The following is a 57,334-nucleotide window of genomic DNA, read 5'->3' as shown; positions in this document are numbered from 1 at the left end:
GGCCGGAACCGGCCAGCGGGGCCGGGCGGGCCGATATCCCGGCCGGCGGGCGCGAAGGCCGGGACTCCGCGCCCCGGGGCGGGCGCGGCACGTGCGTATGTTGCGTGCTTTTTGAGGAGGTCGCGCGATCCAGGCGTTCAAACACGGAACACAGGACACTTCTCGTTCAGTTTCTGTCCATCCGACGCCTGTCTTCCGGTACGTCCCGACTGCGACTCTCTGCGCGTCCCACCCCGAATCCACCTCGTTCACCGCGGGAATTCCGGCGGGTCCCGGCTGCACTTCCGGCCCATCCGACCGGAACCGTGGCCGTAGCCCGCCATGGCTGGCTCACGCCAGGCCCGCCCCCGTACGCGCTCGCCATCACGTCGTCACTAGGAGTCCGCATGCGTATCCGTCCCGTCGCCGCTGTCGCCGGTGTGCTCGTGGGCCTGACCGTGTCCCTGCTCCCCGTCTCAAGCGCCCAGGCCGCCGACGGCCACCGCGGTGTGACGACTGTCGCCCACCGGGGCGCCTCCGCCTACGCGCCCGAGAACACGCTCGCCGCCGTCGACGCGGCCGCCGATCTCGGTTTCGCGTGGGTGGAGAACGACGTTCAGCGCACCAAGGACGGCGAACTGGTCATCCTCCACGACACGTCGCTCGCCCGGACGACCGACGTGGAGCAGGTCTTCCCGGACCGCGCCCCCTGGAACGTCGCCGATTTCACGCTCGCGGAGATCGAGAAGCTGGACGCCGGCAGCTGGTTCGGCCCGAAGTTCACCGGTGAGCGGGTCCCGACACTGGAGGACTACATGGACACCGTCGAGGACAACGACCAGAACCTGCTGCTGGAGATCAAGTCGCCCGAGCTCTACCCCGGCATCGAGCGGCAGATCCTCAAGGAGCTGCGCGAGGACGGCTGGCTGGACCGCGACCACGTCAAGCGCCGGCTGATCGTGCAGAGCTTCAGCGCCGACTCGGTGAAGAAGGTGCACGGCCTGCGGCCGGACATCAAGACGGGCTTCCTCGGTACGCCGGCCGTCGCCGAACTGCCCAAGTACGCCGCGTTCGCCGACCAGATCAACCCCCAGTACAAGTCGATCGACGCCGGGTACGTCGCGTCCGTACACAAGGTGAAGGGCCCGCACGGCCGCCCGCTGGAGGTCTTCACCTGGACCATCGACGACGCCGCCAACGCGGTCAAGGCTGCCGGCCAGGGCGTGAACGGCATCATCAGCAACAAGCCGGACGTCGTCCGCAAGGCCCTGGAGAAGTCCGTCCGGTAGTACGGCGCCCCCGGCCGCCCATCGGTGGTTGACGACGCCCCCAGGAGCCGCCTGCCTCGGTTCCGGGGGCGTTGTCAGTGGCGGGTCCTAGGCTGATGCCGTGACGAACACAGAGCGGGATCAGCGGGGCGGCCGGGCCGGGCAGCAGAAGGGCCCCGGCCCCGAGGAACCGCCTGAGCAGAATGCACCGGGCCGGAGCGGGCTGGGAGCACGGGAGCCCTCCGGGCAGGACGCCCCGGAACGGGTCGAGCCCGGTGAGCGCGGTGGACGCGGTGAACACGGTGAACACGGTGAACTCGGTGAAGCGCTCCGGGCGCGGGAGCCGCGCGACTGGGCCTGGCGCGTCCTGGACACGCCCATCGGCCCGTTGCTGCTCGCGGCGACCCGCGAGGGGCTGGCGCTGGTCGCCTTCCACTCCGACGAGCGGGTCGTCCGCCAGTCGCTGAACCGCCTGCGTCTGGCGTTCGGCCGCGAACCCCTCCCGGAGATACCCCACTTGACCACGGCGGCCGACGAGCTGGCCCGGTACTTCGACGGCGGCCTGCGGGCCTTCACCGTCCCCCTGGACTGGTCGCTGTCCGCGGGCTTCAACGAACGGGTGCTGCGCGAGCTGGCCGCCCATGTCCCGTACGGCGCGGTGGTCGGCTACCAGGACCTGGCCGACCGGGTCGGCGAGCCGGGCGCGGCCCGCGCGGTGGGTGCGGCCATGGGCTCCAACCCCCTCCCGGTCGTCGTCCCCTGCCACCGGGTGGTGGCGAGCGACGGCGGGATCGGCGGTTTCGGCGGCGGCCTGGACACCAAGCGGCATCTGCTGGCCTTGGAGGGCGTCCTCCCGCAGCCCCTCTTCTGAAGATCCCGTACGGACTGAGGGCGGCCGGCGGCCTCCGCACCAGCACTCCCGCCCCCAGCCTGTCCTGCCATTCCTCCGGCTAGCCCCTCCGGCTCGCCCCTCCACCGCACTCTCCGCACGAAAGGCCCGCACCCGTCATGCCCCGCCAGATCGCCCTCCTCCGCGGCATCAACGTCGGAGGTCACAACAAGTTCCCCATGGCTCGACAGCGCGAACTGTTCGCGGCTCTGGGCCACCGGGACGTGACGGTTCTCCTCCAGACCGGCAACATCGTCTTCGCCGACCCCGGCACGCCGCCCGGGGAGACGGCGCGCCGCATCGAGGCCGGGATCGCCGAGGAACTGGGCTTCCCGGTCCCCGTGGTGGTCCGGACGCGCGATGAGCTGGCCGCCGCCGTCGCGGCCAACCCCTTCCCGCAGGCCGAGGCCGAGCCCAAGACCCTCCACGTGACGTTCCTGTCCGACACCCCTGCCGACCCGTCCCCGCTGAAGCAGCTGGACTCCGACGCGTACGCCCCGGACCGGCTCCGGCTGATCGGCCGCGAGCTCTACATGTGGTGCCCGAACGGCGTGGGGCGCTCCAAGCTCGCCGACGCCGTCTCCCGCGCCCGCCTCGGCGTGACGGCCACGGCCCGCAACTGGAACACGGTGACGAAGCTGCTCACCCTCGCCGACGCCTGACGCGGTACGGGGCTCGTCCCCTTACGGGTTACGGGTTACGGGTTACGGGCAGTGCAGCGACGCGTCGGCAGGCCCGGCCGCGAAGCGGGTGAATCGTATCTGCAGCCCCGCCCGCTGCGGCGAGCAGCAGAACGGACCGGCGTACGCCCTGGCGCCCGGGTCCAGCGGCGCCAGCCGCACCATGCGCCACGGTTCCTGTTCGCGCCGCGCCCGTACGGTCAGCGCGTCGCCGCTACGGCTGACGCGCACCGTGACCTCGCGGCCCGCCCATGCCGGTACGGGCGCCAGCGACCAGTCCGACCACTCGCGGGTGACCACCGCGCCCAACTGCGGCGCGCCGTCGCTCATTTCCAGCCCGGCCTTGGTCCACGTGCGCGCGTCCACCCGCACCATCGCCCCGGCCTGGTCGTACAGCTCGTCAAAGGCCGCGATGAAGGACACCTCGACAGCCGAGTCCGCAGGAAACGGCGCCAGCAACGCATGGCCGGTGTCCCGTACGAAGCCGTAACCGGTCCGCCGCCAGAAGTCGCTCCCCTCAGCCGCCGTGACAGTCATCGGCCCGCCATCGGAGGCCCCGCCCGCGCACAGCACCTCCGGCGGCGGATTCAGCCACCGAGCCCCACCCGCCTCCCAGCCGATCTCCTCCACGCACAACACCCCTTCCGCCGTCCCACACTCCACAGCCCCGCCCCAGTCCCGGGATCCCCCACAGTCCCGGATTCAGGTCACACAGCACAGGCCTGCCCAGGATCATGTCCAGGTTCAGGCCCATGCCCTGGCCCCAGGCCCTGGCTTGGCCCATGCCCATTGCCCATTGCCCATTGCCCATTGCCCATTGCCCATTGCCCATTGCCCATTGCCCATTGCCCAATTGTCAGTGGCCCGCCCTAGGCTGTCGGAAAGGGGGACCACCCGCAGCCGTCCTGAGTAAGCCCACATTTCAGCGTCCGCCCTATAAGGGGCCCCACCCGCTCAGCCACGCCCGTTCCACGCCGGCCGGTTCGGATCGTCCGCCTTCACGACGATGTCGGCGGCCTCCCCGGGCCCCACCTCGTCCTCGTACCGCGCAAACGCGGGCAGCGTCCACCGCTCCCCCTCCGGCGTACGGCGGGCCAGCGCGGCGGACGACAGCTTCAGGTGGACCGTCAGGTCGAAGGGGAACCAATGGCCGAACAGCAGCGGCCCGTGCAACAGCAGCACGCCGCCCGGTGGCAGTTCGGTGTACGGGCTGCGCGTGGCCCGGTCCGTCCGGGGGTCCCACAGGTCCGGCAGCACCCGGCCCGTGCCGCCCGGATCGAGCGGGGTGAGCACCTCCCGCCAGAGCGCCTGCCGGTCGTACCACTCGTCGTAGTACGCGTCGGCGTCCTCCTTCCCGTACTCCAGGCGCAGGGACGCGGGGCGCAGGAAGCCGTCGGCCGCGACGACGTGTACGGGCCTGCCGCGCAGTCGGAGCGCTTCCGCAAGCCGCTCGGTGACCTCCCCGGCCCGGGCGGCCGGCGGCCCGTCGATTGCGACACGCAGCCACGGCCCGCCGTCCGCCGTCGCCGTCGCGCGGATGCGCTCGGCCAGCACGTCGGTCAGCCGTTCCCAGGTGATCGCTTCGAGCCGCACTCCTTCATTCTGCCGGGCAGGACGCCCGGACGAGCTCACCGGTTAGGGTGGCCGGTCGGGCCAGGGGTGAAGGGTGGGACGCATGGGGGAAGCGGTCGTAGACGGGCAGAGGTGGCTGCGGGTGCCGGTCGGTCCGGAAGGGCCGCAGTGGTCCACCCGGGCCGGAGCCGCACGCGTCCTGTTCGTGGTCCACAACGTCACCTCCGCGACCCGCCTGCTGGACGTCCTTCCCCTGTTCGACGCCGACCCGCGCGTCCAGTGCCTGGCCACGTGTACAGGGTCGTCGCCCTACCTGCACGGCGTACCGGAACTGCTGGCGGACGCCGGGCTGCCCGTCCTGCCGTGGGAACAGGCCGTCGAGACGCCGGTGGATCTGGCGATCAGCGCCAGCTATGGCGGCGAACTCCACGAGATTCGCGGGAAGTTGGCCATCCTGTCGCACGGCATTGGCTACAATAAGAGGCTACCTACACCGGACACCGGACACCGGACACCGGACACCGGACACCGGACACCGGACACCGGACACCGGACACCGGACACCGGACACTGGGTGCCGGGGTCGGAGCCAGGGCCTGGGCCTGGGCAAGCGCCGGTTTTCGGGCTTTCTCCTGAGTGGCTGTTGCACGACGGCGAGCCCGTCGCGACGGCGACCGTACTGTCCCACCCCGAGCAGCTCACCCGCCTCCGCCACGCCTGCCCGCCCGCTGCCCGTACGGCCGTACTCGCCGGTGACCCGTGTTTCGACCGCCTGCTGGCCGCACTCCCCCACCGCGACGACTTCCGCCGCGCCCTCGGTGTGGCCACCGGTCAGCGCCTCATCGTCGTCAACTCCACCTGGGGGCCACGTTCCCTGTTCGGCGACACGCAGGACGTCCTTCCCTGGCTCCTGGACAGCCTCGTCCGCGAACTGCCCGTCGACGGCTACCGTCGCTGCGCGGTCCTGCACCCGAACATCTGGCACGGACACGGCCCCGGCCAGGTCCGTGCCTGGCTGCGGCACGCCCAGTACGCCGGGCTGACCGTCGTACCTCCGCTGGGCCCCTGGCGGCAGGTCCTGGCCGCCGCCGACGCCGTCATCGGCGATCACGGCAGCGTGACGTACTACGCGGCCGCCATCGGTACGCCCGTACTCCTCGGCGCGTTCCCGGCCCAGGACCTCGACCCGGCGTCACCGGTCGCCGAGCTGGGCCGCACGGCGCCCCGGCTCCGCCCGTACGAGCCGCTGCTCCCCCAGCTCGACGCGCTGCTGGCCGGCCACCATCCGGACCGGTACGCCCAGCTCGCCGCCCTGGCCAGCTCCGCCCCCGGTACCTCGGCCGGACTGCTCCGGCGCACCTTCTACGGCCTCATGGGCCTCTCCGAACCAGGCCTTCCCGCCTACCTGCCACGCCTCCTCCTGCCCGCCCACGGTGGCGATCCCACCGCTGTGCCACCGGCCACCCCGCTCCGCGCTCCCCTCCACGTCCTGACCCACCTGCGCGACCGCCGTCCCGCCGCACCGCCCGAGATAACGGTCACCCGTTACGCGGACACCGGCTCGGGCTCGTTCGCGCACTCGGACCCGCCTGCGGCGGCGTACCCATCCGCGCCCACACCCGCTGATCACGGCGCACCCCAGGCCGTCGCGTCCCACACCGCCATCCACGAGGACACGCCGGACAGCACCCGGCTGCCGCTCGCCGACCTGGTGCTCCACGACTCCCAGCCCGAGCCCGCGGCCTGGGCCCAGGAAGCGATGCGCCGTCACCGGCACTGCGCGATGGCCGCATGTGTCACCGCGCCGGACACCTGTCTCGTACGCATCCCGGACGGCAGCCTCGTCACCCTCACCGCGGCGCCCGGCCCGGACGGCCGCCGCGACCGGTGTGATCCGGCCGTGTACGCCTCGGCCCTCTACGCCTGGTACGAGCGAGGCAGGCCGCTCGAAGACCTCCTCGGCGGCTTGACCGTGATGACGGGCGACGCCGCCCACCATCTCCGGGTGACGATCACTCCTCCCCGCTGAACTCCTCCGGCACTGCATCACCCCGCTCACGGCCGCCCACATCGGCTACCCCGCGGCCCGTTTCGTTCTCGCAGACTTCCTCCCGCTCCAACTGCTCCAGTCGAGCCCGTACGGCGCCGGTTCTCGGAGCCCCCGTCCTCTCGTGGAGCTGCAACGCCGTCCTCAGCCAGCGGATCTCCGCCTTCGTATCCCCGACCTGCTGGGCCTGGTCGGCACGCAGCTCCGCGAGATCCGACTGCTGGACGACCGAGTCTTCCGCCACCATGACCGTCGCGGCCCGGCCGAGCGGCTCGTCGGCCTCCTCCGCACGCCCGGCGTCGATCAGTGTCCGGCCGAGGGTCATCAGCACACGTGCCTCGTTGTACGGGTCGGGCAGCGCGCGTATCAGTTCCCGGGCGTGCCGCAGCTGTTCGATTGCCTCCTCGTGGCGGCGCATGCCCTGGAGCGACCGCCCGAGGTGGTGTTCCAGCAGGGCCAGCGCCCGGGGGTCGCCGACCTGCCGGGCAAGGTCGCGGGCCGACCGGAAGCACTCGGCGGCGTCGGCCCACCGCTCCTGCTTCAGACGCAGCAGTCCCAGCGATTCGACCGCGGTGGCCTCGCCCCGTATGTGCCCGGCGCGCTGGTCGGATGCAGCCGCGCCTTCGAATTGCGCCGCTGCCTGTCCGTAGTCCGCGAGGCCCAGGTAGGCGAAGCCGAGCTGTGCGCGCATCCGTCCCTCGGCCTGGGGGCACTCCTCCGCGCAGCGCGCCGCGGCCTCCATCCCGAGCCGGTGGGTGGCGACCCACTGCTGGTGGAATCCGAGCCGCAGGTGCAGCCCCCACATAGCCTCGCACAGCTGCCACGTCAGTTCGTCGAGCCCGTGGTCCGCCGCGGCCCGTACCGCTTCCGCGAGGTTTTCCCGCTCGTCCCGCAGCCAGGCCAGCGCGCTGAAGCCGTTTTCGTACGCGGCGGGCCGTCCCTCCAGTCGGGCATACGCCGGCCCGAGATGCCAGCGGCCGGGCAGCACGGACGCGTCGGCCGCCGCCGCGGCGCGTACGTACCAGAGCAGCGTCCGGCGTACCGCTGCTGCCGCCCCCGCTATCCCGTCCTCCGCCAGTGCGCGCTGTTCCGCGTACTGCCGCCAGAGGTCGTGGAAGCGGTAACGCGCCTGGCCGGACGCATCGGCCTTGCCCCCGGTCGCGGAGCCGTCCCCGGCCTGCGGTTCGCTTTCTCGTGTCTTCGCTGCCGCCTCTGGCTCGGACACTGCCTCGACCAGCCGCGCGTCGGCCAGTTCGGCGAGCAGGGCGCTCGCCTCGCCCTCGGAAACACCGGCCGCGGCTGCGGCGGCGCCCGGCGTCACATGCCGCCACGGCCGCAGACTCGCCAGCCGGAACACCTTGGCCGCGGCCTCCGACAGGTTGCCGTACGAGACGTCCATCGCGCCGCGCATCGGCTCGCCCGCCGCACCAGGCGGCGCCTTCCTTTCGCCGGCCCCGGCATCCGCGTACGGCCGCTCGTCCCCGTACGGCCCGTCGGTCTCGTCGCTCATGGCCATTTCCCGCTCCAGCAGCTCCCAGTCCGGCTGTTGTGCCGCGGCGGCGCGCGCCCCGATCGCGCACAGCGCGAGCGGCATCCCGCCGCACCGCCGCGCGACCGCCTCGACTCCGGGCCCGGCGCCGCCCAGGCGAGCGAGGAGTCCGACCGCGTCGGGGGTGCCGAGCGGGCCGAGCCGTATGGTGTGCGCGCCGTACTCGACGATCAGTCGGCCCAGGTCCGTACGGCTGGTCACGATGGTCAGCGAGGCCGGGGAGGCGGCCAGAAGCGCCCGTACCTGGGCGGCGGAGTGGGCGTCGTCCAGCACGGTGAGGAGGCGCCGTTCCGCGGTCACCGTGCGGAACACGCTCTCCTGCGCGTCCGGGTCCGTCGGTACATACGCCGGGTGCACGCCGAGGTCGCGCAGGAAGCGCAGGAGCACCTCGGACGGCGTGACCGCCGTGGACGCGGAAGCGCCGCGCAGATTCGCGTACAACTGGCCCTCTTCGAAGCGGCCCCGCAGCGCGGCGGCCAGGCGCAGTGCGGTGGCCGTCTTGCCCACACCGCCCGGGCCCCAGAGGACGACCACGAGGGGTGCTCCGCCATGCCCCATGGTTTCGGCGCCGCCGGCGAGGAGCGCCTGGTCCAGTAACCTCACCACCTCGGCCAGTACGGCCTCGCGGTCGATGAAGTGGCGGGTGACCGGGGGCAGCGTGCAGGGCACCAGGGCGCCCGGCACGATGGCCGGTGCGGGCTCGTGGATGGTCAACGTGCCGATGCTCTGGGCCTGTACGGCGGCTCCGTAGACCGTTCCGCTGATGTGGTTGCGCGTGGTGGCGGCTGCCCCGTCGTCCGTCGTGGGGCCGAGCGCGGCCGGTCGGGATGCGGCGGTCGGTCCGGGCCCGCCGGGCCCCGTGTCAGCCACGAGCGGGCCCTCCCGTGCTCCCGCCGCCGTTCTGTTCGACCTTGGAGATCACCCCGGCCTGGATGACCGTCCCGCGGTGTGCCCCACCGGTCATGGTGTTGTGTACGTCCCTCACCGTGACTCCGGGTTCGGTGTCGGGGCGCAGCTCCGCCAGCAGCCGTCGCAGTTCCTCGGCCGCGGCCGGGTCGTCACGCAGCGCGCGTCGCAGCCGTACCCGCCATTCGGCCTCCACGTCGGCCTCGCCCGCCTCGTCGCCGCCGCGCTGTGCCGCCACCAGCTCCGTGCGCGACACCTCCAGCTCCCCTTCGAGTGCTTCTTCCTCGCCGCCGCCCCCGCGCCGCGAGAAGAACGCCGCCACCCGCTGCCGGGCCTGCGCCCACCCCTCCGTCACCATCTGCTGCACCAGCGCCGTCGCCCCTGCCGTCGCGAGCGCTGTCAACTCCGCGTCCATCGGCCCCCCTTGTCCAGCCGTACGAGACGTACGGTCGTGCGTCCGTTGCCACGGTAAGACGGTAAGGAGAAGTTTCTCTTCTTGCCCAGGCCGGGCCGCGGTCGGGCGGTGGTGGGCCACCACCTTCACCGGCTCGCCCCGGGCACCTCAGCAGTCCCGTACCGGACGCGTCCGCACTGCGTCCGCCGCTCCCTCTTTCTTCGCTTCTTCCCCTCGTCGACTTCCTGGCCACCAACGCTACTTGACCCCACTGACAATCGGCGGTTCCCGCACCGCCGGTCAGGCCGCCAGGAGTCGCCGGGCGAGTGCGAGGGACTTGATGACCTGGCCGGACGGGCCGGATCCGGTGCGGGCGGCGCGGTGGCGGGGAATGCGTTCGACGGATGCCGTGCCGGTTTCGGATTCGAGCGCGGGGGCGTAACCGGCGTCACGCAGCGCTTCGAGCGTCGCGGCGGGCGGCTGGGCGCTGACGAGAACGGTGGGGGCGATGGCGCGCAGTCCGAGCACTTGGAGGGCTTGGTGGGCGGCGAGTTCGCGGACCAGTGCTTCGTCGTCGGAGCGAATGCAGCAGCCGGTGGGCAGTACATGCATCCGGCCATGGGCGCGGGCGGCGTCCTGGACGAGGTAGGTCAGGGGTTGCGGCAGGGCGGCGGTGGCCGACGCCTCGGTGAGGGCTTCGAGGAGGTCTGCGGCGTCGTGGCCGGAGTCGAGGGCGCGACGTACGGAAGCAGGGGTGAACCGCCAGGTCACGGCGTGGCCTTCGGATTCCCGGTCGGCGGTCGAGGACAGCAGGACGGCGAGGGCCGCGGACGGCGGACCCGGCACGACAGCGGTCAAGTCCGCCTGGAAGTGGGCCTGCTGGAGAGGCTGCGGCAGGAGGTCATCAAGGACGTCGGCGAGCGGGCCGGAGTCTGCGGGGGACGCCGAGAGGAGGGCGTGGCCGAGTGGGGTCAGGGCGCCGTGTGCGGTGAGGGCCAGGAAAGCGGCCTCGTCGAGGATGTGGGCGGCGCGGTCCTCGGCCAGCGGTTCGCCGCTGACGGCCAGCGGGCGGTGCCAGGCCGCAGCTTCGAGGAGAGCGGAGAGGCCGGGCTGGTGACCCGGCGGGTCAGCAGGTGCAGTGGACAGCGCTTTGAGGAGGGCGTGGCGCAGCGCCGGCGCGTGCCGGTCTTCGCCGCGCACCAGCGCCGTGGGGGTCTCGCCGAAGGGGGTGTACGTCGGAATGGACCAAAGAGCCGCCCAGGCGGTCAGAACCGGAACGAGTCGCTCACCAGGGGTCTGTGTCAGCCAGTCGTCGTACGCACCTGTAGGCGCGGCCGTGATACCGGCAGGGGTACGGGTCAGCGCGATGAGGTCGGCGGCGAGTACGAGGTCGAGCAGGAGACGGGTACGGGCCTCGGTCGTACCGGCTGCCTTGGCCAGGCGTTTGATCTCGCGCAGGGCCAGTCCGCCGGTCTTGCGGAGGGCGGCGGGCCGGTCGGCGAGGGAGGCGAGCAGGCGGTCCAGGGTCGCGGCGAGGGTGGAGGCGGCGGCCTGGGATTCGTCCTGGACGGAGGCCCTGACGGCGCCGGTCTCCCGCGAAATGGCCTCGGCCACGGGCGGTTGCGGAGCGGTGGGGGCGAAGGGGCCCAGGTCGTGGGCGGCCAGGAGCTGCGGGATACGGGGCGGGACCACGATCGCACCGTCTTCGGTGGGGGCCGCGAGCCCGTCCTCGTAGAGGAGTTCCAGGGCGGCGGCCACCACATCGCGGGCAGGGCCGGGGGCGTCGGCGCCCAGGGCCCGGTACGCCTCCTCCACCGGAACCGGCTCCGCGGCCAGGTCCGGGAACGACAGCCGGTGGGCCATCAGCGACTGGTAGTCGGCTCCGGCGGCGGGGGCCGCGGGCAGGGCGGCGGCACGCCGGGCCAGGTCCTGGCTGGCGCGGGCGGTGGCGGCCAGGAGCTGGAGGCGGGGGTGGTCGAGGTGGAGGACGGTGTGGTGGAGGGTTTCGTACGACCACAGGGCGGTGGCCAGTTCGCGGAGCCGGGCGGGCGCGGGCCGACGGGACAGTGGTTCCGCGTGGCGGGTGAGCAGGGCGGCCAGCTCTTCGGGGGTGCGCCGGGCGAGCGAGCGGGTGAGTGTATCGAGACCTTCCACGGCCAACGAGGTTAGGTCACTGGCCGAGCAGCGCGGTGAGGGCCCCTACGGGGTCGGGGTCGGCGCGGCCGGTGGGCCACCAGTCCTCGGTGCCGGGGTCGGATTCGTACGGATACCAGCGGTTGTCGTGACCGAAGCGGAGCTGGAGGCCGCGTGCGGGGTCGGTGAGGTGGTTGTGACGGGGGCGGAGGGCGGGCAGGTCGGCGGCTGTCAGGGCGCTGCGGGCGCGGTCGAAGTCACCGGCGGGCGGGTTCCAGGTGGTGTCGAGGAGGGTCAGTCCTTCGAGACCGCCTTGGCGCCAGGCGGCGACGGCGCGCGCCACGTCCGTCACGCTGCGGCCGGTGGCGGCGGCGAGGTCGCGGTAGAGGGCACGGGTCGTCGAGGTCAGGCCGGCGGTGGGGTGGGCGGTGGCGGCCAGCCGGATGCCGTCCTGCCAGGGCGTGAGGGCGGGGAAGGGCGATATAGCGGTCGCCGGGGGGTGTTCCGTCCGGGCCGCGGATGTCGTTCCGGAGACCGGAGTGGAGGCCGGTGGTGCCGGGGCGTCGGTCTGGAGTGCGCTCAGGTAGGCGTGGGCGCGGGCTGTGGCGTCAGTGGCCAGGAATTCGAGGGCGGCCGCGTCCAGCGGGAGGCCGTCGGCATCCGGGAGGGCGTGGGTCTGCCCGGGGTGCTGCGGCAGGGGCATAGGGGGTGGGAGGGGCGGCAGCAGTCGGTCGGTCAGGGCGTCACGGGCGAGTACACCGTGCGGCGAGCGCGGCCCCGCAGCCGGATCCGCCGGCGCCGAGGCCACGCGGTGCTCGGCGTCCGTACTCGTTCCCGCCTCTGCCCTGACCTGCGAACTTTCCCGATCGGCTGCGGCTCTCCTCGCCTTGCTCGCCGCGGCAGCAGCCGCGCGTGCGTCGGCGCGCGCACCCGACAGCGGCCCGGGAGCCGCCGCCGGTGGCGCGAGCTGAGCACTGCGGGATTCGCGGGCCGTCAGGGTCGCGTTCCGGCGTGACAGCTCGTCGAGGAGTTCGCGTTCACCGCGGCCGCGCATGAGGAGGAGCACGAACGGGTCGGCGTCCAGCAGCCGTGCCACCTGGAAGCAGACGGCGGCGGCGTGTTTGCAGGGGTGGCCGTGGTCGGGGCAGGAGCAGCGCGGTACGAGGTCGCCCGGGCCGGGCAGCAGGCGTACGCCCGCTTCGGCGACGGATCGCGGCAGTTCCTTGGCCAGGAGTGCGGTGATTTGGGCCGGCTCGGCGGCGATGGCGTCCAGCAGGTCGGCCCACTCACCGGAGGAGAGCTCCTGGAGGCGGATCACCACGTTGTACGGGCGCGGCCGGCTGCCCCGTACGGTGGCGGCGATGCGTCCGGGGGTGATGTTGATCGTGTCGACGTTGCCGTCGCGTGCGTACGTACGGCCGCGGTCGAGGCGGGCGCTGTCCAGGGCCGTGGACTCCAGGGCGTCCAGCCAGGCGCTGCCCCACCACGACTCGGCGAACAGTCCTCGGGCGCCGGAGCGCTGCGGCAGCGGCGGGAACGTACGCGAGCGGTCGGAGCGGTCCATGCGGCCCGGACGGTCCGGTGTGGCACCGCGGCCGCCCGGACGGGCCGGCGGGGGCGTGTCCGGGCCGGGGGCGGGGCTGCGGGCGAAGCGGCCGGCGCCGTCTCCGGGCAGGGGGCGCGGGCGGCGGCTCATGCGGCCCTCCTCAGGGAGACGAGATCGGCGAGCTGGGCGTCGGTCAGTTCGGTGAGCGCGGTCTCGCCGCCGGTCAGAACCGCGTCCGCCAGGGCTCGCTTGGCGGTGAGCAGTTCGGCGATGTTGTCCTCGACCGTGCCTTCGGCGATGAGCCGGTGGACCTGGACGGGCTGGGTCTGGCCGATGCGGTACGCCCGGTCGGTGGCCTGTTCCTCGACGGCCGGGTTCCACCACCGGTCGTAGTGGATCACGTGGCCGGCGCGGGTCAGGTTGAGCCCGGTGCCGGCGGCCTTCAGGGAGAGCAGGAAGACCGGGGTGTGACCGGCCTGGAAGCGGTCGACCATCTCCTCGCGCTGTTTCACGGGCGTACCACCGTGCAGGAGCTGGTTGCCGATGCCGCGCGCTGTGAGGTGTCTTTCGAGCAGCCGCGCCATTTCCACGTACTGCGTGAAGATCAGCGTCGCGCCGCCCTCGGCGAGGATCGTGTCGAGCAGTTCGTCGAGGAGTTCGAGTTTGCCGGAGCGGGCCGCCAGGCCGGGCGCGGCTTCTTTCAGATACTGCGCGGGGTGGTTGCAGATCTGCTTGAGGGCCATCAGCAGCTTCATGACCAGGCCGCGCCGGGCGATGCCCTCGGCCGCTTCGATCCGGGCCAGCGTCTCGCGGACGACCGCCTCGTAGAGCGCGGCCTGCTCGCGGCCCAGGGCCACCGGGTGGTCCGTCTCGGTCTTGGGCGGCAGCTCGGGGGCGATACCGGGGTCGGACTTCTTGCGGCGCAGGATGAACGGGCGGATCAGTCTGGCGAGGCGCTCGGCCGTCTCCGGGTCCTCGCCGCCCTCGACCTCGCGCGCGTACAGGGCGCGGAAGGTTTTCAGGGAGCCGAGCAGGCCGGGGGTGGTCCAGTCGAGGAGGGCCCACAGCTCGGACAGGTTGTTCTCGACAGGGGTCCCGGTGAGGGCGATACGGGCCGGAGCCTTGATGCCACGGAGCGCCTTGCCGGTAGAGGATCTGGGGTTCTTCACGTGCTGTGCCTCGTCCGCGACGACCCAGGCCCAGCTGCGGGCGGCGAGTGCGGCGGCGCTCGAACGCATCGTGCCGTACGTGGTCAGGACGAAACCGCCGTCGACGTCTTCGAGGCTGCGGCCGGTGCCGTGGAAGCGGCGTACGGGAACGCCGGGCGCGAAGCGTTCGATCTCGCGCTGCCAGTTGCCGAGGAGGGAGGCCGGGCAGACCACGAGGACGGGGGCGGTGGGGCGCCGGTGCAGGTGGAGGGCGATGACTGTGACCGTCTTGCCGAGGCCCATGTCGTCGGCAAGGCAGCCGCCGAGGCCGAGGGAGGTCATCCGGTCCAGCCAGGCCAGGCCGCGGAGCTGGTAGTCGCGCAGGGTCGCGTGCAGTCCGGCGGGCTGTGGCGGAACCGGCGCGTCCTGGGTCAGGCGGGAGCGCAGCGCGGCGAGGGCGCCCATGGGCACCACCTCGACCTCTTCGCCGTCCACCTCGGTCGCGCCGTTCAGTGTCACGGCGAGGGCGTCGACCGGGTCCAGGTAGCCCAGTTCACGCTTGCGGGCCTTGCGGACGAGCGCCGGATCGACCAGTACCCACTGGTCACGCAGCCGGACCACGGGCCGGTGGGCCTCCGCCAGGGTGTCCATCTCCGCCTCGGAGAGCGGCAGGCCGTCGAGGGCCACCTGCCAGCGGAACTGCAGCAGCTTCTCCGTGTCGAAGAAGCCGAACCCGTCGGCCGCGGTGCCGGGGGCCGGGCGGATGACGGCGGCCGCGGTCAGCCCGCGGGCCAGCTCCTTCGGCCAGTGCACGGCGACTCCGGCAGCGGCCAGGCGGGGCGCCGCGTCACCCAGCAGCTCGTACAACTCCTCTTCGGCCAAGGGGAGCACGTCGGGCACCGGCCGCTCCAGGAAGCGGGCCAGCGGAGGCCAGACGCGGGCCGCCCGGCGCAGCGCGAGCAGTGTGTCGACCCGGGCGCGGGGACCGAAGTGGTCGGGCCCTTCCCCTTCCCACAGCTGTCCGGCGTCGGTGACGAGCGTGGGATCGGTGAGACTGTGCACCTGGAGGACGGCGGCAGCGGCACTGCGCTCTTCGGCAGCGGTACGGGCTGGTGCCGCACTCGTATCGGTGGGCGTATCAGAGGCACCGTCCCGGCCGGTTCCTGCGTCGTCCCGCATGTCGAAGAGCCCGTGGGCGGCCAGGTCGAGCCGCAGTGACAGCCGTACCCCGGCGTCCACCCCCGCCGCCACTTCGGCGGCCCAGTCGCGCGCGCCGGGCAGGTACTGCGGCGCCGTCGCCGCGAACGGGGCGCCGATCATGTGAGCCGCAGCGGGCGTACGGGGCAGGGCGTCCGTCACCGCGTCCACGAGGGCGCGCACGAGCTGCACCGGATCGTGGACCTGCAAGGGGCGGCTGTCGGGAAGCGGAACGGCGTACGCCTCGGGCGGCATGGCGGCGGCAATGGCCCGGAGGTGCGCCGCGTCCTCGGGATCCAGCGGCCCGGCGCGCCAGGCGTCGGTGTCCTGGGCAGTCAGCCCGGGCAGAAGCCGGCCGCGCGCGGCCAGGTGCAGTGCGTGCAGGACGGCCGCGCCCCAGCAGGCCGCGGCGGGGTGAGCGGCCGGGTCGTGCCGGGCATGGGCCAGCAGGGGGACGGCCTCGGCGATGGGGAGCAGCAGGGCGGGGACCGTTCGGCGGCGAGCGCCGTTTCCGTGCCGACGCGCGACGGTCAGACCGGCGGTCTCCGCTGTACTGGCGGATCCCGGCCCTCCCGCCCCTTGCACCCCTGCCGCCCCGAGACCACCCGGTCCCCGTCTGTCGTCACGTACAGTCACGGGGAGGTTCGGGAGGGGGCCACCGTCCGGTCGCCAGAAGGCGAACTTCCCTGCTCGGGGTGGCTCGGCAGGCAGGAAAACCGCAGCGCAGCCAACGATTACGGGAGTGTCCGCACTCGCCCACTCCCCCCTGGCTCCCTGTCCGTCGCGGGCGCGGGTCGCAGCACTCGCGGCAGCGGGCAGGCCGGCCGCGGGCGTCGGCCGCCCCGCCATCTCCCTGCTCTCCGCCATGTCCCTGCCCTTTCCTGACGCCCCTCGCGTCTCCTGCGCCTTGCGGTCCTCTCGCACCTGTCCGGCCCCGGCCACTGCCGTCCAACGCCCAGGTCTCACCTGCCCCTCACCCCGACCTGCGAGTTTACGGTCGTCCATGCCACTCCCCTCCCTTCCGCTGCACACCGGTGACGGTGACGCACCGGAGCCGGGCCCGCGCCTGCGACACGGGACGCGAAGACGCGGATCGCTCCGACCGCCTGAGATCGATGGAAGCAGACGGCACTGACAACGCCGTCGTCGGCGGGGGTTCGGCCGAAGTTATCCACAGGCCATGAAAGAAATCCCACGGCGGGCTCGCGATGGGCTACCGTCGGTCCAGTCGTCACGCACAGTGACGAGAGCAGTACGACGCGAGGAGCGAATCATGAACCAGCCGACAGCCGAGCAGACCGCCGCCGCGGACGCCTTCCGAACCGGCGATCACCTCGTGATCCAGGCCGGAGCAGGCACGGGCAAGACCACGACGCTCGCCATGCTCGCCCGCTGTACGCCACCACGCGGACGGCCACCGTGCCGGCAAGGCCGCTACATCGCCTTCAACAAGGCCATCGCGCGGGATGCCACCCGGAGTTTCCCCGAGCACGTCACGTGCAGCACAGCACACGCGCTCGCATACGCGTCCGTCGGCAGGAACTATCAGACCCGGCTGAACGCCCCGCGGCAGGCAGGCTGGCGGATCGGCGCCGCTCTAGGCATCGACGCCGGGATGAGCGTACGCATCGGCGCCCGCCGGATCGGCAACAGAGCGCTGTCCTACTCGGCGCTGCGGACGGTGACCCGGTTCTGCCACTCCGCCGATTCCGAGCTCACAGCTCAGCATGTGCCACGGCTGCGCGGTGTCGAGGCTGACGGGATGCACGCGCAGCTGTCGGAGATCGTCCTCCCTTTCGCCCGCAGGGCGTGGAAAGATCTCCAGCACCCCGAGCGGGGCACCGTCCGCTTCGAGCACGACCACTATCTGAAGATGTGGGCACTGAGCGAGCCGAAGATCGCGGCGGACTTTCTCCTGCTGGACGAGGCGCAGGACACCAATCCCGTGGTCGAGCAGGTCTTCACCGCCCAGCGCGGCCATGCCCAGCTGGTCCTGGTCGGGGATTCCGCGCAGGCCATCTACGGCTGGCGCGGAGCGCGGGACGTGATGAGCACCTTCGACAGCGGCAGACAGCTGACCCTGTCGCAGTCGTTCCGCTTCGGCTCCGCGCTGGCCGAGGAAGCCAATCGCTGGTTGACCATCGTCGGCGCACCGATCCGGCTCACCGGCTCGCCGTCGCTGACCACGGAGCTGATGAAGGTCACAAGGCCGGACGCGGTCCTGTGCCGCACCAACGTCGGCGCGATGGTGGAAGTGATACGGCAGCTCGAACTGGGCCGCCAGGTCGCCTTGGCGGGTGGCGGCGGAACCCTGGCCGCGCTGGCACAGTCCGCACATGACCTGAGATCGGGCCGTCGGCCGTCACATCCTGAGCTGATGCTCTTCGAGTCCTGGGAGGAGTTGCGGGAGTACGCGGAGTACGACCCGTCCGGCCGGGATCTCCTGCCACTGGTCGAGCTGGTCGATGAACACGGCACGGAGGCTGTGCTGCAAGCCCTGGACAGGCTGGTTCCGGAGGACTCGGCCGAGGTCACGGTTTCGACGACGCACCGCGCGAAGGGCCGGGAGTGGCCGACGGTCAGGATCGCGGACGACTTCACCGCGCCGGACGACCTGGACGAACAGGACGCGGACGGCGAGCCGCTCTCCGGGCCCATCGATCTCGCGGAGGCGCGCCTGGCCTACGTGGCCGTGACACGGGCCCGGACCCGGCTCGACATCGGCGGTCTGAGCTGGATCAACAGCCACCCTGCAGGTGATCCACGACCGGGGCTGGCTCGGGGGTCGCCGTAGGGGGCGCAGCTTCATGGCGGGCGGCTCGGCGGTTGCGGTTGCGGAGCCGGTGGAGGGCCGCGTGATTTCCCGGACCAAGGGCAGCCGGACCTGCGTTCGATGTGTGAAGGCGAGTGCGCGATCATCTGGACCGTGACTTCTATGACTCCGTCCGGGCCCCTCGCCGCTGAGAACAACCGGATCAAGGTGTGGTTCCGGTTTGTGCCGCGTGAAAGCTGGCTGCCCCATGACACCGAGGGGCTGTGGGCAACGCGGCTGAGCGCCGATACTGCCCGGGTGGAGAACGCCCCCTTCCTGCAGAACGGGGTCGCCGAGGGCGAGATCGTGCGCTTTGTGACGGATGCAGACGGTCTCCACTGGTCGAAGGAACGGGTGAAGGCATCGGGCAACTGCACCATCCGCGTCCTGCCCGTTCCGTCCGGTCCGCTGGGACAAAGCGCTCACGCTGTTCACGAGCAGCTGTCGCCGTTCGGCCTGGGTGGGGAGGTCTTCAGCGAAGAGTTCCCCTTGGTCGCCTTCACCGTGCCAGCCGAGGCAGATCTTGCCGGGATCAAGGCGCTGCTCGTCCGCGGTGTGGAGGACGGGTGGTGGCACTTCGAGGACGGCTGTGTCACCGATGCATGGCGCGAGGCATAGCCCAGCAACCAGCGCCTGCCTCACTGCGGCGCCTTCAGGACGCGGGGAAGGTGGACGTGGAGGTGCTCGACTTCGACATCACGACCGTGTTCGCGGAGTGCTCGGGCAAGGAGTTCTGCAAGTCCGCTGGCCCTATGGCGACCGCCGGCGCATCCGATCGCGATGCGCCGGGCCTGCCGGGAGGTTGGCGTAGACCGCGAGGTTGTCGAGCGGTTCACGGGCGCCGGGGGTGTTCAGGACGATGTCCTGGACGCGGGGGTTGAGGCCGTCGAGATCGAGGATGTCGCGGGCGGCGGCGGGGTCGCGGAGCCGGTCGCGGACGTCCTCGATCCGGTCAGCGGTCGGCGGGATCGGCCTGCCGTCCGGGTCCGTGGGCAGGTGCAGGTAGCCGAACGAGATCAGGCTTATCGGGTGCATGCGGAGACTCTCCTGGCGGTGTGGGAGGGGCGGGTGGGTCGGCGAAGACGGGCATGCCGAGGTCGACCAGCTGTGGTCGGCCGTCGGCTGGGATGCGCTTGAGGCTGTTGAGCTTGGCGTTGGCGGCGTCGAGGCTGACCTGGAGTCCTTCGGCTTCGCCGAGCCAGCCGTTGGCGCGGGCCTCGCGGATGCGCTCGCGGAGGTTCTGAATGATCTCGATGAGTCGGGATCGCTGGCGGGGGCCGATCTGGAGGTCGGGGCAGCGGATGCAGGCTTCTCTGAACTATCGGTAGCGGGTGCGGTTTACGTCTCGACAGGGCCGATTGCGGTGTTCTGCGCGCGCAGGGTGTCGTCGTATTGGCGACGGTCGAACTGGAACGGACCGAACGCCGTGTACTCGCGGGTATTGCGATGGGGTTGCTCAAAGGAGTCCCAGATCACGGAGTCGGTCGTCGCGGTGATGCGGGCCATGAGGGGCCAGCATCCCCATTCGCCGCATTCACAACCGGGAACGGGTGTTTTCGGCCCCATCGCGTTGGTGGACCGTCCGAGGAAGTGATCCTGCATCGGGCCGAACCAGTCACCGCAAGGGAGATGTGACGGCGGCTCGGCCGTCTGGTTTACGCCTCCGGGGCTGCCGGGGGCTCGAAGCGGGCGGCCTCGATGAAGTCTGGGCGGGGGTCCAGGGCTGCGGCGAGGCGGAAGTGACGTTGGGCCTCGTCGGGGCGGTTGGCACGCTGGAGGGTTCGGGCCAGGGCGAAGTGGGCGAACGCGTTGTCCGGTTCGCGTTCCAGGACGATCTGGAATTCCAATTCGGCCGGGCGGAGTTGGGCGGCGTGGAAGAAGGCGCGGGCGCGCAGCAGGCGGGCCGCGGTGTTTTCCGGGTGAGCCGCGATGAGCGGGTCCAAGAGTTGCACGGCCCCACGCGGGTCGCGGGCCTCCAGCAACTGCTCGGCGGCCCGGAAGTCGATGACGTTCGTCTCGGGGCTGCGTTCGGCCACGGCGTCTCCTCTTCCGTATTACGGACCACCACCCATCGCATGACGCTCGCCGGCTCGGTGCGGGCAAGCACATGCGTCGCCCGTTGTGCGGGCGATACGTGCGGGACAACAAGCGCGTCGCTCGTCGCATTCCCCACTCGGGCCGGCCCGCAATCATGTATCAACGACGCCGAGAATGAGGGTGCGCCAGACAGGTGGTGGGGCACAGCTGGGTCTGCTCTGCGCCGCCGAGCGCGCTCACAAGCTGATGTGGTAAGCCTTTCGCAACGTTTCGTGCACAGTCCAGCGCGTACGGTCGCCTTCACGCAGTACGCAGGCATCGCCCGGGCCCACTTCCAGGGCCGGACCGTCCTCGACCTCGATCGTTGCCCGGCCGCTGACGACCACGAAAAGTTCGTTCACCTCGGTGTCCGTGACGACACCCGGGGTGATCTGCCAGATTCCCCGTATCTGCTTGCCGTCCGGGGACTCCCACAGGACTTTGCCGGTCACCACCGGGTCGCCGGAGACGATCTGGGCGGGATCCAACGGTTCAGGCTCCAGTTCCGCGTCGGGTACGCCGGGGATGTGGATGGCGAAGGAGCCGACGGGCGACGAAAGGGCCGGAGGAGGCGGAGAGGCAGTAGAGGCTGAGGGGGTTCCGGAGGGCGAGGGCGAGGTGGAGGCAAGATCAGGCCGGTTCATGGCGGCGAGGATAGCCGCGCTGTCAATGTGCGTTGCTCCGCCTTCAGCCGCAGCGGGGCGACATCCGCCCAGCACCGCGCCCCACTCCCGAGAGCAAATCTATGCAGCGAATAAGTGCAGCGAATCAGTGCAGCAGGTCACTGCAACTGGTCAGTGCAGCAGGTCAGTGCTCCCGCACCCGCTCCCACACCTCACGCACCCGGGGCTCCAAAGCCTCCAGCGGACCGTCGTTGTCGATGATCAGGTCCGCGATCGCCAGGCGCTGCTCGCGGGTCGCCTGTGCTTCCATGCGGGCCTTCGCCTCGTGCTCGGTCATGCCGCGCAGGCGTACCAGCCGGTCGAGCTGGGTGCGGGGCTGGGCGTCGACGACGATGACCAGGTCATACAGGGGCGCGAGGCCGTTCTCCGTAAGCAGGGGTACGTCGTGGACGACCACCGCGTCCGGCCTCGCCGCGGCTTCCAGTTCGGCCGACCGCGCACCCACCAGCGGATGCACGATCGCGTTCAGCGCCCGCAGCCTCTCGGGGTCGGCGAACACGATCGCGCCCAGCTTGGGCCGGTCGAGGGTGCCATCCGCGGACAGCACATCCGGGCCGAACTCATCGATCACAGCGGCGAGTCCGGACGTACCCGGCTCGACCACCTCGCGTGCGATCTTGTCGGCGTCCACAATCACCGCTCCGTACGAGGCGAGCAGCCGCGAAACCTCGCTCTTGCCCGCGCCGATACCACCCGTAAGCCCCACCTTCACCATGCGGCCCACGCTACATCGCAGGAGGAGGCAAGAGGGAAGACGGGCAGTCCGTTCCCCGGCGCAGCCCCACACCACCTATCCCAGGCCCGACCCCTCGGGTGCATCCCCTTCAGCCCCTTTTCGGCCGAGCCTTTCAGATCCCTCCCCCTTCTCCCTCCCTCTCCGCCAGAAAGCGCTCCAGTTCCCGCCCGATCTCCTCGGCCGAGGGCAGTTCCATCGGCTCGGCCACCAGGTTCCCGCGGCTCTCCGCGCCCGCCACGGCGTCGTACTGGTGCTCAAGGCCGCTGACCAGCGCGACCAGTTCCTCGTCACCCTCGGAGATCTGCCGTTCGATCTCCTCCTGGGTGCGCAGCGCCTCCGTGCGCAGCGCGTGCGCCGCGGTCGGCAGCACCAGACCGGTGGCAGCCGTGACCGCCTCCAGGGCCGTCAGCGCCGCGTCCGGATACGGGGACCGGGCCACGTAATGCGGTACGTGCGCGGCCACGCCCAGCACGTCGTGTCCGGCCTCCGCGAGCCGGAACTCGATCAGCGACTCGGCGCTGCCGGGCACCTGGGCCTCGTCGAAGACGCTGGCGTGGCCGGGCATGAGGTCGGTGCGGTTGCCGTGCGGCGTGATGCCCACGGGGCGGGTGTGGGGGACGCCCATCGGGATGCCGTGGAAGTTCACCGCGAGCCGTACGCCGAGCCGCTCCACCATCTGCCGTACCGCGGCCGCGAAGCGCTCCCACTCCACGTCCGGCTCCGGACCGGACAGCAGCAGGAACGGCGCGCCGGTGGCGTCCTCGACGAGCCGCAGCTCGATGCTCGGGGTCTCGAACGCGGTCCAGCGGTGGCGCTGGAAGGTGAGCAGCGGCCTGCGGGCGCGGTAGTCGACGAGCCGATCGTGGTCGAAGCGGGCGACGACCCGGTGGGAGAGGCCGCCCAGCAGCCGGTCCACGATCTGGTCGCCGGTCTCACCTGCATCGATGTAGCCGTCGAAGTGGTACAGCAGCACCAGCCCCGCGGAGTCCCGCGCAGTGATCGCCTCTACTGCCGCGAGCCCGCTCGGCTCCCATTCGTACAAACCCTGGGGATCCAACACAGTGTCCGCTCCTCCTCGATGTCCGTCCCCCAGAACGTCCTACGTGCCGTCGGCATTCCCACCGCCGATCATGTCCCCACAACTCCCACCACAGCCTCCCCTCGACGCCCCGCGCCCCCCTCGACGCCCCTCGACGTTCCGTGCTGCCAGGCGGCTTCGACGTGCGGCATCAGGCGCCAGCGCCGGCAGAGGGATGCGAGGAGTTCGGTGCGGGACTGCGGTGCGGGACTTAGGCTCGTGGATCTTGGCGCCTTGGGCGACGGTGTGCCGCTCACGCGCCTTCGGCGACAGCTTCCCGTACGCATCGGCATCCGTACGCATCGGCATCCGTACGCGCCGGCATCCCGTCCCCGTACACCGGCCGGGTAGCCGCACACGTCGATCTTGACGGTACGGAAGCAGACCGAGGCGGCGCCGTCGGCAACCGTGCGCGAGGTGTGGATGTACGCACTCGCGTTCACATTGGTGAACACTCCGAGCAGCATGCCGAGTTCGCGGCAAGATTCGAGCGTGATCCCCCACCGCGGGGCGCAGTCACGTCCGGCCTTGCCCAGTTCGCTCACCCGTCCTCATACCCACGGCCCGTGTCGTCCGGCAAGACACGAATCCGCACCCGCAAGATACCCGCAGCGGCACCTCACTCCGACCCCGCGAGGCCCCGCGAAGCCCCAACGCCCCACCACGCCCAGCAGGTTGACCGGGCATCGATAGGTGCTACCTTCACCCCCGTTCCCCGTTCATGTCGAAGACCATCGTTCACGTACAGAAAGGCATACGAATGCACCCGCGCCCCCTTCTGTCCATGACCGCCCTGCCCATGACTGCCCTGTCCACGACCGTCCTGCCAAGGACCGCCCGATCGACACCCGCCGCCCTGCTGAGCGCCGGAGCCCTGCTGATCACGATCACCTCCACCCCGGCCCACGCAAGCACCCCCGCCCCCACCCGCACCATCGACGTCTCCACCGCCCCAGAGCTGAAGAGCGCACTGTCGGCCGCCAAGCCGGGCGACACCATCCGGCTCGCGGACGGTACGTACAAGGGGAACTTCCGGGCCAGCACGGCAGCCGGAGCCTCCTCGCGGATCGTCCTCACCGGCTCGGCCAAGGCCGTTCTGAGCGCGGGCGGTGGCTACGGGCTGCACCTGGACGGCGCCTCGTACTGGACGGTCCGCGGCCTGACCGTCACCGGCGGCCAGAAGGGCATCGTGGCGGACGCGGCGCGGGGCGTCGTCCTCGACTCCGTCACGGTGCACGGCCTGGACATGGAGGGCGTGCACTTCCGCAAGTCCAGCAGAGACGGTGTCATCAAGGACTCGAAGATCTACGACACCGGGCGGGACGGCCGGGGCATGGGCGAGGGGGTGTACGTGGGCAGTGCGGGTGGCACCGGGGACAAGAGCGACAACGTGCAGATCCTGCACAACACGATCGGGCCGGGCGTCGGTGGCGAGAACATCGACATCAAGGAGGGCACGACCGGCGCGAAGATCATCGGCAACACCTTCGACGGCAGCGGGCTGACCGGGGCGCACTACGACGACTCGTGGGCCGACATCAAGGGCAACAAGGTCCTGGTGGAGGACAACACCGGCAAGCACACGCGGAACAACGGATACGAGACGCACAGCCAGCAGCCGGGCTGGGGCTGCGGCACGGTCTTCCGCGGCAACCGGTCCGACCTCAGCGGCGCGACCGGCCCGAACCGCTACGGCTTCCACATCACCAACTACCAGGCGGGCAGCTGTCCGGTGACGATCACCGGCGACAACAAGGTCACCGGCGGACGCGGAATCGCCACTCCGGGCGTGCCGGTCGGCTAAAGCGTGTCTTAGGTCGGTGTTCAGCTCGACGTGCTGCCCCGTGATGATCATGGTGTGGGGCGTGGAGATCCCGGATGAGCAGCGGTCAGCGTTGGAGTCGTTGTTCCTGCGGCCGGTGTGAATCGCAGGTCGCCGGGTCGGCGGCGGTGGGTGGACGGTGCGCGGTGGAGGGTGCGGACCGGGGTTCCGTGGCATGATCTGCCGCCGCCCGAGTACGGGCACTGGCAGACCGTGTACGGACCCTGGCAGCCCGCGTACGGGCTGTTCCGGCGATGGCAGCGGCAGGGAGCGTGGGCCCGGTCCCGCGAGAACCGCGCCTACCTGTGCAGACGCGGTACCGCACGCACGATCCCGGAGCCGACCGATCAGGTCCGTAACCGACGCGGCCGCGCCGGTGGCCGCCCGCCGGCTGTCGACCGGCAGGAGTACAAGGTCACGCACGCGAACGAATGGCTGTGACCTGCCGGAGGTGTCAGTCCCGCATGCCATCCTGGCCTCGGCCAGGCCGGTGAGTGAAGGGACGGCAGTTTCATGGGCGCTGCGTACTATCGCGCCGACAGCGAGAACGGTGACCACGTCGATGATCCGTCCGAGGACGCGTTGTTCATGCTGATCGACGATCTCAACGACTCGGACAACACCTTTGTCGTCATCCAGCCCGACGAAGACGCCCCTGCCTGGTTCACCTCGGTCGCCGTCCTGGATGAGGGCGGCTATGAGATTGTCCGCCGCGACGCCACCCGACGCGAGCACGACGTCAGCACCGAAACCAGCATCGACCGGATCGCCCACGACCTCACCATCTGGATGGCCGCCCGCCACTTTCCGGCACGGCCAACCCAGCACACCAGCAACTCCTAAACAGGCACTAGCCGGAAGCCCCCCACTCCACTCCCGCAGCCCGAACACAACGCAAAAACACAACACCCAAACAACACCCGAACACGACGAAGGCCCGCCCCCAAGGGGAGCGGGCCTTCCATGTCCTGCCGGTCGCTACCGGGAAGCCCGGTCAGCGCCTACCGGCCGACGCGTTCAGCTCTGGCCGCCGGCCAGCTTCTCGCGCAGCGCGGCCAGGGCCTCGTCCGACGCCAGGGCGCCGGAGTTGTCGCTCGACTCGGAGGAGTACGAGCCACCGGAGACGTTGCCGCCGCCGGCGTTGCCCGAGCCGCCCGCGGCCGGAGCCGCAGCGCCCTCGGCCGCAGCCTGCTCGTCGGCCTCGCGGGACTTGATGACCTGGGCCTGGTGCTGCTCGAAGCGCTGCTGCGCCTCGGCGTACTGGGTCTCCCACGCCTCGCGCTGGGTCTCGTAGCCCTCGAGCCAGTCGTTGGTCTCGGGGTCGAAGCCCTCGGGGTAGATGTAGTTGCCCTGGTCGTCGTAGGACGCGGCCATGCCGTACAGGGTCGGGTCGAACTCGACCGCCGTCGGGTCGGCGCCGAAGGACTCGTTGGCCTGCTTCAGCGACAGCGAGATCCGGCGACGCTCCAGGTCGATGTCGATGACCTTGACGAAGATCTCGTCGTTGACCTGGACGACCTGCTCCGGGATCTCCACGTGGCGCTCGGCCAGCTCGGAGATGTGGACCAGGCCCTCGATGCCCTCGTCGACGCGGACGAACGCACCGAACGGCACGAGCTTGGTGACCTTACCCGGGACGACCTGACCGATCTGGTGGGTCCGGGCGAACTGCTGCCACGGGTCTTCCTGGGTCGCCTTGAGCGACAGGGACACGCGCTCGCGGTCCATGTCGACGTCCAGGACCTCGACCGTGACCTCCTGGCCGACCTCGACGACCTCGGACGGGTGGTCGATGTGCTTCCAGGACAGCTCGGAGACGTGGACCAGACCGTCGACGCCACCCAGGTCCACGAAGGCACCGAAGTTGACGATCGAGGAGACGACGCCGGAGCGCACCTGACCCTTCTGGAGGGTGGTGAGGAAGGTCTGGCGGACCTCGCTCTGGGTCTGCTCCAGCCAGGCACGGCGGGACAGGACCACGTTGTTGCGGTTCTTGTCCAGCTCGATGATCTTGGCCTCGAGCTCCTTGCCCACGTAGGGCTGCAGGTCGCGCACGCGGCGCATCTCGACCAGGGAGGCCGGCAGGAAGCCGCGGAGGCCGATGTCGAGGATGAGACCACCCTTGACGACCTCGATGACGGTACCGGTGACGATCCCGTCCTCTTCCTTGATCTTCTCGATGGTGCCCCAGGCACGCTCGTACTGGGCGCGCTTCTTCGAGAGGATCAGGCGGCCTTCCTTGTCCTCCTTCTGGAGGACCAGGGCCTCGATCTCGTCACCGACGGCGACGACCTCGTTGGGGTCGACGTCGTGCTTGATCGAGAGCTCGCGGCTCGGGATAACGCCTTCGGTCTTGTAACCGATGTCGAGCAGGACCTCGTCCCGGTCGACCTTCACGATGACGCCGTCGACGATGTCGCCGTCGTTGAAGTACTTGATCGTCTCGTCGATCGCGGCGAGGAAGGCTTCCTCGTTACCGATGTCGTTGACCGCAACCTGCGGGGTGGTGGCGGTGGTCTCGGTGCTGCTCGTCATGTGGGAAAGGGCTCCGGTACGGACATTGAAGTCGTAGGTACTGCTACGCCGGGAGCCTGTATCGCTTCTGCATAAGACCGGACAGCGTCAAAGACACCTGTGACGGCACTCCGAATGAACCGAAGCACCGGCGGCGTCCCGAAAACCGAGGGGACATACATACAGATGCGAGCGCGACCTGCTCCGTCTGAGGTGCGCAGGCCCGCAGCGCAACTTGTAGCATACGGGGGCAGCCGGACACGGTCAATGCGCGAAGGCGCACACCCGGGGCGGAACGCCCCATAACCGGCACACGCCATGTTCCGCGAGGCCAACACGGCCTCGCCGAGACCGGCAGCCACAAGCTCAGCGAAGAGTACGACGACGGGCGCGATGATCCAAGAGTACGAGCCGGAGGCGACACGACGTGCCGCCTCGGACACGGAGAGCAGCCGGGCCAGCCGCGGCTGGTGGGACCGCAACGCGGACGAGTACCAGAACGAGCACGGAGCGTTCCTGGGGGACGACCGTTTCGTGTGGGGTCCCGAGGGGCTGGACGAGGCGGAGGCCGGGCTGCTGGGGCCCGCGGCGGAGCTGAAGGGGCGGCGCGTCCTGGAGATCGGGGCGGGCGCGGCCCAGTGCTCGCGCTGGCTGGCGGCGCAGGGCGCCCGTCCGGTGGCGCTCGACCTCTCGCACCGCCAACTCCAGCACGCGCTGCGCATCGGTACGGACGCGCGGCCCGACGGCGACGGCCCGGAACCCGGCGTGTCGCAGGCGGTCGCGCTGGTCGAGGCGGACGCCGGCGCGCTGCCCTTCCGCGATGCCTCCTTCGACCTGGCCTGTTCCGCGTACGGGGCGATCCCGTTCGTCGCCGATCCGGTGCGGGTGATGCGCGAGGTGCGGCGGGTGCTGCGGCCGGGCGGGCGCTGGGTGTTCTCGGTGACCCACCCCATCCGCTGGGCCTTCCCCGACGAGCCGGGCCCGGAGGGGCTGAGCGTGGGCGCGTCGTACTTCGACCGCACGCCCTACGTCGAGCAGGACGAGGCGGGCCGCGCGGTGTACGTGGAGCACCACCGGACGCTGGGCGACCGGGTGCGGGACGTGGCCGCGGCGGACTTCCGGCTGGTGGACCTGGTCGAGCCGGAGTGGCCGGAGTGGAACAACCAGGAGTGGGGTGGCTGGTCGCCGCTGCGCGGGAACCTCATCCCCGGTACGGCGATCTTCGTCTGCGTCGCGGACTGATCGAAGGAACGGTCCGGCACCGGCCGGGGAGAGTCGAAGGAACGGTTCGGCACCAGCCGGTACGGAACGGTCCGGCACCGGCCGCTACGGCACGGTCCGGGAGACTGGTGACGTGATCCGCCACGACGCCCTCGCCCAGTTGCCCGTACGCACCGCCCTGCCCGCGCTCCGCCAAGCGCTGGACGGGCACGGCGCGGCGGTGCTGTGTGCGCCGCCGGGCACCGGCAAGACGACCCTGGTGCCGCTGGCCCTGGCCGGGCTGACCGGGCCGGAGGCTCCCGCCGACCCCTGCCGGGTGATCGTCGCCGAGCCGCGCCGTATCGCGGCCCGGGCCGCCGCGCGGCGGATGGCCTGGCTGCTGGGTGAGCAGGTGGGTGAACGGGTCGGCTTCACCGTGCGCGGCGAACGCCGGGCGGGCCCCCGTACGGTCGTCGAGGTCGTGACCACCGGTGTGCTGCTGCAACGGTTGCAGCGTGACCCCGAACTTTCGGGTGTCGACGCGGTCGTGCTGGACGAGTGCCACGAACGGCATCTGGACGCCGACACCGCCGCCGCCTTCCTCCTCGACGTACGGGCGACGCTGCGCCCGGAGCTGCGGCTGCTCGCGGCCTCGGCGACGACGGACGCCGAGGGCTGGGCCGGGCTGCTGGGCGGGGACGGCGCGAACGGCGCGGACGGCGGCCCGGCGCCGGTCGTGGAGGCCGCCGGGGTCTCCCACCCGGTGGAGGTCGTCTGGGCACCGCCGGAACGCCCGGTGCGGCCCGCCCACGGCATGCGGGTCGATCCGGCGCTGCTCGGACACGTCGCGGCGACGGTGCGGCGGGCGCTGCGCGAGCGCCCGGGCGACGTGCTCTGTTTCCTGCCCGGCGTGGGGGAGATCGCGCGGGTGGCGGGGCAGCTGGGCGATGTCGCGGCCGACGGTACCGAGGTTTTGCAGGTGCACGGGCGGGCGCCGGCCGCCGTACAGGACGCGGTGCTGTCCGGCGGCTCCGGGCGGCGGGTGGTGCTGGCGACCTCGGTGGCCGAGTCGAGCCTGACGGTTCCGGGCGTACGGGTGGTCGTGGACTGCGGGCTGGCGCGGGAGCCCCGTACCGATCATGCGCGCGGGCTGAGCGCGCTCACAACCGTACGGGCCTCCCAGGCGTCGGCCCGGCAGCGCGCGGGACGGGCCGGGCGTGAGGCGCCGGGGACGGTCTACCGCTGCTGGTCCGAGGGCGAGGACGCGCGGCTGCCGCGTTTCCCGGCGCCGGAGATCAAGGTCGCGGACCTCACCGCGTTCGCGTTGCAGGCCGCTTGCTGGGGCGATCCGGACGCAGCCGGTCTGGCCCTGCTCGACGCGCCGCCCGCGGGCGCGCTGGCCGCCGCGCGCGAGGTACTGACCGCCATCGGCGCGGTGGACGCGGACGGCCGGGTCACGGACCGGGGCGTACGGATGTCCCGGCTGGGCGTGCACCCGCGCCTCGCGCGCGCCCTGCTGGACGGCGCGCGGCAGGTCGGCGGCCGCCGTGCCGCCGAGGTGGTCGCGCTGCTGAGCGAGGAGCCGCCGCGGGAGTACGGGGACGATCTGGCCGCCGCGTGGCGTGCGGCCCGGCGCGGGCAGGACGCGTATGGCACCCGCTGGCGCCAGGAGGCCCGTCGGCTCGCCTCGGCGGTGGCGGGGGCGGGGGCGGGCGATACGCATACGGAGCCCGCCTCCGAAGCGGCGCACGGCTCCGACGACGCGGCCGCCGGCCTGGTGGCCGCCCTGGCGTTCCCCGAGCGGGTGGCGCGGGCCCGGGGCGCGGGCGCGTTCCTGATGGCGTCCGGGACCGGCGCCGAGCTGGGGGACGGGTCGCGGCTGCGCAGCGCGCCGTGGCTGGCGGTGGCGGTGGCCGACCGGCCGGTGGCGGCGGCGTCCGCGCGGGTGCGGCTGGCGGCGGAGATCGACGAGGACACCGCGCGTACGGCGGCCGGGGCGCTGTACGCGGCGGGCGAGGAGGTCCGCTGGGCCGACGGGGACGTGGTGGCCCGCTCCGTCGAGCGGCTCGGCGCCGTCGAGCTGGTCACCCGCCCGCTGCGCTCCCCCGACCCCGCCCTCGTCCGGGAGGCGCTGGCGGACGGGCTGCGCCGGGCAGGGCTGGGGCTGCTGCGCTGGACCGACGGCGCTCGGTCGCTGCGGGACCGGATGGCGTTTCTGCACCGGGTGCTGGGCGGCGAGTGGCCCGACGTGTCGGACGCGGCGCTGCTGGCCGAGCTGGACACGTGGCTGGGTGTGGAGCTGGGCCGGGCGCGGCGGCGTGCCGACCTGGAACGGGCCGACGCGGGCCAGGCGCTGGCCCGGCTGCTGCCGTGGGCGAGCGGGGCGGCGGTCCGGTTCGACGAGCTGGCGCCGGAGCGCATCGAGGTGCCGAGCGGGTCGCGGGTGCGCGTGGACTACGGCGGTGAGCAGCCGGTGCTGGCCGTCAAGCTCCAGGAGCTGTTCGGCTGGCAGGAGTCGCCGCGGGTGGCGGACGGTCGCGTGCCCGTACTCGTCCACCTGCTGTCCCCCGCCGGGCGCCCGGCCGCGGTCACGGCCGACCTGGCGTCCTTCTGGCGGGACGGTTACCGGTCCGTACGGGCCGAGCTGCGCGGCCGCTACCCGAAGCACCCCTGGCCGGAGGACCCGTCCGGCGCGCAGCCGACCCGGTACACGACGGCCCGTCTGAACAGGAGGAGCTGACCCCGCCCGTCTCAACGAGCGGAGCCCCACCACCTCTCGACAAGCCGAGCTGACCCGCCGCCGCTCGGCAAACGGAGCTGCCCCACCGTCCCTCAAGCCAAGCCGACCCGCTCGGGCCGCTCCGGCTCCGGACGGTCGCGCTCCGGGCGGCGTCCGCGGGCCTCCAGGATCAGGCTGACCGTGAGGAGCGCGGCGCCGAGGGCGAGGAAGCCCCACGGAAGGTAGCTGGTGAGGAGCAGGACGAGCCGGCGCTGCGAGGTGACGAGGCCGACCGTGGCGTCCACGTAGTCCGGCCGCATCTTCACGTGCCCGGAGAAGGCGGTGACCTTGCCGCCGCCGGGGACGAGGCCGCCGCCGCGCAGCTCCTCCTTGTGGATCTCCTCCCCGTTGACGGGCGCCCCGGTGACCGGCTCCACCCAGAACATCCGCTTGGTGCTGTACCACCGGGTGGTGCCGGATTTCGCGACGGCCTCCGAGGTGATGCCCTGGACCGGCAGCTTCTTCGGGAAGGGCACCTTGGTCCAGGGGATGGTCTGCTCGAAGTAGTAGACGTCCAGGCCGCGGAAGGTGCGCACGCCCTTGTAGTGGATGGGGGCGCTGGTGCGGGTCTGCGCGTCGAAGTAGTCGTAGTCCCGCTGTTCGGTGAGGAACGGCCACTTGTACTCGATGCCGGTACGCCGTACGGGATCGCCGTCGACCATCTCGCCGGTGGCGTGCACGGGCTCCTGGGTGTGGGCGTCGAAGATGTAGCGCTCGGGGATCCGGGAGACCATCTTGCCGTCGGGCCCGGCGACGTAGGAGAGCGCGTCCCAGACCACCACGTCCCGGCCGGCGGTCTTCTCGATGCGTTCGGACTCCTCGACGTTGCCCTTGAGCGTCTGGACGATGGAGACCTTCGGGACCTGCCGGGCCCGCATCGTGCCGTAGTCGAGGAGGGTGGCGGGCTTCGCCTCCAGCACCGTGTCCTGGTACTGGTTCGGCGGGATCTTGGCGAGGCGCGGGAAGGCGTACCAGCGCAGCAGCGGCGACAGTGCGGCGAAGAAGACGGCGAACGCGAGCAGGACCAGGCTGGCTTTGCGTCGCATGGCGGCGGCGTCCCTCCCTCAGGGGTGTGCGGGGACGGTGGTGCGCAGCGGTTCGGGGGAGGTCCCGCCGCCGGGCGCGCCGGCCGCGGTGACGGCGAGGATGAGGGCGAAGGCCGCGGCCAGTCCGATCGCGGCGGCTGTCAGTGCGCGCATGCTCGGCCTCCCGGGGAGCCGCGGTGCGGGGCCGGCGTGCCGTGCGCCCGGGGCCGGGCGCGTGCCGTGTCGCGGGCTCCGGTGAGCTGATAGGGCGTCAGGGGCGGGGGCACCGTAGCAACGGGCGGCGCAGATGAGAACACGTTGCACCGACAGCGACGGCGTCGGCGACGCGACAGCGCGCCACCGTCCGGCGGCGGAACCGCCACCGCCGTCCGGCTCGGGCGGGAGCGGGACGGCGGTGGCGGTGTGGTGCGACGGCGCCGGTGGGGTGGCGCGCTGCGCGCGGCGGTTACGGCGTGACGGTCAGCTCGACGGTCAGGACCGCGCCGTCGGCGGTGGTCAGGCGCAGCAGGAACGTGCCCGCGTGCCGGTCGGTGCGGATCTCCGGCAGCTTGAGCAGGCCGTCGGCGCCCGTCTTGAGCGTCAGGCTGCGGACCTGCTTCCCCTTGTCCGCACCCTTGCCCTCGTCCTTGCCCTTGTTCTCGTCCTTGCCCTTGTCCTCGGTCCCCGCGAAGTAGGGGCCCTTGTCGTTCTCGGCGGGCTGCTTCGGGTCGTCGGTGACCATCGTCGCGGTCACCTCGGCACCCGCCGCGACCTTGCCCTTGTATGTGGCCTTGATCTCGACGGCGCCCTCGGCGAACGCGGTGCCGGCCTTCGCCGTCAGCTTGGCGTCGGACGTACGGGCCAGCGCGTCGGCCTTGGGGGCGGGCGCCGGCTTGGCCTTGACGGTGGCGCCGACCTCGGACGCGGGCACCTTGCGGCCCACGGCGGTCGCGCGGACGGTGAAGCCGCCCGCCTTGTCGCCCGCGTTGATGCGGGGCGCGGTGGCGATGCCGTCGGCACCGGTCCGCACCGCGACGTGGTCGGCCTTGCCCGGGAAGCGGGCACCGGTCTCGCCGACGATACGGAACTCGACGGGCACGCCCGCGACCGGCTTGCCCGCGGTGTCCTTCGCCCGCACGCGCACGATCTGCCCGAAGTCCTCGCCCACGGTGGCCGTGAGGTCCTTGGCGCCGGCCTGCTCCAGCTCGGCGACGGGCGCGGGGGTGGGCTTCGTCGGCGGCTTGGTGGGAGGCGTGGTGGGCGGCTTGGTCGGCTCGGTGGGCTTGGGGGTGCCCGGGCCGGTGGGCGGGGTCGTCGGCTTGCTGCCGCCCGGCTTTCCGCTGCCGTTGCTGCCCGGCTTGGTGGTCGTGCCGCCGCTGTGGCCCGCGCCCGGTCCGGTCGTACGCCCCGGAGTGAGCCCGGCGCCCGGGGTGGGCTTGGTGCCCTGTCCGTTGCTCACGCCACCGCGGTGGACCGGCAGCAGGCCCTTGCCGTCGGGGACCTCGTGGGTGCCCTTGCGGTAGAAGGCGAGCCAGGACAGCACCGTGTTCAGGTACTTCTGCGACGGGTTGTAGCCGAGGACGGCCTTGTCCAGATCGGCCTGCGTCCCCAGGTCGCGCCCGTTGGCGCACAGGTAGCGGCCGGCGCCCAGGGCCGCGTCGTAGATGTTGTTGGGGTCCGCGAGGCCGTCGCCGTTGCCGTCGGCGCCCCAGCCCTTGCCGTCGGGGCCGCCCTTGGACCAGGTCGAGGGGATGAACTGCATCGGGCCGACCGCGCGGTCGTGCGTGGTGTCGCCGTCGAAGGTGCCGCCGTCGGTGTCGGCGATCATCGCGAAGCCCTTGCCGTTGAGCTGGGGGCCGGTGATCCGCTGGAGGGTGGTGCCCTCGGCGTCCACGGCGCCGCCGCGGGCGTGGCCGGATTCGACCTTGCCGATGGCGGCGAGCAGCTGCCAGGGCAGCCGGCAGCCGGGCTGCGACTGGGCGACCCGGGCCTCGGCCTTCTTGTAGGCGTCCAGGACGGTGGCGGGTATGCCCGCCTCGGCCGGGCCGGTGCCGACCGGGCCGCCGGTGCCGGGCGAACCGCCGGGCTTGACCGGGCTGTTGAGGGGCGGCAGGTCGGTGTAGTAGGGCGAGCCGCCGTCGATGGGGGCGTCACCGGCGGGCGCGGGGTCCTTGGCGCCGTTGCCGGTCCTGCTCTCGGCCGCTCCCGGGGCCTGGGAAGCGGTCAGGGCGGCCAGCGCGAGCGCCGCCACCGCCGTCGAGGCCGCTCCCTTGCGGAGCCGCCGCCCGAATGTGGCTGCCATCTGTGCCCGTCCCCTCAGCGTTGATCCACCGCACGCACGGCGCCGTGGCGCGCTCCCCGGCGCTCCCAACTCACGTGACACTACGACAACTTCCGGCGGTCTTCTACTGCTCGCAACGCCAGACATACTGATCCTAAACGATCAGGGAGAGAGCCATGCCGTTCACACTCAGCCACGCTGCCGCCGTGCTGCCGGTGCTGCGCCGCACCGGGGAGGCGCGCGGGCCGCTGGTCGCCTCGGCTCTCGTCGCCGGGTCGTTCGCGCCGGACATCACGTACTTCGCGGACAGCGTGCTGCCCGGCGCCATGCTCTTCGGCGACTTCACGCACGGGATACCGGGCGTGCTGACCGTGGACGTGCTGATCACCGCCGTCCTCGTGGGCGGCTGGCTGCTGCTGCGCGAGCCGCTGGTGGCGCTGCTGCCGGCGGCCTGGCGCGGCAGGGTGTACGCGGTGGTACGCGGACGGCCGCGCACCGGCGGCCTGCCGGTCGCGGCGTACCTCGCCCGGTTCTACGCCTCGGCGGTGCTGGGAGCGCTGACCCACATCGTCTGGGACGCGTTCACGCACCCGGGTCGCTGGGGCACCCGGCTGATCCCCGTGCTGAACGAGGTCGTCGGGGGCTTCCCGCTGTGCATGTACATCCAGTACGGCACGTCGGCGCTGGCCCTGGGCGTGATCGGCTGGTTCCTGTGGACGGCGCTGCGGCGGGTGCCGGATCCGGCGGTGCCGGCCGGGCTGCCGGTGCCCGCCGGCGGGCGGCTCCCGGCCGTGGCGCTGCTCACGGTGTGCCTGCTGGCCGGGGCCGTGCACCGGACGTTGCGGGCCCGCGCCGAATTCGGGGACCGGGCGGTGACGTGGTTCGACTACGTACCGACCGTGCTCTTCGGCGCGGGCGCGGGCCTCGCCCTCGGGCTGCCGCTGTACGCGCTGGCGGCGCGGCTGCTGCACCGCCGCGACCGCGCGCCCCTGGCCGACGGCAGCGCCGCGTACGACCGCTCCGGCTCCCGGCGGTGAGCGGCGTCTGCGGGCGCACCCGTCCGCGGACGCCGTACCGCCCGGATCAGTGCGCCCCCGTACGCCCCGGTCAGTGCGCCGCCGACTCCCAGTCGCCGCCGTAGCCGACCGATACGTCCAGCGGGGCGCGCAGCTCCACGGCGCCCGCCATCTCGCGCCGCACCAGCTCCTCGACCTGCTTGCGCTCGCCGGGCGCGACCTCCACCACGATTTCGTCGTGCACCTGGAGCAGCATCCGGGAGGTGAGGCCGGCTGCCCGCATGGCCTCGTCCACCCGCAGCATGGCCACCTTGACGATGTCGGCGGCGGTGCCCTGGATCGGCGCGTTCAGCGCCATCCGCTCGGCCATCTCGCGGCGCTGGCGGTTGTCGCTGTTCAGATCCGGGAGGTAGCGGCGGCGGCCCATGATCGTCTCGGTGTAGCCGGTGGCGCGGGCCTTGTCGACGACGTCCTGGAGGTAGTCGCGCACCCCGCCGAACCGCTCGAAGAAGTTGTCCATCAGGCGGCGGGCCTCGTCGGGCTGGATGCCGAGCTGCTGGGAGAGGCCGAACGCGGACAGGCCGTAGGCCAGGCCGTAGGACATCGCCTTGATCTTGCGGCGCATCTCCGGGTCGACCTCGGACTTGGCGACCGAGAAGACCTGGGAGGCGACGGTGGTGTGCAGGTCCTCGCCGGAGGTGAACGCCTCGATCAGGCCCGCGTCCTCGGAGAGGTGGGCCATCACGCGCAGCTCGATCTGGCTGTAGTCGGCCGTCAGTAGGGATTCGTAGCCCTCGCCGACCACGAAGCCGCGGCGGATCGCGCGGCCCTCGTCCGTGCGGACCGGGATGTTCTGCAGGTTGGGCTCGGTGGAGGAGAGGCGGCCGGTGGCGGCCACCGTCTGGTTGAAGGTGGTGTGGATACGGCCGTCCGCCGCGATGGTCTTGATCAGGCCCTCGACCGTGGTGCGCAGCTTGGACTGCTCACGGTGGCGCAGCATGATCACCGGGAGTTCGTTCTCGGTCTGCGCGGCGAGCCAGGCCAGGGCGTCGGCGTCGGTGGTGTAACCGGTCTTGGTCTTCTTGGTCTTGGGCAGGCCCAGCTCGCCGAAGAGGACCTCCTGGAGCTGCTTGGGCGAGCCGAGGTTGAACTCATGGCCCGCCGCGGCGTGCGCCTCCTGGACGGCCTGCTGGACGGCGGCGGCGAACTGCTGCTCGATGCGCTCCAGCCAGCCCCGGTCGGCCGCGATGCCGGCCCGCTCCATCCGGGCCAGCAGCACACTCGTGGGCAGCTCCAGGTCGCGCAGCAGCCCGGCCGCGCCGACCTCGTCGAGCTTGGTGGTCATGGCGGCGCCGAGGTCGAGGACCGTACGGGCCTGGTTCATCAGGGCGTCGGCCTGGGCGCGGTCGTCGGCGCCGAAGGCCAGCTGCCCGTCGCCCTCGGCGGCCGGGGCCAGGTCGCGGCCCAGGTACTCGACGGACAGGGCGTCCAGGGCGAAGGAGCGGCGGCCGGGCTTGACGAGGTAGGCGGCGAGGGCGGTGTCCATCGTGACGCCGTCGATGCTCCAGCCGTGCTCGCCGAAGACCCGCATGAGGCCCTTGACGTTGTGCATGACCTTGTGGCTGGCGGGGTCGGCGCTCCAGGCGGCGAAGGCGCGCTCGTCGGCCTCGTCCAGCTCGGTGGGGTCGAACCAGACGGCCGGGCCCTCGGCGGTGGCGAGGGCGACCTCGGCGACGCTGCCGCTGCCCACCGTCCAGGTGTCGACCGTGGAGACGCCGAGCAGCTTCTCGCCGTGCTCGGCCAGCCACGGGGCCAGCTCGCCGGCGCCGGCGACCGTGCCGTCGATCTCGACCTCGGCGGGCGCGGGGCCGGCGTCCTCGGCCTCCGCCGCGCCCGGGTCGGCGGCCAGCAGCCGGTCCCGCAGGCCCTGGTTGCGGATCTCCAGCGCCTCCAGGAAGACGGTCAGCGCCTTGCGGTCGTAGGCCGCGCGCACCAGCTCGGCGGGGCCGCAGGGCAGCTCCACGTCGCGCACCATCTCGGTCAGGACGCGGTTGAGCTTGACCGCCTCCAGGTGGTCGCGGAAATTCTGCCCGGCCTTGCCCTTGACCTCCTCGGCGCGCTCCACCAGCTCCGCGAACGAACCGAACTGGTTGATCCACTTCGCGGCGGTCTTCTCGCCGACACCGGGGATGCCGGGCAGGTTGTCGGACGGGTCGCCGCGCAGCGCCGCGAAGTCCGGGTACTGGGCCGGGCTCAGGCCGTACTTCTCCTGGACCTTCTCCGGGGTGTAGCGGGTCAGCTCGGAGACGCCCTTGGTGGGGTAGAGCACCGTGACGTCGTCGGTGACCAGCTGGAAGGAGTCGCGGTCGCCGGTGACGATGGAGACCTCGAAGCCCTGGGCGGTGGCCTGGGTGGCGAGCGTGGCGATGACGTCGTCGGCCTCGAAGCCCTCCACGGCGAAGCGCTTGACGTGCATCGCGTCCAGCATCTCGCCGATCAGCTCGACCTGGCCCTTGAACTCGTCGGGGGTCTTGGAGCGGTTCGCCTTGTAGTCGGGGAACTCCTCCGAGCGCCAGGTCTTGCGCGAGACGTCGAAGGCCACCGCGAAGTGGGTGGGAGCCTCGTCACGCAGGGTGTTCGCGAGCATCGACGCGAAGCCGTAGATCGCGTTGGTCGGTTGCCCGGTGGCGGTGGTGAAATTCTCCACGGGCAGGGCGAAGAACGCCCGGTACGCCATGGAATGCCCGTCCATCAGGAGCAGCCGGGGACGGCCGCCCTCCACCGCTTCGGTGCCGGTCGCTTCGCTCTTCTTCGCTGCCTTTGCTGCCACACCCCGATCCTGCCACGCCCCACTGACAATCCCCGCCGCGACGACCGCGGCGGCGCCGCTGTCAGCCGTCCGTGACAGGATCTGAAGGCGTACGGGCACCCGGCCGCCGCCGCCCGCGGGGACCGCGCCGCACGCACCCCCACCGCATCGACCACGCTCGGCAGCCGCCCGGACACACCTCCCGGACCGGCGGCCGGGCCCGGCTCAAGGGAGAGGCCATGGCAGGCAAGCCGCCCGCGTCGGACCCCATCCAGGACGCGCCCGAGGTCACGGCACCGGAGCACTCCGCCGTCGGCCTGCCGGCCATCAAACACGCGCTGCGCGTGTCCCAGCAGCAGATGGGCGTGCGCCGCACGGCCCTGACGCTGCTCCGGGTCAACCAGAAGGACGGCTTCGACTGCCCCGGCTGCGCCTGGCCCGAGCCCGAGCACCGGCACGCCGCCGAGTTCTGCGAGAACGGCGCCAAGGCGGTGGCCGAGGAGGCCACGCTGCGCCGCGTCACCCCGGAGTTCTTCGCCGCCCACCCCGTCTCCGACCTCGCGGACCGCAGCGGCTACTGGCTCGGCCAGCAGGGCCGGCTGACCCATCCCGTATATCTGCCCGAGGGCGCCGACCGGTACGAGCCGGTGTCCTGGGAGCGGGCCTTCGACATCATCGCCGAGGAGCTGACCGCCCTCGACTCCCCCGACGAGGCCGTCTTCTACACCTCCGGCCGGACGAGCAACGAGGCCGCCTTCCTCTACCAGCTCTTCGCCCGCGAATTCGGCACGAACAACCTGCCCGACTGCTCCAACATGTGCCACGAGTCCTCCGGCTCCGCGCTCACGGAGACCATCGGCATCGGCAAGGGCAGCGTCCTGCTGGAGGACCTGTACAAGGCCGATCTGATCATCGTCGCCGGGCAGAACCCGGGCACCAACCACCCCCGTATGCTCTCCGCGCTGGAGCAGGCCAAGAACGGCGGCGCGAAGATCATCTCGATCAACCCGCTGCCCGAGGCGGGCCTGGAACGCTTCAAGAACCCGCAGACCCCGCGCGGCCTCGCCGGCCGCGGCACCGCCCTGACCGACCTCTTCCTCCAGGTGCGCATCGGCGGCGACCAGGCCCTCTTCCGTACGCTGAACCGGCTCATCCTGGAGACCGAGGGCGCCGTCGACACCGGGTTCATCGAGGAGCACACCCACGGCTTCGAGGAGTTCGCGGCGGCGGCCCGCGCGGACACCGACTGGGAGCAGACGCTCGCCGCCACCGGCCTGACCCGCGCGGAGATAGAGCGCGCCCTGGAGATGGTCCTGAAGTCGCGGCGCACGATCGTGTGCTGGGCCATGGGCCTGACCCAGCACAAGCACTCCGTCCCCACCATCCAGGAAGTCGTCAACTTCCTGCTGCTGCGCGGCAACATCGGCCGCCCCGGCGCCGGCGTGTGCCCCGTGCGCGGCCACAGCAACGTCCAGGGCGACCGCACGATGGGCATCTTCGAGCGCCCGGCCCCCGCCTTCCTGGACGCCCTGGAGAAGGAGTTCGGCTTCGCGCCGCCCCGCGAGCACGGCTTCGACGTCGTACGGGCCATCCGCGCCCTGCGCGACGGCGACGCCAAGGTCTTCTTCGCGATGGGCGGCAATTTCGTCTCCGCCACCCCGGACACTGAGGTCACCGAGGCCGCCGTGCGCCGCGCCCGGCTGACCGTGCACGTCTCCACCAAGCTCAACCGCTCCCACGTGGTCACCGGCGCCCGCGCCCTGATCCTGCCCACCCTGGGCCGTACGGAGCGCGACGTACAGGCGGGCGGCGAGCAGTTCGTGACAGTCGAGGACTCCATGGGCATGGTGCACGCCTCCCGCGGCCGCCTCGCGCCCGCGAGCGGGCACCTGCTCTCCGAGCCCGCCATCGTCGCCCGCCTCGCCCGCCGCGTCCTCGGCCAGGCCAGCCCCACGCCCTGGGAGGAGTTCGAGAAGGACTACGCCACGATCCGCGACCGGATCGCCCGCGTCGTCCCCGGCTTCGAGGACTTCAACGCCAAGGTCGCCCGGCCCGGCGGCTTCGCCCTCCCGCACGCCCCGCGCGACCAGCGCAAGTTCCCCACCGCCACCGGCAAGGCCAACTTCACGGCCGCGCCCGTCGAGTACCCGCACCTGCCCGAGGGCCGGCTGCTCCTGCAGACGCTGCGCTCGCACGACCAGTACAACACCACGATCTACGGCCTCGACGACCGCTACCGCGGCATCAAGAACGGCCGCCGCGTCGTCCTGGTCAACCCCGAGGACGCCCGCGCGCTGGGCGTCGCCGACGGCTCGTACACCGACCTGGTCAGCGAGTGGACGGACGGCACGGAGCGGCGCGCGCCCGGCTTCCGCGTCGTCCACTACCCGACCGCGCGCGGCTGCGCGGCGGCGTACTACCCGGAGACCAACGTCCTGGTACCGCTCGACCATACCGCCGACACCAGCAACACCCCCGCCTCCAAGTCGCTGGTGGTCCGCCTGGAACCGGCCGCGCCACAGACGTGACCAGGCAGTACGCACGGCGGTACGGCCCCGGCCCGTTCCGCCGTCCCGTGGCCTGATAAGAACATGCACGACTCAACGACCGGCATCGGTCCGGCCGTACCGGTACGCCGCACCGACACCACGGGCACACGAACGGAGCCGCAGGACATGGGCGAGCAGAGCGCGACCAAGTTTCCGCAGGAGATCATCGACCAGTGGGCCGAGCCGGGCCTGGACCTCGCCGCACTGTTCTCCGCCGGACACCTCGGTACGCGCATGAGCGTGCAGGTCCTGGAGGCCGCGCCGGAGCGGGTGGTCGGCACCATGCCCGTCGAGGGCAACACCCAGCCGTACGGCCTCCTGCACGGCGGCGCCTCTGCGGTGCTCGCCGAGACCCTCGGCTCGGTCGGCGCGATGCTGCACGGCGGCCCCGCCAAGCAGGCGGTCGGCGTCGACCTGAACTGCACCCACCACCGCGGCGCCCGCTCCGGCCTGGTCACCGGCGTCGCCACCCCCGTGCACCGCGGCCGCTCCTCCGCCACGTACGAGATCGTCATCACCGACGAGAGCGGCAAGCGGGTGTGCAGCGCCCGGCTGACCTGCATGCTGCGCGAGGTGGACGCGTCGGCGTACCGCAACTGAGACCGGCCCGGCGAAGCGCCCGGCACCACACGGCCCCGTTCCCGTACCAGGGAGCGGGGCCGCCGTACGTCCGCGGGCGCGCGGCCCCACGCCGTACGCCGTCGCCCGCCATCACACTCCGTAGTCCGCGCCGCCGGCACGCCCGCCGCCGGGCTCCCTCTTTTCCCTCACCCGCGCACCCGTCCCGCACGCCACATCCGATATGCGGACACCCGCGCCATGATCAACCCCAAATACCCTGCACAAAGTGCGAGTTCACGCTCCGCCCGGCGTCCGTACGCGATGTAAGGACCATGAGCGCAAAACGCTCATCGACGGTCATAACAAGAGCGTCACATCCTGGTCAGCGGCTCTGTCAGGGCACGCGGCACCGCTCTAGAGTCACCGCCAGTCACCGCGCCGCCGGGCGCGCCCCAGCACGGATCCGGTACCACCCCCGTACGGCCCGGCGCGCGCACCGGTCGTGCGACGCGCGCCGACCGCGCCAGGGAAAGGACTGATCGTGCATCACCGTTCCTTGCTCATACTCACCACCGCGGTCACCGCAGGCGCCCTCACCCTGACCGCATGCGGCTCCCGCGACGAGGGCTCGAAGGGCGGCGAGAGCGCGAAGACGTCCGTCACCATCGGGCTCGACGCCCCGGTCACCGGCGAACTCTCCGCCCTGGGCCTGGGCATCCGCAACTCCGCACAGCTCGCCGTCGACAACGCCAACAAGGCCGGCGAGGTCAAGGGCGTCACCTTCAAGCTCGAACCCCTCGACGACAAGGCGCAGGCCAACGTCGGCCAGCAGAACGCCACCAAACTCGCCGGCGACAAGGACGTCCTCGGCATCGTCGGCCCGCTGAACTCCAGCGTCGCCCAGTCCATGCAGCAGGTCGCCCAGCAGAGCGGCGTCGTCCTGATCTCCCCCGCCAACACCACCCCCGACCTCACCCAGGGCAAGGACTGGAAGCAGAACAAGCGCGTACGGCAGTTCTCCACCTACTTCCGTACGGCCACCACCGACGAGGTGCAGGGCGCCTTCGACGGCCAGTTCGCCTGGGAGAAGGGCAAGTTCAAGAACGCCTACGTCATCGACGACCAGAAGACCTACGGCGCGGGCCTCGCCGCCTCCTTCAAGACCCAGTTCACCAAGCTGGGCGGCAAGGTCGTCGGCTCCGAGCACGTCAACCCCGAGGACCGGGACTTCAAGGCCGTGGTCGCCAAGGTCAAGGCGGCCAAACCCGACGTGGTCTTCTACGGCGGCGAGTACCCCGCGGCCGGCCCGCTGAGCCAGCAGCTCAAGGACGGCGGCGTCACCGCGCCCCTGATGGGCGGCGACGGCATGTACAGCGCCGACTACATCCAGCTCAACAAGAAGGCCCAGGGCGACTACGCCTCCTCCGTCGGCAAGCCCGTCGAACAGCTCGAATCCGCCAAGAAGTTCATCGCCGACTACAAGGCCGCCGGCTACAAGGACCGCTACGAGGCGTACGGCGGCTCCACCTACGACGCCACCTGGGCCGTCATCCAGGCTGTCAAGAAGGTCGTCGCGGACAACGGCGGCAAGCTGCCCACCGACGCCCGCAAGAAGGTGGTCGACGCCCTGAACAAGGTTTCCTTCGACGGCGTCACCGGGCATGTCGCCTTCGACCAGTACGGCGACACCACCAACACGATGATCACCGCCTACCAGGTCGACCAGGGCAAGTGGGTCGCCCGCTTCAGCGCCGAGTTCAAGAAGTTCGACAAGGCCGGCAAGAGCTGAGCCCCCTGAGCTGACCACCCGCCGAGGCCGGCGGGCCCGGACCGTACCCGGACCCGGGCCCGCCGGACCGCACCGCACCACACCGGCCAGTGCCCCGGCTCGCGCCAGGACGCCACGAACGACCCGGCGCGCCCGCGGCACACGGGCTGCCGCCACCGCCCGTACCGTCTTCCCACCCCACGGAGGCCCTGCGGTGAACGAACTGCCGCAACAGCTGGCCAACGGACTCATCCTCGGCGCGATGTACGGACTCATCGCGATCGGCTACACGATGGTCTACGGCATCGTCCAGCTCATCAACTTCGCCCACGGCGAGATATTCATGGTCGGCGGCTTCGGCGCGCTGACCGTCTTCCTCCTCCTGCCCTCCGGCGTCAACCTCCTCTACGCGCTGCCGCTGATGCTGATCGGGGCCGTGCTCGTCGCCGTCCTCGTCGGCGTGGCAGCGGAACGATTCGCCTACCGGCCGCTGCGCGGCGCGCCCCGCCTCGCCCCCCTCATCACCGCCATCGGCCTGTCCATCGCCCTCCAGCAGGCCGTCTGGAAGTGGTACCCGGAAGGCAACAAGGCCCGCGTCTTCCCCCAGTTCAAGGGCGACTCCTTCCAGATCCTCGGCGCCACCGTCCAGCGCGGCGACATCTTCGTCCTCGTCGCCGCCCCCGTCTGCATGATCGCCCTCGGCTTCTTCGTCTCCCGCACCCGCAGCGGCCGCGCCATGCAGGCCACCGCCCAGGACCCGGACACCGCCAAGCTCATGGGCATCAATACCGACCGGATCATCGTGCTGGCCTTCGCCATCGGCGCCGCCTTCGCGGGCGTCGCGGCCGTCGCGTACGGACTGCGCACCGGCGAGGTGCAGTTCCGCATGGGCTTCATCCTCGGCCTCAAGGCGTTCACCGCGGCCGTGCTCGGCGGCATCGGCAACATCTACGGCGCCATGCTCGGCGGCGTCGTCCTCGGCGTCGCCGAAGCGCTCGCCACCGGCTACATCGAGGACATCCCCGGCATGCAGCAGTTCGGCGGCGGCGCCTGGAAGGACGTCTGGGCCTTCGTCCTCCTCATCCTCGTACTCCTCCTGAGGCCACAGGGCCTGCTGGGCGAACGCGTCGCGGATCGGGCGTGATAGCGATGACCACCCCACCCACCACCGGCGCCGCGCCGCAGCACCACCCCGGCGTCCTGCCCCTGCCCCAACGCGGCGCCCTCCTCACCACCGCGGCCGCCGCCCTCGCCACCGCCGCCTCCACCGGCCTCGCCTGGACCTGGAGCAGCGAGTTCCCCGGCGACCTCACCTACTACGGCTCCCCCGCCGGCCTACAACTGATTACCCTCGCCGGCGGCGTCCTCACCCTGCTGTTCGCCCTCTCCGGCCTCGGCGTCCGCGGCCTCGGCTGGCTCACCCCCGCCGGCCGCACCGCCCCCGTCCTGCTCGCCGCCATCGCCACCTTCGCCGCCACCTGGTTCACCCTCGGCGCCATCGCCGTCCAGCTCGGCGGGCTCGTCAACCTCGAACCCGGCGGCTTCGCCGCGGGCGCCGCCGCCCTCGCCGCGCTCCTCGGCGCCCTCGGACTGCCCGCCGACCGCACCGCCCCCGCGGGCCGGGAGACCGGCCCGGCGCCCGGCGCCTGGCAGCGCTTCACCGGCGCCCTCGCCCCCGTACCGCTGCGCAAGCCCGCCCGCGCGCTGCCCTACTGGGGCGAGATCCTCGTCATCGCCGCCGCGTTCGCCGCCGGACTGTACGTCTTCACGTACGGCATCGACGCGGACGACGGCCCGCCCTTCGTCGGCTACCTGATCTTCGTCGTGCTCGCCGTCCCCGCCCTCCAGCGCGCCGGACTCACCAGCCGCCTCAGCGAGATCACCGCCCGGCACCGCACCTTCGCACTGACCGCCGCCTTCGTCGCCGCGGCCTGCTTCCCCCTCACCCAGGAGACCGACCAGTACACGATCATCGGCGCCAACATCCTCGTCTTCGCCACCGTCGCGCTCGGCCTGAACGTCGTCGTCGGCCTCGCCGGACTCCTCGACCTCGGATACGTGGCCTTCCTCGGCGTCGGCGCCTACGCCGCGGCCCTGGTCTCCGGCAGCCCCGAATCCGCCCTCGGCCTGCACTTCCCGTTCTGGGCCGCACTGCTCACCGGCGCCGCCGCCTCCCTCGTCTTCGGCGTCCTGATCGGCGCCCCCACCCTGCGGCTGCGCGGCGACTACCTCGCCATCGTCACCCTCGGCTTCGGCGAGATCTTCCGTATCGCCATGCTCAACCTCAACGGCACCACAGGCCCCGACGTCACCAACGGCGCCATGGGCATCCCCAACATCCCCAACCTGGAGATCTTCGGCTTCAACTTCGGCGAGCCCCACGACATCCTCGGCTTCACCATCGCCACCTACGGCAACTACTACCTCCTGATGATCCTCGTCACCGCCTTCGTCGTCCTGGTCTTCCGCCGCGCCGCCGCCTCCCGCATCGGCCGCGCGTGGATCGCCATCCGCGAGGACGAGACCGCCGCCGTGGCCATGGGGATCAACAGCTTCCGGCTGCGCCTGCTCGCCTTCGCCCTCGGCGCCGCCCTCGCCGGACTCGCCGGAACCGTCCACGTCCACATCGTCACCACCGCCACCCCCGAGCAGTTCCAGTTCGCCGGCCCCACCCCGCCGAACTCCGCCTTCCTCCTCGCCGCCGTCATCCTCGGCGGCATGGGCACCCTCAGCGGCCCCCTGGTCGGCGCGGCCCTGCTCTTCCTCATCCCCGCCAAACTCGACTTCCTCCAGGACTACCAGCTGCTCCTGTTCGGCCTCGCGCTCGTCCTGCTCATGCGCTTCCGGCCGGAGGGCCTGATCCCGGACCGCAGGAAGCAGCTCGAATTCCACGAGACCGGCCAGCTCGACGTACCGCCCGACACCGGTCTGCCCGAACGGGACCAGGCCATCGGCGGCACCCAGGCGAAGGCGTGACGCGACCATGACGACATTCCCCAGCACCGCCGAACCTGCCGGTACCGCCGACACCACCGGCACCGTCCTCGAAGCCGCCGGCGTCACCATGCGCTTCGGCGGACTGACCGCCGTACGCGGCGTGGACCTCACCGTACGGACCGGCGAGATCGTCGGCCTCATCGGCCCCAACGGCGCCGGGAAGACCACCTTCTTCAACTGCCTCACCGGCCTCTACGTCCCCACCGAGGGCAGCGTCAGCTACCGGGGCACCCGCCTCTCCCGCAAACCCCACCTCGTCACCAAAGCCGGCATCGCCCGCACCTTCCAGAACATCCGCCTCTTCGCCAACATGACCGTCCTGGAAAACACCCTCGTCGGACGCCACACCCGCACCAAAGAGGGCCTCTGGTCCGCCCTCCTGCGCGGCCCCGGCTTCCACAAGGCCGAACGCTCCTCCGAGCAACGCGCCATGGAACTCCTGGAGTTCACCGGCCTCGCCGCCAAACGCGACCACCTCGCCCGCAACCTCCCGTACGGCGAACAGCGCAAACTGGAGATCGCCCGCGCCCTCGCCAGCGACCCCGGCCTGCTCCTGCTCGACGAACCCACCGCCGGCATGAACCCCCAGGAGACCCGCGCCACCCAGGACCTCGTCCTCGCCATCCGCGACCAGGGCACCGCCGTCCTCGTGATCGAGCACGACATGCGCTTCATCTTCAACCTCTGCGACCGCGTCGCCGTCCTCGTCCAGGGCGAGAAGCTCCTCGAAGGCACCTCCGAGGTCGTCCAGGCCGACGAACGCGTCATCGCCGCCTACCTGGGCACGCCGTTCGATGACGCACCCGGAGCCGAGGAGGCGGCGGAGGTACGGGCGGCGGAGGAGGCGCGAAGCGGGGCGGCACCAGGAGCCGCCCCGGAGGACTCGCCTCCGGACGCCGCGTCCGGGCCCGCCACCCCGGAAGGAGGTGCCCGATGACCACGCCCACGTCTGCCCACCCGCTCCTCCAGGTCGAGGACCTGCGCGTCGCCTACGGCAAGATCGAAGCCGTCAAGGGCATCTCGTTCTCCGTCGAAGCCGGCCAGGTCGTCACCCTCATCGGCACCAACGGCGCCGGCAAGACCACCACCCTGCGCACCCTCTCCGGCCTGCTCAAACCCCTCGCCGGAAAGATCACCTTCGACGGCGCGCCACTCACCGGCGTGCCCGCCCACAAGATCGTCGAACGCGGCCTGGCCCACTCCCCCGAAGGCCGTCGCCTCTTCCCCCGTCTGACCATCGCCGAGAACCTCAAGCTCGGCGCGTTCCTGCGCAAGGACCCGGTCGGCATCGAGGCCGACATCCGGCGCGTCTACGAACTCTTCCCCATCCTCGGCGAACGCAGCCGCCAGGCGTCCGGCACCCTCTCCGGCGGCGAACAGCAGATGCTCGCCATGGGCCGCGCCCTGATGTCCCGGCCGAAGCTGCTCATGCTGGACGAGCCCTCCATGGGCCTGTCCCCCATCATGATGCAGAAGATCATGGACACCATCCGCGAGCTGCGCACCCAGGGCACCACCATCCTCCTGGTCGAACAGAACGCCCAGGCCGCCCTCTCCCTCGCCGACCACGGCCACGTCATGGAAACCGGCACCGTCGTCCTGTCCGGCACCGGCCAGGAACTGCTCCACGACGAGTCGGTACGGAAGGCGTATCTGGGCGAGGACTGAGGGGCCGGGTCCATACGGAAAAGGGGCTGTGCCGGTCGGTGACCGGCACAGCCCCTCAAGCCTCAACCAGGCGAGGAAGGCGCTACTCCTTCCCCTCCTTCTCCTTCTTCTGCTGCTTCTTCTCCTCGGCGTCCTCGATGACCGCCTCGGCGACCTGCTGCATGGACAGCCGGCGGTCCATCGACGTCTTCTGGATCCAGCGGAACGCGGCGGGCTCGGTCAGCCCGTACTGGGTCTGCAGAACGCTCTTCGCGCGGTCCACCAGCTTGCGGGTCTCCAGCCGCTGGGTGAGGTCGGCGACCTCCTTCTCCAGCGTCTTCAGCTCCGTGAAGCGGCTCACGGCCATCTCGATGGCCGGCACCACGTCGCTCTTGCTGAACGGCTTGACGAGGTACGCCATGGCGCCCGCGTCCCGCGCCCGCTCCACCAGTTCGCGCTGCGAGAACGCGGTGAGCATCAGGACCGGGGCGATGCTCTCCCCGGCGATCCGCTCGGCGGCGGAGATCCCGTCCAGGATCGGCATCTTCACGTCCAGGATCACCAGATCGGGCCGGTGCTCCCGGGCCAGCTCCACGGCTTTCTCGCCGTCCCCGGCCTCACCGACGACGGTGTAGCCCTCTTCCTCCAGCATCTCTTTGAGATCGAGACGGATGAGGGCCTCGTCCTCGGCGATGACCACACGGGTCGTCTGCGGCGGGACATGCGACTGGTCGTCGTCGGCGACGGGCTGCTCGGGCTCGGCGGCGCTCACGGGTCTCCTCGTTCCAGGCAGGTGGTGCTCCATGAGCCTACCTAGCTCCTGTATGGTGGTCCCACAGCAGGTAGCCACTAGCCTTTGAATCTACCGGCCCCGGTAGCCCAATTGGTAGCAGGCAATGGATTCAAAACCCATACAGTGTCGGTTCGAATCCGACCCGGGGCACTTTTTCTTCGATTCCAAGGTCACGCGACAATCGGGAAACTTCCTTCGACCGAGTGACCTGCCACCGTCCAGTCAGCTCTCACGTCCAGGCATGGACACTCGCGAGCGGGGCGGTGATCTTCACTCATGCCGGTGAAGGCATCCTCGCATCACCGTTCGACGGTGCCCTTTCAGCCATGCTCGACTTCATGTACGACACGGAAACGCGCCGGCGAGCTCTCTCCCTCCTTCGAGCCGGATCAAAGAACGCCGATGTCGCGCGAGCCTTGAGCATCCCCCTCGGCACCATCAGCTACTGGCGGCACATGGACCGCGCCAAACGCGGCGAGTGCCCCGGCCCACATCACTCGACATGCCCTCGGTGCGATGGCCGCCTCCTCGACGGATCTGCCTACTCCTACCTTTTAGGGCTCTACCTGGGCGACGGCCACATCGTTCAGCACGCCCAGCACCGGGTACCGAACCTCACGATCACCTGCGCCGATGACTGGCCGGGCCTCATGGACGCCTGTGAGGCGGCGATGCGTGCCGTCTTCCCCGACAATTCGGTCTGCCGGGTCCGCAAGGCCGGCTGCCATGGCCTGAAGGTGCACTCGAAGCACCTGCGGTGTCTGTTCCCGCAGCACGGCAAGGGGAAGAAGCACGAGCGGCACATCGCCCTGGCCCCTTGGCAGCAGAAGATCGTCGACTCCCACCCATGGGAGTTCATCCGCGGTCTCTTCCACTCCGACGGCTGCCGCATCACGAACTGGACCACGCGGATGGTCGGCGGCCAGAAAAAACGCTACGAGTATCCCCGCTATCTCTTCGCCAACAAGTCCGACGACATCCGCAAGCTCTACTCGGACACCCTCACCAAACTGGGCGTTGAGTGGACGACGCTCGCGCGTGGCAGCGACCCCTTCAACATCTCCGTAGCCAAACGAACCTCCGTAGCCCTCATGGACACCCACATCGGCCCGAAGTACTGACCTCGCACCGGAAGGCAGCCCGGCCGTGTACGACATCGCCACCCGCAAACACGCCCTCGCCCTCCTGGCCCAGGGCCGCAATCTCAACTCCGTGAGCAAGGAGACCGGGATATCGCGCGCCGCGATCCGGGAGTGGCGGATCAGGCTGGAGCCGCTCTCCCGACCTGCCACGGAATGCGTACGGTGCGCGAGCCGGCCGCAGCCGCCCGCCGACCCCGCCTCATACTCCTACCTGCTCGGGCTCTACCTGGGTGACGGCTGCATCAGCCCGCATCCGCACGGGGGTTACGTGCTGCGCATCGCCTGCGCGGACGCTTGGCCGGGGCTCATCGATGTCTGCCGGGTGGCCATTACGCGCACCAAAGCCGCCAACAGCGTCTGCCTGGTGGGCAAAGAGGGGTGCGTCATGGTTTCCAGCTACAGCCGGCACTGGCCCTGTCTGTTCCCGCAGCACGGGCCGGGGAGGAAACATGAGCGCGTCATTGCCCTCGATGCGTGGCAGCGCGAGATCGTCGACGCGCACCCTTGGGAATTCCTTCGCGGGCTGTTCCATTCCGACGGCTGCCGGATCACCAACTGGGCGACCCGCCTTGTGGGCGGCGTGCGCCGGCGTTACGAATATCCGCGGTATTTCTTCACCAATACGTCCGCCGACATTCTGCGGCTCTGTACGGACACGCTGGACGCGGTGGGCGTGGCGTGGAAGCAGGCCCGCCACAGCCGCCGCGCGCAGAATGTTTCGGTGGCCCGGCGTGCTTCCGTAGCCCTCATGGGCATTCACATCGGGGCCAAGTATTGAAGCAAACCCCACGGTCACGCGGTTACTTCGGCGAATCGTCCTCGCCGATGTGGTGGACGCGGACGAGGTTGGTGGAGCCGGCCACGCCGGGTGGGGAGCCGGCCGTGATGATGACGACGTCGCCGCGTTCGCAGCGGCCGATGCGCAGGAGCTCCTCGTCGACCTGGGCGACCATTTCGTCGGTGGAGTCGACCTTCGGGCCCAGGAAGGTTTCCACGCCCCAGGTGAGGTTGAGCTGGGAGCGGGTGGCGGGCTCGGGGGTGAAGGCGAGGAGGGGGATGGGGGAACGGTAGCGGGACAGGCGGCGGACGGTGTCGCCGGACTGGGTGAAGGCGACGAGGAACTTGGCGCCGAGGAAGTCGCCCATCTCGGCTGCGGCGCGGGCGACGGCGCCGCCCTGGGTGCGGGGCTTGTTGCGGTCGGTGAGTGCGGGCAGGCCCTTGGCGAGGAGGTCTTCCTCGGCCGCGGTGACGATGCGGGCCATGGTGCGTACGGTCTCGGTGGCGTATTTGCCGACGCTGGTCTCGCCGGAGAGCATCACGGCGTCGGTGCCGTCGATGACGGCGTTGGCGACGTCGGAGGCTTCGGCGCGGGTGGGCCGGGAGTTCTCGATCATCGAGTCGAGCATCTGGGTGGCGACGATGACCGGCTTGGCGTTGCGCCTGGCCAGTTTGATGGCGCGCTTCTGTACGACCGGGACCGTTTCCAGCGGCATTTCGACGCCGAGGTCGCCGCGGGCGACCATGATGCCGTCGAAGGCGGCCACGATGTCGTCGATCGCGTCCACGGCCTGCGGCTTCTCGACCTTGGCGATGACGGGCCGGAAGCGGTTCTCCTCGCGCATGATGCGGTGTACGTCGTCGATGTCGGCGCCGCTGCGGACGAAGGACAGGGCGATGATGTCGGCGCCGATGCGCAGGGCCCAGCGCAGGTCCTCGCAGTCCTTCTCGGAGAGGGCGGGGACGGAGACGGCGACGCCGGGGAGGTTGAGTCCCTTGTGGTCGGAGACCATGCCGCCTTCGACGACCCTGGTGTGGACCTCGGTGTCCTGGACGCCGGTGACTTCGAGGGTGACCTTGCCGTCGTCGACGAGGATGCGTTCGCCGGGGGTGACGTCGTCGGCGAGTCCTTCGTAGGTGGTGCCGCAGCGGTGGCGGTCGCCTTCCACGCCGGGCCGGACGGTGACGGTGAAGGCATCGTCGCGTTCGAGAAGTACGGGACCTTCACGGAAGCGGCCGAGGCGGATCTTCGGACCTTGAAGATCGGCGAGGACGCCGACGCTGCGGCCGGTCTCCTCGGACGCTTTGCGTACCCGCTCGTAGCGCGCCTCGTGGTCGGCGTAGGTGCCGTGGCTGAGGTTGAAGCGGGCCACGTCCATTCCGGCTTCGACGAGTGCCTTGATCTGCTCGTACGAGTCGGTGGCGGGTCCCAGTGTGCAGACGATCTTTGCTCGGCGCATGGTCCGACCCTACGACCTACTCATAGGTAGGGAACTGTGGGAAAGCGACTGCCCAACGGCCTTTGCGTGAAAGGCTCTTGACAAGTAATTGAATGGGCGGATCGGTGCTCTGATGAGCGGATGAGCGGGGCTGTTGAGTGGCACCGGGTGCCGTATCGGGTGGGGTCACAGCTGCGGGCGCGTCATCGTGAAGCGGGCGTTGACCTGTGCGTACACCTCCTGTCGCGCGGGTTCGAGGTCGAGGGCGGGGGCGCTTTCGGCCGCTGCTCCGTAGGCGACGGAGCGGAAAGCGCCGCCGGGGGCCGGCATCGGCGTGGCGTCCTCGGCTCCGGTGTCGGCGATTTCGAGGACGGCGTCGAGGCGCGCGCCGAGCGCTTCGGCGTATTCGCGGGCGCGCTGGACGGCTTCCTGTACGGCCTGCCGGCGGGCTTCGCGGTGGGCGGGCGAGTCGGGGCGCAGGGACCACCAGGGGCCGTCGACGCGGGTGAGGTCGAGGTCGGCGAGGCGGGTGGTGAGTTCGCCGAGGGCGGTGAAGTCGGCGAGGGTGGCGGTGATGCGGACGCGGCCGTGGTAGGCGCGGACCCGTTCGTGGCGGCCCTTGGCGGTGATCTCGGGGGTGACGGAGAAGGCGCCGGTGTCGACTTTTTCGACGGCGTCGCCATAGCTCTTGACGAGGGCGAGGGCCTGGTCGTTGCGGTGGGTCAGGTCCTTGAGAGTGGCGGTGCGGTCGGTGCCGCGGGCCTGGACGGTGATGTCGATCCGGGCGATCTCGGGGTCGGCCTCGATGCGGGCTTCGCCGCGGACGGCGAGGCTGGGCGCGTCAGGGGTGCCGTACGGGAGAGGGGTCCCGTACGGGGGAGGGGACTTGTGCGGGTGGGCGTCGGGCCGGGTGTCGGGGTCGGTCATGGGGGCAGCCTGGCACGGGGCGGGGCGTTTGTCAGGGAGCGGTCCGGCGGCACGGTCATCTGATCGCAACCTGTAAGGGGTGTTGCGGATGAGGTTGCTGAGCCAGAATCTACGCGCGTTGTCCATGGGTGTCGTGGCGTGCGTCGGTGCGTGTGCCGCAGCCGTCGTCCGCCGCCGTGTTTCGTCAAGGGAGATGTACATGCCGCTCGGCCGTAGGAAGTTCCTGGGGAGTTCGGTCGCCACGGGCGCGGGAGCCGCGCTCATCGGTACGGCGGGGCCGGCGGCGGCCGCGCCGGTGTCCGACGGCCGGGCGCGGCCCGCGCGGCGTTACGCGTTCACAGTGATGGGGACGACGGATCTGCACGGCAATGTCTTCAACTGGGATTACGCGACCGACGCGGAATTCGACGACAAGGACCACAACGATGTGGGCCTGGCGAAGATATCGACGCTGGTGCGGCGGGTCAGGGCGGAGAAGGGCGAGCGTCATACGCTGCTGATCGACGCGGGTGACACGATCCAGGGCACGCAGCTGGCGTATTACTACGCGAAGGTGGAGCCGATCACCGGTCCGCACGGTCCGGTGCATCCGATGGCGAAGGCGATGAACGCCATCGGTTACGATGCGGCGGCGCTCGGTAACCACGAGTTCAATTACGGTATCGAGGTGCTGCGCAAGTTCCAGGACAGCTGCGATTTCCCGCTGCTGGGGGCGAACGCGGTGGACGCGAAGTCGCTGCGCCCGGCGTTTCCGCCGTACTGGATGAAGCGGCTGCGCACGCCGTGCGGCCGGGATGTGAAGGTGGCCGTGCTGGGGCTGACGAATCCCGGTATCGCGATCTGGGACAAGGCGCATGTGCAGGGGAAGCTGGCGTTTCCCGGGCTGGAGGAGCAGGCCGCGAAATGGGTGCCGAAGCTGCGCTCGATGGGCGCGGACGTGGTGATCGTGTCCGCGCATTCGGGGACGAGCGGCTCCTCGTCGTACGGGGATCAGCTGCCGTACGTGGAGAACGCGGCGGCGCTGGTGGCCGAGCAGGTGCCGGGGATCGACGCGATCCTGGTGGGGCACGCGCATGTGGAGGTGCCGGAGCGGCGGGTGGTGAACCGCGCGACGGGACGCGAGGTGGTGCTGTCGGAGCCGCTGAAGTGGGGGCAGCGGCTGACGCTCTTCGATTTTGAGCTGGTGTTTTCGCGGGGGCGCTGGTCGGTGGAGTCGGTGTCGGCGAAGGTGCTGAATTCCAATACGGTGCCGGAGGATCCGCGGATCACGCGGCTGCTGCGTACGGAGCAGCGGAAGGTGGTGGCCTATGTCAATCAGGTCATCGGGCGGTCGAAGGCGGAGATGACGGCGGCCGAGGCGCCGTACAAGGACACGCCGGTGCTGGATTTCATCGCGTATGTGCAGGCGGAGGCGGTGCGGAAGGCGCTGGCGGGCGGGGAGCACGCGAAGCTGCCGGTGCTGTCGCAGGCGTCGTGTTTCTCGCGTACGGCGGCGGTGCCGGCGGGTGAGGTGACGATCCGGTCGATGGCCGCGCTGTATCCCTTCGACAACACGCTGGAGGCGCGGATCCTGACCGGGAAGCAGCTGCGGGATTATCTGGAATTCTCCGCGCGGTATTACGTGCGGACGCCGGCGGGCGGGCCGGTCGATCCGGCGAAGCTGACCAATGCGGATGGTGTTCCGGATTACAACTACGACGCGGTGAGCGGTGTTTCGTACGAGATCGACATCGCGCGGGAGCCGGGGCGGCGGATCGGGAAGCTGTTGTTCGAGGGCAAGCCGGTGGCGGACGACGCGCGGTTCGTGCTGGCGGTGAACAACTACCGGGCGAGCGGTGGCGGGAATTTCCCGCATGTGGCGAAGGCGCCGCAGGTGTGGTCGACGTCGGAGGAGATCCGTAACGTGATCAGCAACTGGGTGAAGGAGACCGGGGAGATCGACGGCGCGCGGTTCGCTTCGGTGGACTGGCGGCTGACCCGGGACGGGGTGCCGGTGTTCTGAGACCCGGCGCGGGGACGGCGGCGCAGTCGCGGCCGTACGAAGGCCCAGGTGTCCGTGCGTGCGGAGCCTGGGCCGGGCGGGTCAGGGGTTGTCGATGAGGGTGGAGTTGGGGCGGGGGGCACTGGTAGTGGAGCGGGGTGGTGAGGGGCGTAGGCCGAAGGTGGTGAAGGCGGTGCGGGACGGCAGGGGGTAGACGGGGCGACCGGTGAGGGTGTTGAGGATGGTGGCGCCGCGCCAGGCGGCGAGGCCGAGGTCGGGGGTGCCGACGCCGTGGGTGTGGTGTTCGGCGTTCTGGACGAAGACGGAGCCGGTGACGCAGGGGTCGAGGACGAGGCGCTGTTCGGTGTCGATGCGGGGGCGGACGGCGGCGTCGCGGCGCATGTACGGGTCGAGGGCGGCCAGGAGGGTGTCGGTGCGGGACGTCCGGTAGCCGGTGGCGAGGACGACGGCGTCGGTGGTCAGGCGGCTGCGGGCGGCCTGGTGCGGGTGTTCGAGGTGGAGTTCGACCTTGGTGGTGCCCACGCGGCCGGCCGTACGGACGGTGACGCCGGGGGTGAGGGTGGCGTCGGGCCAGCCGCCGTGGAGGGTGCGCCGGTACAGCTCGTCGTGGATGGCGGCGAGGGTGTCGTGGTCGATGCCCTTGTGGAGCTGCCACTGGCCGGGCAGCAGTTCGTCGCGTACGGGCTCGGGGAGGGCGTGGAAGTAGCGGGTGTAGTCGGGGGTGAAGTGTTCGAGGCCGAGCTTGCTGTACTCCATGGGCGCGAAGGCGCCGGTACGGGCGAGCCAGTGCAGCCCTTCGCGGCCGGCGGGGCGGGCGCGCAGCAGGTCGAGGAAGACCTCGGCGCCGGACTGGCCGGCGCCGATGACGGTGATGTGCTCGGCGGCCAGCAGGCGTTCGCGGTGGGCGAGGTAGTCGGCGGAGTGCAGGACGGGGACGGCGGGGGCGTCGGCGAGCGGTTTGAGGGCCTCGGGTACGTGCGGGACGCTGCCGATGCCGAGGGCGAGGTTGCGGGCGTAGGCGCGGCCCAGGGCCTCGGCCTCGCCGTCCGGGCCGAGCTGGGTGTAGTCCACCTCGAAGGCGGCGCGGTCGGCGTTCCAGCGGACGGCGTCGACCTGGTGGCGGAAGCGCAGGGCGGGGAGGTTCTTGCTGACCCAGCGGCAGTAGGCGTCGTATTCGGCGCGGTGGATGTGGAAGCGCTCGGCGAAGTAGAAGGGGAACAGCCGTTCCCGGTGCTTGAGGTAGTTGAGGAAGCTCCAGGGGCTGGCGGGGTCGGCGAGGGTGACGAGGTCGGCGAGGAAAGGGACTTGGAGGGTGGCGTCCTCGATGAGCAGGCCGGGGTGCCACTGGAAGGCGGGGCGCTGGTCGTAGAAGGCGGTGCGCAGCTCGGTCAGGGGCTCGGCGAGGGCGGCGAGGGAGAGGTTGAAGGGGCCGACGCCGATGCCGACGAGGTCCAGCGGCTCGTCGGGGGTGCTGACGGGCCGGATGCCGGCGGGATCGGGATCGGGTTCGGTGCCGGCGGTGCGGGTCCGGGCCGGCGCCTCGGGCCCGGGATTCGGGGAGGGCAGTGGGAGGGTGGCGGCGTCGGGGTGGGGGGTGCTCATCGCGGGGTGTGGCCTTCCACGAGCTTCAGGAGGGAGGTGAGGTCGTCGGTGGTGGTGTGCGGGTTGAGGAGGGTGGCCTTGAGCCAGAGTCCGGTGGGGGTGGCGGCGCGGCCGAGGACGGCGCGGCCGCGGTGCAGGAGGCGGCGGCGGATGGTGGCGACGGTGGTGTCGTCGGCGCCTGCGGGGCGGAAGAGGACGGTGCTGAGGGTGGGGCGGGAGTGGAGTTCGTGGGCGGGGTGGGCGTCGATGAGGTCGGCGAGGCCGCGGGCGGCGGCGAGGGTGCGGTCGACGAGGTCGGCGAGCCCGGTGCGGCCGAGGGCCTTGAGGGTGACGGCCATCTTGAGGACGTCGGGGCGGCGGGTGGTCCGCAGGGAGCGGCCGAGCAGATCGGGGAGGCCGGCCTCGGTGTCGTCGTCGGCGTTGAGGTAGGCGGCGCGGTGGGCCAGCGGGGCGAGGTGGGCCGTGGCCGGGACGGCGAGGAGGCCGGCGGCGACCGGCTGCCAGCCGAGTTTGTGCAGGTCGAGGGTGACGGTGTGGGCGCGGTGCAGGCCGGTGAGGAGCGGGCGGTGGGTGTCGCTGAAGAGGAGGGGCCCGCCGTAGGCGGCGTCGACGTGGAGGCGGGCGCCGTGGGTGTCCGCGAGGTCGGCGAGGGCGGGCAGCGGGTCGATGGCGCCGGTGTCGGTGGTGCCCGCGGTGGCGCAGACGAGGACCGGGGGGCCGGGGGTGCCGGGGTGGTGGAGGTCGGTGAGGGCGGTGTGGAGGGTGTGGGGGGTGAGGGTGCCGTTCGGGGTGGGGAGGGTGAGAGGTTCGGGGAGGCCGAGGAGCCAGGCGGCGCGGTGGACGCTGTGGTGCGCGTTGGCGCCGCAGACGACGCGGAGCGGCTCGGTGTGCCGGGCGCGGGCGTGTTCGCGGGCGAGGAGCAGGCCGAGTTGGTTGGACTCGGTGCCGCCGGTGGTGATGAGGGCGTCCGGCTGGCCGTCCTCCTGGGGGC

Annotated in this window: 46 protein-coding genes and 1 tRNA gene; 24 read left to right on the top strand and 23 right to left on the bottom strand. The window is 71.3% G+C overall.

All coding sequences use genetic code 11. The annotated features are described in order from the left end of the window. Nucleotides 1-386 precede the first annotated feature (386 nt). From IH45_RS0124815 to IH45_RS0124805, 3 genes are all read left to right on the top strand, one after another. Nucleotides 387-1,268 (top strand): glycerophosphodiester phosphodiesterase family protein, encoded by an 882-nt coding sequence (locus IH45_RS0124815; RefSeq protein ID WP_030672525.1) that lies wholly within the window; start codon nt 387-389, stop codon nt 1,266-1,268. A gap of 346 nt (nt 1,269-1,614) precedes the next feature. Beyond that, complete coding sequence (locus IH45_RS01000000144060; protein WP_032918273.1) at nt 1,615-2,118, top strand: methylated-DNA--[protein]-cysteine S-methyltransferase; 504 nt, start codon at nt 1,615-1,617, stop codon at nt 2,116-2,118. A 137-nt stretch (nt 2,119-2,255) separates the two neighbouring features. Beyond that, complete coding sequence (locus tag IH45_RS0124805) at nt 2,256-2,798, top strand: DUF1697 domain-containing protein (RefSeq protein WP_030672519.1); 543 nt, start codon at nt 2,256-2,258, stop codon at nt 2,796-2,798. Between the two features lie 42 nt (nt 2,799-2,840). Here the strand turns inward: IH45_RS0124805 and IH45_RS0124800 are convergent, their stop codons facing one another. Further along, nucleotides 2,841-3,446, bottom strand: coding sequence for a DUF1349 domain-containing protein (locus IH45_RS0124800; protein ID WP_394298706.1), 606 nt, complete (start codon nt 3,444-3,446; stop codon nt 2,841-2,843). Between the two features lie 324 nt (nt 3,447-3,770). Further along, the gene (locus IH45_RS0124795; RefSeq protein ID WP_030672513.1) at nt 3,771-4,409 is read right to left on the bottom strand and encodes a nucleoside/nucleotide kinase family protein; all 639 of its coding nucleotides are present in this window, start codon (nt 4,407-4,409) and stop codon (nt 3,771-3,773) included. An 82-nt stretch (nt 4,410-4,491) separates the two neighbouring features. On the opposite strand from IH45_RS0124795, the gene IH45_RS0124790 reads away from it, so the two are divergent. Further along, nucleotides 4,492-6,417 (top strand): hypothetical protein, encoded by a 1,926-nt coding sequence (locus IH45_RS0124790; protein ID WP_030672510.1) that lies wholly within the window; start codon nt 4,492-4,494, stop codon nt 6,415-6,417. On the opposite strand, the gene IH45_RS0124785 is transcribed toward IH45_RS0124790, so the two are convergent. The 5 genes from IH45_RS0124785 to IH45_RS0124765 form a co-directional block, all read right to left on the bottom strand. Continuing rightward, the gene (locus tag IH45_RS0124785) at nt 6,401-8,854 is read right to left on the bottom strand and encodes a tetratricopeptide repeat protein (protein ID WP_063763047.1); all 2,454 of its coding nucleotides are present in this window, start codon (nt 8,852-8,854) and stop codon (nt 6,401-6,403) included. The genes IH45_RS0124790 and IH45_RS0124785 overlap by 17 nt on opposite strands. Beyond that, nucleotides 8,847-9,305, bottom strand: a complete 459-nt coding sequence (locus tag IH45_RS0124780; protein WP_032918264.1) for a hypothetical protein — start codon at nt 9,303-9,305, stop codon at nt 8,847-8,849. The genes IH45_RS0124785 and IH45_RS0124780 overlap by 8 nt, the downstream gene beginning before the upstream one ends. A 279-nt stretch (nt 9,306-9,584) precedes the next feature. Next, entirely contained in the window at nt 9,585-11,438 is a 1,854-nt protein-coding gene (locus tag IH45_RS1000000150660; RefSeq protein WP_199810716.1) for a helicase-associated domain-containing protein, read from the bottom strand. A 16-nt stretch (nt 11,439-11,454) separates the two neighbouring features. Next, nucleotides 11,455-13,113 carry an SWIM zinc finger family protein gene (locus IH45_RS0124770; RefSeq protein ID WP_030672498.1) on the bottom strand — a complete coding sequence of 553 codons (1,659 nt, stop codon included), beginning with the start codon at nt 13,111-13,113 and terminating at the stop codon, nt 11,455-11,457. Beyond that, a complete protein-coding gene (locus tag IH45_RS0124765) occupies nt 13,110-16,157 on the bottom strand; it encodes a DEAD/DEAH box helicase (protein WP_234440654.1) in 3,048 nt (1,015 codons plus the stop codon). Before IH45_RS0124765 ends, IH45_RS0124770 begins: the two co-directional genes overlap by 4 nt. A 424-nt stretch (nt 16,158-16,581) precedes the next feature. Between IH45_RS0124765 and IH45_RS0124760 the strand changes: the two genes are divergently transcribed. Together IH45_RS0124760 and IH45_RS0124755 are read left to right on the top strand one after the other, a co-directional pair. Then, the gene (locus IH45_RS0124760) at nt 16,582-18,102 is read left to right on the top strand and encodes a UvrD-helicase domain-containing protein (protein WP_032918260.1); all 1,521 of its coding nucleotides are present in this window, start codon (nt 16,582-16,584) and stop codon (nt 18,100-18,102) included. A gap of 141 nt (nt 18,103-18,243) precedes the next feature. Then, complete coding sequence (locus IH45_RS0124755; RefSeq protein ID WP_030672489.1) at nt 18,244-18,738, top strand: DUF4265 domain-containing protein; 495 nt, start codon at nt 18,244-18,246, stop codon at nt 18,736-18,738. A gap of 20 nt (nt 18,739-18,758) precedes the next feature. On the opposite strand, the gene IH45_RS1000000150135 is transcribed toward IH45_RS0124755, so the two are convergent. Then, complete coding sequence (locus IH45_RS1000000150135) at nt 18,759-18,956, bottom strand: RapZ C-terminal domain-containing protein (protein ID WP_234440653.1); 198 nt, start codon at nt 18,954-18,956, stop codon at nt 18,759-18,761. Continuing rightward, the gene (locus IH45_RS01000000144055; protein WP_234440656.1) at nt 18,871-19,155 is read right to left on the bottom strand and encodes a RapZ C-terminal domain-containing protein; all 285 of its coding nucleotides are present in this window, start codon (nt 19,153-19,155) and stop codon (nt 18,871-18,873) included. The genes IH45_RS1000000150135 and IH45_RS01000000144055 overlap by 86 nt, the downstream gene beginning before the upstream one ends. On the opposite strand from IH45_RS01000000144055, the gene IH45_RS1000000148920 reads away from it, so the two are divergent. Beyond that, on the top strand, nt 19,154-19,714 hold the full coding sequence (locus IH45_RS1000000148920; protein WP_158813253.1) for a hypothetical protein: 561 nt from the start codon (nt 19,154-19,156) through the stop codon (nt 19,712-19,714). The two genes, IH45_RS01000000144055 and IH45_RS1000000148920, sit on opposite strands and share 2 nt — an antisense overlap. A 61-nt stretch (nt 19,715-19,775) precedes the next feature. On the opposite strand, the gene IH45_RS0124740 is transcribed toward IH45_RS1000000148920, so the two are convergent. The 4 genes from IH45_RS0124740 to IH45_RS0124725 all read right to left on the bottom strand — a co-directional run bounded on the left by IH45_RS0124740 (nt 19,776) and on the right by IH45_RS0124725 (nt 22,675). Next, on the bottom strand, nt 19,776-20,156 hold the full coding sequence (locus IH45_RS0124740) for a tetratricopeptide repeat protein (protein ID WP_030672485.1): 381 nt from the start codon (nt 20,154-20,156) through the stop codon (nt 19,776-19,778). A gap of 237 nt (nt 20,157-20,393) precedes the next feature. Further along, a complete protein-coding gene (locus IH45_RS0124735; protein ID WP_394298705.1) occupies nt 20,394-20,840 on the bottom strand; it encodes a cupin domain-containing protein in 447 nt (148 codons plus the stop codon). Nucleotides 20,841-21,003: 163 nt separating this feature from the next. Continuing rightward, entirely contained in the window at nt 21,004-21,594 is a 591-nt protein-coding gene (coaE, locus tag IH45_RS0124730) for a dephospho-CoA kinase (RefSeq protein WP_030672480.1), read from the bottom strand. 133 nt (nt 21,595-21,727) lie between these two features. After that, nucleotides 21,728-22,675, bottom strand: coding sequence for a proteasome assembly chaperone family protein (locus tag IH45_RS0124725; RefSeq protein WP_030672476.1), 948 nt, complete (start codon nt 22,673-22,675; stop codon nt 21,728-21,730). An 817-nt stretch (nt 22,676-23,492) separates the two neighbouring features. On the opposite strand from IH45_RS0124725, the gene IH45_RS0124720 reads away from it, so the two are divergent. The 3 genes from IH45_RS0124720 to IH45_RS0124705 all read left to right on the top strand — a co-directional run bounded on the left by IH45_RS0124720 (nt 23,493) and on the right by IH45_RS0124705 (nt 25,358). After that, entirely contained in the window at nt 23,493-24,497 is a 1,005-nt protein-coding gene (locus tag IH45_RS0124720; protein WP_050515152.1) for a right-handed parallel beta-helix repeat-containing protein, read from the top strand. A 117-nt stretch (nt 24,498-24,614) separates the two neighbouring features. Beyond that, nucleotides 24,615-24,956, top strand: coding sequence for a transposase (locus IH45_RS1000000151080; RefSeq protein ID WP_394298704.1), 342 nt, complete (start codon nt 24,615-24,617; stop codon nt 24,954-24,956). A gap of 72 nt (nt 24,957-25,028) precedes the next feature. Next, a complete protein-coding gene (locus tag IH45_RS0124705) occupies nt 25,029-25,358 on the top strand; it encodes a hypothetical protein (RefSeq protein ID WP_030672467.1) in 330 nt (109 codons plus the stop codon). A 174-nt stretch (nt 25,359-25,532) separates the two neighbouring features. On the opposite strand, the gene rpsA is transcribed toward IH45_RS0124705, so the two are convergent. Then, on the bottom strand, nt 25,533-27,050 hold the full coding sequence (gene rpsA, locus IH45_RS0124700; RefSeq protein ID WP_030672464.1) for a 30S ribosomal protein S1: 1,518 nt from the start codon (nt 27,048-27,050) through the stop codon (nt 25,533-25,535). A gap of 372 nt (nt 27,051-27,422) precedes the next feature. On the opposite strand from rpsA, the gene IH45_RS0124695 reads away from it, so the two are divergent. Next, on the top strand, nt 27,423-28,271 hold the full coding sequence (locus IH45_RS0124695) for a class I SAM-dependent methyltransferase (protein ID WP_030672461.1): 849 nt from the start codon (nt 27,423-27,425) through the stop codon (nt 28,269-28,271). 112 nt (nt 28,272-28,383) lie between these two features. Then, nucleotides 28,384-30,969: an ATP-dependent helicase HrpB gene (hrpB, locus tag IH45_RS0124690; RefSeq protein WP_030672458.1), complete on the top strand. Its 2,586-nt coding sequence runs from the start codon at nt 28,384-28,386 to the stop codon at nt 30,967-30,969. A gap of 92 nt (nt 30,970-31,061) precedes the next feature. On the opposite strand, the gene pgfA is transcribed toward hrpB, so the two are convergent. The 3 genes from pgfA to IH45_RS0124675 all read right to left on the bottom strand — a co-directional run bounded on the left by pgfA (nt 31,062) and on the right by IH45_RS0124675 (nt 34,335). Beyond that, nucleotides 31,062-32,054 (bottom strand): cell envelope lipid trafficking protein PgfA, encoded by a 993-nt coding sequence (pgfA, locus tag IH45_RS0124685; RefSeq protein WP_032918256.1) that lies wholly within the window; start codon nt 32,052-32,054, stop codon nt 31,062-31,064. Nucleotides 32,055-32,072: 18 nt separating this feature from the next. Beyond that, a complete protein-coding gene (locus tag IH45_RS1000000148060) occupies nt 32,073-32,207 on the bottom strand; it encodes an SPW_0924 family protein (protein ID WP_107058711.1) in 135 nt (44 codons plus the stop codon). 292 nt (nt 32,208-32,499) lie between these two features. Continuing rightward, entirely contained in the window at nt 32,500-34,335 is a 1,836-nt protein-coding gene (locus tag IH45_RS0124675) for a lytic transglycosylase domain-containing protein (RefSeq protein WP_030672453.1), read from the bottom strand. Between the two features lie 155 nt (nt 34,336-34,490). Between IH45_RS0124675 and IH45_RS0124670 the strand changes: the two genes are divergently transcribed. Then, entirely contained in the window at nt 34,491-35,351 is an 861-nt protein-coding gene (locus IH45_RS0124670; RefSeq protein WP_030672450.1) for a DUF4184 family protein, read from the top strand. A 70-nt stretch (nt 35,352-35,421) separates the two neighbouring features. On the opposite strand, the gene polA is transcribed toward IH45_RS0124670, so the two are convergent. Next, nucleotides 35,422-38,082, bottom strand: coding sequence for a DNA polymerase I (gene polA, locus IH45_RS0124665; RefSeq protein WP_394298708.1), 2,661 nt, complete (start codon nt 38,080-38,082; stop codon nt 35,422-35,424). A gap of 296 nt (nt 38,083-38,378) precedes the next feature. Here polA and IH45_RS0124660 point away from each other — a divergent pair, with 296 nt between their 5' ends. From IH45_RS0124660 to IH45_RS0124630, 7 genes are all read left to right on the top strand, one after another. After that, nucleotides 38,379-40,667 (top strand): FdhF/YdeP family oxidoreductase, encoded by a 2,289-nt coding sequence (locus tag IH45_RS0124660; protein WP_030672444.1) that lies wholly within the window; start codon nt 38,379-38,381, stop codon nt 40,665-40,667. A 147-nt stretch (nt 40,668-40,814) separates the two neighbouring features. Further along, the gene (locus tag IH45_RS0124655) at nt 40,815-41,288 is read left to right on the top strand and encodes a PaaI family thioesterase (RefSeq protein WP_030672427.1); all 474 of its coding nucleotides are present in this window, start codon (nt 40,815-40,817) and stop codon (nt 41,286-41,288) included. Between the two features lie 517 nt (nt 41,289-41,805). Beyond that, complete coding sequence (locus IH45_RS0124650) at nt 41,806-43,038, top strand: branched-chain amino acid ABC transporter substrate-binding protein (RefSeq protein WP_030672424.1); 1,233 nt, start codon at nt 41,806-41,808, stop codon at nt 43,036-43,038. A 193-nt stretch (nt 43,039-43,231) separates the two neighbouring features. Beyond that, complete coding sequence (locus IH45_RS0124645) at nt 43,232-44,161, top strand: branched-chain amino acid ABC transporter permease (protein ID WP_030672420.1); 930 nt, start codon at nt 43,232-43,234, stop codon at nt 44,159-44,161. Nucleotides 44,162-44,166: 5 nt separating this feature from the next. Further along, nucleotides 44,167-45,993, top strand: a complete 1,827-nt coding sequence (locus IH45_RS0124640) for a branched-chain amino acid ABC transporter permease (RefSeq protein ID WP_030672417.1) — start codon at nt 44,167-44,169, stop codon at nt 45,991-45,993. A gap of 7 nt (nt 45,994-46,000) precedes the next feature. Continuing rightward, entirely contained in the window at nt 46,001-46,951 is a 951-nt protein-coding gene (locus tag IH45_RS0124635) for an ABC transporter ATP-binding protein (RefSeq protein ID WP_030672415.1), read from the top strand. Then, on the top strand, nt 46,948-47,682 hold the full coding sequence (locus IH45_RS0124630) for an ABC transporter ATP-binding protein (protein WP_030672412.1): 735 nt from the start codon (nt 46,948-46,950) through the stop codon (nt 47,680-47,682). Before IH45_RS0124635 ends, IH45_RS0124630 begins: the two co-directional genes overlap by 4 nt. Before the next feature lie 82 nt (nt 47,683-47,764). Here the strand turns inward: IH45_RS0124630 and IH45_RS0124625 are convergent, their stop codons facing one another. Then, nucleotides 47,765-48,466: an ANTAR domain-containing response regulator gene (locus tag IH45_RS0124625; RefSeq protein WP_394298703.1), complete on the bottom strand. Its 702-nt coding sequence runs from the start codon at nt 48,464-48,466 to the stop codon at nt 47,765-47,767. A 63-nt stretch (nt 48,467-48,529) separates the two neighbouring features. Between IH45_RS0124625 and IH45_RS0124620 the strand changes: the two genes are divergently transcribed. From IH45_RS0124620 to IH45_RS0124610, 3 genes are all read left to right on the top strand, one after another. Beyond that, nucleotides 48,530-48,604: transfer RNA gene (locus IH45_RS0124620), tRNA-Leu, on the top strand. A gap of 188 nt (nt 48,605-48,792) precedes the next feature. Next, the gene (locus tag IH45_RS0124615; RefSeq protein WP_394298707.1) at nt 48,793-49,575 is read left to right on the top strand and encodes a helix-turn-helix domain-containing protein; all 783 of its coding nucleotides are present in this window, start codon (nt 48,793-48,795) and stop codon (nt 49,573-49,575) included. A 25-nt stretch (nt 49,576-49,600) separates the two neighbouring features. Then, nucleotides 49,601-50,374, top strand: coding sequence for a helix-turn-helix domain-containing protein (locus IH45_RS0124610; RefSeq protein WP_030672405.1), 774 nt, complete (start codon nt 49,601-49,603; stop codon nt 50,372-50,374). A gap of 22 nt (nt 50,375-50,396) precedes the next feature. Here the strand turns inward: IH45_RS0124610 and pyk are convergent, their stop codons facing one another. Both pyk and IH45_RS0124600 read right to left on the bottom strand, forming a co-directional pair. After that, nucleotides 50,397-51,833 carry a pyruvate kinase gene (gene pyk / locus IH45_RS0124605; protein ID WP_030672403.1) on the bottom strand — a complete coding sequence of 479 codons (1,437 nt, stop codon included), beginning with the start codon at nt 51,831-51,833 and terminating at the stop codon, nt 50,397-50,399. 165 nt (nt 51,834-51,998) lie between these two features. Then, nucleotides 51,999-52,739, bottom strand: coding sequence for an SIMPL domain-containing protein (locus tag IH45_RS0124600; RefSeq protein ID WP_030672402.1), 741 nt, complete (start codon nt 52,737-52,739; stop codon nt 51,999-52,001). Nucleotides 52,740-52,938: 199 nt separating this feature from the next. Here IH45_RS0124600 and IH45_RS0124595 point away from each other — a divergent pair, with 199 nt between their 5' ends. Next, nucleotides 52,939-54,741 carry a bifunctional metallophosphatase/5'-nucleotidase gene (locus tag IH45_RS0124595; RefSeq protein WP_030672400.1) on the top strand — a complete coding sequence of 601 codons (1,803 nt, stop codon included), beginning with the start codon at nt 52,939-52,941 and terminating at the stop codon, nt 54,739-54,741. A gap of 81 nt (nt 54,742-54,822) precedes the next feature. Here IH45_RS0124595 and IH45_RS0124590 read toward each other — a convergent pair whose 3' ends face one another. Together IH45_RS0124590 and IH45_RS0124585 are read right to left on the bottom strand one after the other, a co-directional pair. Next, nucleotides 54,823-56,343 (bottom strand): lysine N(6)-hydroxylase/L-ornithine N(5)-oxygenase family protein, encoded by a 1,521-nt coding sequence (locus IH45_RS0124590; RefSeq protein WP_030672398.1) that lies wholly within the window; start codon nt 56,341-56,343, stop codon nt 54,823-54,825. Continuing rightward, nucleotides 56,340-57,334, bottom strand: a 995-nt coding sequence (locus IH45_RS0124585) for a pyridoxal phosphate-dependent decarboxylase family protein (protein WP_032918253.1), incomplete at its 5' end; no start/stop codon positions are given. The genes IH45_RS0124590 and IH45_RS0124585, both read right to left, overlap by 4 nt.

This window comes from Streptomyces rimosus subsp. rimosus (genome assembly GCF_000720725.1).
Taxonomy (GTDB): Bacteria; Actinomycetota; Actinomycetes; order Streptomycetales; family Streptomycetaceae; genus Streptomyces; species Streptomyces rimosus_A.
This window is presented reverse-complemented; position numbering and strand designations above follow the sequence as displayed.

Bases quoted from the DNA above. Each gene is read 5' to 3' on its own strand.
- IH45_RS0124630 (WP_030672412.1), top strand. From the start codon at position 46,948: ATGACCACGCCCACGTCTGCCCACCCGCTCCTCCAGGTCGAGGACCTG.
- IH45_RS1000000148060 (WP_107058711.1), bottom strand. From the start codon at position 32,207: ATGCGCGCACTGACAGCCGCCGCGATCGGACTGGCCGCGGCCTTCGCC.
- IH45_RS0124805 (WP_030672519.1), top strand. From the start codon at position 2,256: ATGCCCCGCCAGATCGCCCTCCTCCGCGGCATCAACGTCGGAGGTCAC.
- IH45_RS0124655 (WP_030672427.1), top strand. From the start codon at position 40,815: ATGGGCGAGCAGAGCGCGACCAAGTTTCCGCAGGAGATCATCGACCAG.
- IH45_RS0124760 (WP_032918260.1), top strand. From the start codon at position 16,582: ATGAACCAGCCGACAGCCGAGCAGACCGCCGCCGCGGACGCCTTCCGA.
- IH45_RS0124660 (WP_030672444.1), top strand. From the start codon at position 38,379: ATGGCAGGCAAGCCGCCCGCGTCGGACCCCATCCAGGACGCGCCCGAG.
- IH45_RS0124765 (WP_234440654.1), bottom strand. From the start codon at position 16,157: ATGGCGGGGCGGCCGACGCCCGCGGCCGGCCTGCCCGCTGCCGCGAGT.
- IH45_RS0124770 (WP_030672498.1), bottom strand. From the start codon at position 13,113: ATGAGCCGCCGCCCGCGCCCCCTGCCCGGAGACGGCGCCGGCCGCTTC.
- IH45_RS0124735 (WP_394298705.1), bottom strand. From the start codon at position 20,840: ATGAACCGGCCTGATCTTGCCTCCACCTCGCCCTCGCCCTCCGGAACC.
- IH45_RS0124695 (WP_030672461.1), top strand. From the start codon at position 27,423: ATGATCCAAGAGTACGAGCCGGAGGCGACACGACGTGCCGCCTCGGAC.
- IH45_RS0124780 (WP_032918264.1), bottom strand. From the start codon at position 9,305: ATGGACGCGGAGTTGACAGCGCTCGCGACGGCAGGGGCGACGGCGCTG.
- IH45_RS0124615 (WP_394298707.1), top strand. From the start codon at position 48,793: ATGTACGACACGGAAACGCGCCGGCGAGCTCTCTCCCTCCTTCGAGCC.
- coaE (WP_030672480.1), bottom strand. From the start codon at position 21,594: ATGGTGAAGGTGGGGCTTACGGGTGGTATCGGCGCGGGCAAGAGCGAG.
- IH45_RS0124790 (WP_030672510.1), top strand. From the start codon at position 4,492: ATGGGGGAAGCGGTCGTAGACGGGCAGAGGTGGCTGCGGGTGCCGGTC.
- rpsA (WP_030672464.1), bottom strand. From the start codon at position 27,050: ATGACGAGCAGCACCGAGACCACCGCCACCACCCCGCAGGTTGCGGTC.
- IH45_RS0124705 (WP_030672467.1), top strand. From the start codon at position 25,029: ATGGGCGCTGCGTACTATCGCGCCGACAGCGAGAACGGTGACCACGTC.
- pgfA (WP_032918256.1), bottom strand. From the start codon at position 32,054: ATGCGACGCAAAGCCAGCCTGGTCCTGCTCGCGTTCGCCGTCTTCTTC.
- IH45_RS0124720 (WP_050515152.1), top strand. From the start codon at position 23,493: ATGACTGCCCTGTCCACGACCGTCCTGCCAAGGACCGCCCGATCGACA.
- IH45_RS01000000144055 (WP_234440656.1), bottom strand. From the start codon at position 19,155: ATGCACCCGATAAGCCTGATCTCGTTCGGCTACCTGCACCTGCCCACG.
- IH45_RS0124595 (WP_030672400.1), top strand. From the start codon at position 52,939: ATGCCGCTCGGCCGTAGGAAGTTCCTGGGGAGTTCGGTCGCCACGGGC.
- IH45_RS1000000148920 (WP_158813253.1), top strand. From the start codon at position 19,154: ATGCGGAGACTCTCCTGGCGGTGTGGGAGGGGCGGGTGGGTCGGCGAA.
- IH45_RS0124815 (WP_030672525.1), top strand. From the start codon at position 387: ATGCGTATCCGTCCCGTCGCCGCTGTCGCCGGTGTGCTCGTGGGCCTG.
- IH45_RS0124675 (WP_030672453.1), bottom strand. From the start codon at position 34,335: ATGGCAGCCACATTCGGGCGGCGGCTCCGCAAGGGAGCGGCCTCGACG.
- IH45_RS0124600 (WP_030672402.1), bottom strand. From the start codon at position 52,739: ATGACCGACCCCGACACCCGGCCCGACGCCCACCCGCACAAGTCCCCT.
- IH45_RS0124590 (WP_030672398.1), bottom strand. From the start codon at position 56,343: ATGAGCACCCCCCACCCCGACGCCGCCACCCTCCCACTGCCCTCCCCG.
- polA (WP_394298708.1), bottom strand. From the start codon at position 38,082: ATGGACGGGCATTCCATGGCGTACCGGGCGTTCTTCGCCCTGCCCGTG.
- IH45_RS0124635 (WP_030672415.1), top strand. From the start codon at position 46,001: ATGACGACATTCCCCAGCACCGCCGAACCTGCCGGTACCGCCGACACC.
- IH45_RS0124755 (WP_030672489.1), top strand. From the start codon at position 18,244: ATGACTCCGTCCGGGCCCCTCGCCGCTGAGAACAACCGGATCAAGGTG.
- IH45_RS0124670 (WP_030672450.1), top strand. From the start codon at position 34,491: ATGCCGTTCACACTCAGCCACGCTGCCGCCGTGCTGCCGGTGCTGCGC.
- IH45_RS0124640 (WP_030672417.1), top strand. From the start codon at position 44,167: ATGACCACCCCACCCACCACCGGCGCCGCGCCGCAGCACCACCCCGGC.
- IH45_RS0124625 (WP_394298703.1), bottom strand. From the start codon at position 48,466: ATGGAGCACCACCTGCCTGGAACGAGGAGACCCGTGAGCGCCGCCGAG.
- pyk (WP_030672403.1), bottom strand. From the start codon at position 51,833: ATGCGCCGAGCAAAGATCGTCTGCACACTGGGACCCGCCACCGACTCG.